Genomic DNA, 43439 nt, shown 5'->3' on the forward strand with positions numbered 1-43439 from the left:
GGGCGACGCGGGCGCCCTTGTCGTCGAGCTTCCCGGGGCCCACGGCCAGGACCTCGCCCTCCTGGGGCTTCTCCTTGGCGGTGTCCGGGATGACCAGCCCGGAGGCGGTCGTCTGCTCGGCCTCCAGGGTCTTGACCACGACGCGGTCCTCGAGCGGCTTCAGCACGGTCTTGGTGGCGGTCGACACTGTCTGACCTCCCCCTTCACAGTTCTGGTGTCTTGCACTGCGGTCCACGCTCTTACGTGGACCGTCTACGAGAAAAAAGGGGCGACCGCGGCGGCCTGTCGTCGCGGGTGCCAGACCGGCCTCGTCGCGATTAGCACTCTACCCCCGAGAGTGCCAGAATGGAAATGAGACCGTGATCCCCGCCCGGGGACCCGTGTCCACCACCACAGATCACCGCGCACGGGGGAATTCATGCACGCGGCCGCGTTCGAGGCGCTGCTCACCGAGGCGGGACGGGAACTCCTGGGAGGGATCGACCCGACGGAGGCCGCGAACGACCGGTTGGCGGTGGCCTCGCGCCTGCGCACCGAGCCCGCCGTCGCGGCCCTGCGGCCCGACCTACCCGCTTCCGATCTGGTCAACGCACTCCTGACCCAGATCACCCTCCGTGAACGCGCGCGGGCCAAGTTCGGTGACCGCGCGGCCTCGATGTTCTTCACCCCGGACGGCGCCGAGCAGGCCACCCGCGCGAGTGTGGCCGCCTACCGGGCCGAGCGCACGGCGGAGGCCGGCGTGGAGGTCTCGGACGGACGGCCGTCCGGGGACCTGTGCTGCGGGATCGGGGCCGATCTGCTCGCCCTGGCCGAACGCGGGGTCCCGGTCGAGGGCACGGACCTCGACCCGCTGACCGTGGCCGTGGCGCGCGCCAACATCGCGGCCCTGGACCTGGAGGACGTCGCGCGGGTACGGCAGGGCGACGTCACCGCCACGGCGCCGGGGCAGTATCCGGTGCTGTTCTGCGACCCCGCGCGCCGGGGCGGGCGCGGCCGGGTGTTCGACCCGGAGGCCTACTCCCCGCCGTGGGGCTCTGCGGTGGAACTGGCCCAGGGGTCGGAGGCGGCCTGCCTGAAGGCGGCCCCGGGGATCCCGCACGAGGTGCTGCCGGAGGGCTCCGCGGCCGAGTGGATCTCGGTGGACGGCGAGCTCAAGGAGACCGCACTGTGGTTCGGCGCCCTGGCCGGGGGCCGGCGGCGTGCAACGGTGCTGCACGAGCGCCCGGGCCTGCGCGAACGCGAGGGAGGGGTCGCGCACCTGGAGGCCGACCCGGATGCGGGCCCGGCGCCGGTGGCCGCGGCACGCCGGTACCTGTACGACCCGGACCCCGCGGTGGTGCGCTCTCACCTGGTGGCGGAGGCGGCCGCCCGGGTGGACGGCGCCCTGCTGGACGAGCGGATCGCCTACTTCACCTCCGACCGGGCCGAGCTCTCGCCGCTGTGGCGGGTGCTGGAGGTCGATGCGGTCATGCCGTTCTCCCTCAAGAAGCTGCGTGCGGCACTGCGCGAACGCGGGGTCGGAACGGTGACGGTGAAGAAGCGCGGGTCGGCGGTGGACACCGAGCGGCTGCGGCGCGACCTGCGGCCGTCCGGGCCGGAGGCGGCGACGGTGGTCCTGACCAGGGTGGGGGACCGCCCCTGGGCGCTGGTGTGCCGCGAGGTGGCCTGACCGCAGGAGATCTCGGGAGGCAGGCGTTCCGGATCGTTATGTGAAAGAACCGGAAGTTCCCTCGTCCCTTGGGGCAAGTGGGGGCGGGTTGGTTAGGCTTGGGGCGCGAACCCTTCTCCTCTCGTGGATTCCCCCGGAAGGCCCCAGTGAGCAACCCACGACGCGGATCGACCGGCTCAGGAACTCTGCCCGAACTTGACACCCTCAGTCACGCTTGAATCACGTTGCGGCAGTATCTGTGCGGGTCGGCGTCCTCCCCGGGGAGCATCGAGAGTCCCGACCGCCCGGACCACCGTCCACTCCCCCGGGTGTGTATGGGAGCGCCGAAACCATAAGGAGCACCTCGGTGGAACAGACCAATCACAACTTCCTCAACGGTGGAGGTCAGACCGGGATCTCCGACCGGATGCGCGACCTTCTCTCCCAGGCCGCGCAGGAACACGTTTCCGAGCAGAAGTCCCAGGGGGCGGTCAGCGAGGAGATGCGTCAACGGTTGGAGGGCATGGAGTGGCTGCTGCGCGAACTGCGCGAGCGTGAGCTCACCTCCCTCTCCGAATCGATCGACGCGGTCAACGGCCGCATCGACGACTTCCTCGCCCGCCCCCCGGAGTGGGCCGAGACCCTCGCCGAACACATCGAGATCGTCGGCCAGCAGGTCAAACCCCTCGCCGACATGCCCTCCCTCCGGGCCGACACCCACCGCATCGCCGGCCACCTCGACACCGCGCTCACCCGTCTGCAGCGCATGGCCGAGACCGGCAACAAGACCGCCGAACAGGTCGACACGCTCGGTGATCGCCTCACCGGTCTGAGCGAGACCGTCGAGACCCGCCTGACCTCCCTGGACGAGGCCGTGGCAGCGCTCTCGGAGCGCACCGAGGCCGTGGAGGCCACCCTCAACACCCTCAGCGAGACCTCCGGGGAGCGGCACGAGGCGCTCACCGAGGCCCTCGAGCAGAGCAAGACCGAGATCACCGAGTCGCTGAGCGGCGGCAAGGAGGAACTCGCCGAGGCCGTCAAGGAGGGGCGCGAGGCCCTGACCACCGCTCTGACCGAGGCCCGCGAGGCCCTCTCGGCCGCCGGCAAGGAACTCGGCGAGGAGGTCACCGGCAAGCTCGACACCGCCGCCGCGGAGCTGCGCACCTTCGTCGAGGAGCGCACCGCCGAGCAGCACTCCACACTGCTGGAGCGCCTGCAGGAGAACACCGGCGAGCTGGGCGAGCGCACCACGAAGCTCGCCGAGGAGCTGGAGACCCTCTCCACCGCCGCCAAGGAGCGCCACGAGACCCTGCAGTCGGAGCTGAGCGAGCGCGCCGGCGCCGCGGAGCAGCGCCACGACAAGCTCGCCGAGAGCGTGGGGGAGCTCAGCACCCTCACCGAGGAGAACCACGCCGAGGCCACCGCCGCCGTCGCCGACCTGACCGGGTCGCTGGCCAAGGTCCGCCAGACCCACGAGTCCTCCCTCAACGACCTGCGTACGCACCTGCGTCAACGCCTGTCCGAGGTCACCGAGCAGATGGAACTGTCCCGCACCGAGGCGCGGGAGCAGGACGAGGCCGCCGCCGAGCGGCTGCGTGAGACCCTCACCGAGCGCACCGATGCCCTCACCACCCGGGTCGCCGAGGACGCGGAGAAGGTCGCCGCCGACCTCGCCGAGCTGCGCACCTTCGTCGAGGAGCGCACCGACCGCGCCGAGGGCAAGGACTCCGAGCGCCACCAGTCGCTCACCGAGGCCCTCACCGAACAGGTCGAGACGCACCGCACGGCTCTGGACGAGCGTTTGGAACGCCAGCGCGAGTCCCTGACCGGCAAGGTCGACTCGCACCTGTCGCAGATCACCGGCAAGGTCGACCACGAACTCGGTCGCCTCACCGACCGTTTCGACACCTTCGAGGGGCACTTCGAGGGCAGTTTCGAGGCGATCGAGGGCAAGCTGGACCGGGTCGACGGGCGCCTGGACGGCCTCAACGGGCGCGTCAACGGGGTCGAGGGCCAGTTCGAGGGGGTCAGCGGCCACTTCGAGGGTGTCGACGGGCGCATGGAGGCCATCGACGACCGTCTCGAGGCGCTCAACCAGCGCCTCAACCAGCTCCCGCAGACCCTGGAGGTCAGTGAGCTGCACCGGCGCATCACCGAGCTGGTGGAGCGCCCCGTCGTCGACAACACCGAGAAGCTCGACGAGATCGACTCCCACGTCACCTCCGCCGTGGAACCGGTCCTGCGCGAGCTCAAGCAGCGCCCGGACCGGCACGAGTTCGAGGAGACCGTCAGCGACGCGGTGGAGAACTCCCACGACGACATGAGCAAGCGTCTGGCCTCCCTGGAGGAGACCATGCTCGCGCTCGCCGAGGCGCTGCTGCGCCCGGGCCGTGACGGCAAGAAGAAGCGCCGTTTCGACGACGAGGACGACGACGAGTAGGACACTGCGTTCGCACGTGTGAAGGGCCCGGCTGCACCGCAGCCGGGCCCTGCCTCTGTCTCTGAGTGCCGCGGCTCCGTTCTCGCCGGCCCCCGCATCGACAATCCCGGTTTCACCAGCGCAGCAGCTCGACCCCCGATAGCCTTCTGGCGAGGCCGCTCCTCGTTGAAGCGTCTCATCGTCCCCCGGCGTCTCCTCGGAGAGGCCGCCCAGAACCACCTGGAGGGCCTGATGTCCGTGGACACGTACAAGTGGCAGAGCGACTTCGCCCGTACTTACGCCGCTCAGGGTCGTGAACAAGGCCGTGAACAGGGCCGTGAAGAAGGCCTGGCAAAGAGTGTGCTCTCCGTGCTGGTCGCCCGCGGGTTCGAGGTGGACGAAAGCACTCGCGAACGCATCCTGAGCTGCAAGGATGTGGACACCTTGGAAGAGTGGGTCCCGCGGGCCGTCAAGATCGAGAACCCGGAAGACCTCTTCGACTGAAACAACCACTTCCTGCGGGCGTACAGGTCCTGGCCCCAGTGGCGGCCGGGCCCTGCTTCCGGCCCGTCGCTACCGGTGTCCTGGACCAGAGCAGTGATCCGCTCGAGGTCTTCGCGGTCCTGTCCCTGCCACCGGCAGGCCCACGATGGCTCGATGGACCGGGAAAGCGACGCGATTCCTGCCGGGGTGAACGGGTAGGGATCGGGCGAGCAGCCCCCAGCGAAGCCCCCGACCGTCGAGGTAGTGAGGCACGCACATGGCACGCACAGTCGCTCACAAGCTGATCGGTGACCACCTGGCTTGGGGAGAGATGGTTCCGGGCTCGGAGATCGGCCTCACCATCGAGCAGACCCTGACCCAGGACGCCACCGGAACCCTGGTCATGCAGGAGCTCGAGGCCCTGGGCCTGGACCGCGCCGCCACGAAGCGGAGCGTCCAGTACGTGGACCACAACCTGTTGCAGACCGATGAGAAGAACGCCGAGGACCACGACTTCCTCCACTCGGCCTGCCGCCGCTACGGGCTGTGGTACTCCAAGGCGGGCAACGGTGTCTCCCACCCCACCCACATGCAGCGGTTCGGGATCCCCGGAACCACGATGGTGGGATCGGACTCCCACACCCCCGCGGCCGGTTCCCTGGGCATGCTGGCGATCGGGGTCGGGGGCCTGGAGGTGGCGCTGGCCATCGCGGGCCGTCCGTTGCGCCTGCGTATGCCCCGGGTCTGGGGTGTGCGGCTCGACGGCGAGCTCCCCGCCTGGAGCTCGGCCAAGGACGTGATCCTGGAGATGCTGCGCAGGCACGGCGTCTCCGGGGGCGTGAACCGGATCATCGAGTACTACGGCCCCGGTATCGAGACACTCACCGCCATGGACCGCCACGTCATCGCGAACATGGGCGCGGAGCTGGGCGCGACGACCACCGTCTTCCCCGCGGACGAGAAGGTGCGTGACTTCCTCCGCGCGGAGGGGCGCGAGGACGACTTCCGGGAGCTGTCCGCCGACCCGGACGCGGTCTACGACGACCACGAGCAGATCGACCTGTCCGGGATCGAACCGCTGATCGCGGCGCCCTCCTCCCCCGGCAACGTCGTGCCCGTGCGGGAGGTGGCCGGCCGGGAGGTCAGCCAGGTCGTCATCGGTTCCTCCGCCAACCCGGGGTACCGCGACTTCGCCGTGGCGGCGGAGATGGTGCGGGGCCGACAGACCGACAGCGGGGTCAGTTTCGACGTGAACCCCTCGTCCCGGCAGATCCTCGCCGACCTGACCAAGGCCGGCGCCGTCCTCGACCTGGTCAACGCCGGGGCCCGTATCCACCAGGCCGGCTGTCTGGGCTGCATCGGTATCGGCCAGGCACCCGCGGTGGGCAGGAACTCGCTCCGGACCTTCCCCCGCAACTTCCCCGGCCGTTCCGGGACCAAGGAGGACTCCGTCTGGTTGTGCTCCCCCGAGACCGCGGCCGCGTCGGCGCTCACCGGTGTCATCACCGACCCGCGCGACCTGGCGGCGGACCTGGGGATGGAGCATCCCGGCATCGAGTACCCCAAGCGCACCAGCATCAACACCTCGATGTTCGTGCCTCCGCTCCCGGTGGAGGAGGCCCGGCAGGAGGAGCTGGTCAAGGGGCCCAACATCTCGGCCCTGCCGGACCTGACCGAACTGCCGGACCGGATCGAGGCACCGGTCCTGCTCAAGGTCGGCGACGACGTGTCCACCGACGAGATCTCCCCGGCCGGGGCGCGCGCCCTGCCGTTCCGTTCCAACATCCCGGAGCTCGCCGAGTTCACGTTCACCCAGATCGACCCGGACTACCCGCGCAGGGCGGCGGAAGTGGTGGGCACCACCGGCCACGTCATCGTGGGCGGGCAGAACTACGGCCAGGGGTCCTCACGCGAGCACGCCGCCATCACCCCGCGCTACCTGGGTCTGCACGCGGTCATCGCCAAGTCCTACGCGCGCATCCATTGGCAGAACCTGGCCAACTTCGGGGTCCTGGCCCTGGAGTTCACCGACCCGGCCGACCACGACCGTCTGGAGAGCGGCGCCGTCCTGGTCCTGGACGGCGTTCGCGACGCGCTGGCCTCCGGGGGGCCGCTGACCGCGTTCGAGCGCGGCACGGACCGCAGCTACGAGCTCCGCCACAACCTCTCCTCCCACCAGGTGGACGCCGTGCTCGCCGGCGGTGAGATCCCCCTGATGAGAGAAGGGTCGGACTGATCGGATCGGGCCGTCCGGGTCAGGCGGTGAGGACGACCTTGCCGAAGAGGTCGCCCTCCGCCATGGCCCGGAACCCCTCCTCGGCGCGGTCCAGGGGCAGCACCCGGTCGATGCCGGGGCGCAGGCCGGTCGCGGCGAGCATGCGGGTCAGCGCCTCCAGCTCCGGTTTGGTGCCCATGGTCGAACCGATCACCCGCAGCTGCAGGAAGAAGACCCGGGTCAGCTCGGCCGAGGGCGCGTCACCGCTGGTCGCGCCGCAGGTGATGATCGCACCGCCGGGTTTGGCCGCCCGCAGTGAGTGTTTCCAGGTGGCCTGGCCGACGGAGTCGAAGACCGCGTCCACCCGTTCGGGCAGCCGCTCGCCCGAGGCCAGCACGGTGTGCGCGCCCAGGGACAGGGCCCGCTCCCGTTTGGCCTCGCTGCGGCTGGTGACGTAGACGCGGTGCCCCACGTGGGAGGCCAGCGTGATGAGGGCGGCCGACACACCGCCGCCCGCGCCCTGCACCAGGACGGGCGAACCGGGGTTCAGGGCGGCCTTGCCGAACAGCATGCTGTAGGCGGTCAGCCAGGCCGTGGGCAGGCAGGAGGCCTCCTCGAAGGAGAGCTCCGGGGGTTTGGGCACCAGGTTCTGCCGGGGCACGAGCACCTTCTCCGCGAAGGTGCCGTCGTGGACCTCCGAGAGCAAGGAGGGCCGCACACCGGGTGCGGCGCCCCCGGCCGTGGGGTCGCCCACCAGGCCGTGCACGATGACCTCGTTGCCGTCCTCGTCCACCCCGGCGGCGTCGCACCCCAGGACCATGGGGAGCTGCTCCTCCTTGATGCCCACGCCGCGCAGGCTCCACAGGTCGTGGTGGTTGAGGGAGGCCGCCCGGACACGGACGACCGTCCACCCCTCGCGCGGTTGCGGGTCGGGCCGCTGCCCGGCCTCGAGGGCGGATACCGGGTCCTCGGCGTCGAAACGTGCTGCTGTGATCGCGAACATATCCGGCACCCCATCACACGGCCGCTCCGGTCACCAGCCCCGAGCCCGTCCACCGGACCCGCCACCGCGTCGGAGCGCGCACGTAACTACTGCTTCTTCTTCTGGGTCTTCATACCGCTGAAGACGGCCACGAAGACGCAGACGGTGATCGCGATGACCAGTGCGGTACTCATGGCGGGGTTCCCTCTTCCCGATGTCGGTCCGCTCGGCCCCGGACCGACACATCGTCCCGGGCCCCCGATGCTGTCAGAATGCCGATGTCCTCAGACGGCCAGGGGCATGGAGACCGGTAGCGAGGTGTCGGTTCCCAGGTCCAGGGGCGAGGGCGGAAGGCCCGCGGCCACGACCTCGGCACCCAGCGCGGCGATCATCGCCCCGTTGTCGGTGCACAGGCGCGGGCGCGGCACCCGGAGTTCGATACCGGCCTCGGCGCAGCGCTGCTCGGCCAGGGCACGCAGCGCGGAGTTGGCCGCGACGCCGCCGCTGATGACCAGGGTGCTCACGCCGTGCTCGACGCAGGCGTCCACGGCCTTACGGGTGAGCACGTCCACGACCGAGTCCTGGAAGGCGGCGGCGATGTCGGCGAGCACCAGGGGACTGCCCGAACGGTCGGCGTCCTCGACGTGGCGGGCCACCGCGGTCTTGAGCCCGGAGAAGGAGAAGTCGTAGGTGCCGTCGCCCCACTTGCCGCGCGGGAACCGCAGCGCCGAGGCACTGCCGCGTTGGGCGGCCCGGTCGATGTGGGGCCCGCCCGGGTAGGGCAGTTCCAGCAGGCGGGCGACCTTGTCGTAGGCCTCCCCGGCGGCGTCGTCGACGGTGTCGCCGAGGGAGACCACATCGGTGGCCAGGTCGTTGACCAGCAGCAGCGAGGTGTGCCCGCCCGAGACCAGCAGTGCGATCGCGGGCTCGGGCAGCGGCCCGTGCTCGAGCTGGTCGACGGCGACGTGGCCGATGAGGTGGTTGACGCCGTAGAGGGGCTTGCCGAGCGCCATGGCATAGGCCTTGGCGGCCGAGACACCCACCAGGAGTGCACCGGCCAGTCCGGGACCGGCGGTGACGGCCACGGCGTCGATGTCCTCCTTCTGCACGCCCGCGGAGTCGAGGACGCGTCGGACGGTGGGAACCATGGCTTCCAGGTGGGCGCGGCTGGCGACCTCGGGCACGACACCGCCGAAGCGGGCGTGCTGGTCGACACTGGAGGCGACCTCGTCGCCCAGCAGTTCACAGCCGCGCACCAGACCGACGCCGGTCTCATCGCACGAGGTCTCGATCCCGAGGATCAGCGGGTGGTCGCTCATCGGTCCTCCTTGTGGCCGGAACCGCCGGCCTCGTCGACACGGAGCATGGTGATCGCGTCGGTGCCGTTGTAGTAGCCGTCCCGCACCCCGACCCGGACGAACCCGAATCCGGTGTAGAGCTTCTGCGCACGCGGGTTGTCTGCGCGCACGTCCAGGAACATGCGGGTGATGCCGCGCCGTCGGGCCTCCTCGAGCAGGGCGGTGAGCAGGGCGCTCCCCACACCGCTCCCCCACAGGCGCTCGTCGACCGCCATGGTCTGCACGTCGCCCTCGGGTGCGGCCGCGCGCAGGCCCGCATAGCCGACGACCTCGCCGTCGGACTCGGCCACGACGTAGTGGCGGCCGGGTTCGGCGAGTTCACTGAGCAGGGCGTACTGGCTCCAGGCGTCCTCGGGGAACAGCGCGGTCTCCAGCGCCATGACGGGCCCGACGTCGGCGAGGTTCATCGGGCGCAGGCGCACGGGCGTCACTTCACCCACTGGCGTACCTTCTTCGGGGCTCCGGGGGCGATGGCGTCGGGGCGGCGCAGGTACAGCGGTCGGGGCTCCGGCAGGCCCTCGCCGCTGTGCAGCCGGCCCAGCGCGAGCTCGGCCATGGCGGCGGCGTCGGGCAGGAGCGGTTCGGGGGCGGCCGCGGCCCCGCCGAACACGTCGGCGTACATGCGGGCGCCGTCACCGACCAGGGGGAGCCCGCCGGTGTCGAGTTCCGCGGGCCTGAGGACCTCGACCTCACCGGCACGGGTGCGGTGGTCGTCGTAGCGGGCCCAGAAGACCTCCTTGCGGCGGGCGTCGGTCATGGCCACGAAGGGGGTCTCGCGCCCGGTGGCGAAGGCCAGGGTGTCCAGGGTGGTGAGCCCGTGGCAGGGGATGCCGAGCCCGTCGGAGAGGGCGTGTGCGGTGGCGAGCCCGACCCGGAGCCCGGTGTAGGGGCCGGGGCCGATGCCGACCGCGATCGCGTCCAGGTCGGCCAGGGTGAGGCCTGCCTCGCGGGTGAGGTCGCGGAGCGTGGGCGCGAGGAGTTCACCGTGGCGGCGCCCGTCGACCGAGGAGGCGCAGGCGCGCAGGGTGAAGGCACCGTCCGGGGCGCTCTCACCGATCGCGGCGGTGACCGCCGGTGTGGCGGTGTCGAAGGCCAGGAGCAGCACGGGTGACCTGCCTATTCGTTCCCGGGGTCGCCGGGCAGTTCGGCACCGGTCCAGCGGACGCCGACGGGGCGCAAGCGGACGGTGCGGGTGTCGTCGGGGTGGCGTGCGATGTCGATCTCCAGTCGCTCCTCCGCCAGCCCTTCGGCCACGTCCTCGCCCCATTCCACGACGGTGACGGAGTCGGCGAGGGTCATGTCGAGGTCGATGTCGTCGATCTCGTCGGCGCCGGAGAGACGGTAGGCGTCCACGTGCACCAGGGCAGGGCCGCCGACGAGGGACGGATGGATGCGGGAGATGACGAACGTGGGCGAGGTGACCGACCCGCGCACACCCAGGCCTTCGCCGAGACCCTGTGTGAAGGTGGTCTTCCCGGCGCCGAGGGGGCCGGAGAGGATGAGCAGGTCGCCCGGTCGGGTCAGGGCGGCCAGGTCGCGGCCCAGTGCGCGCATGGCGTCGTCGGTGGCGGCGCCGACCGTGCGCGCGTGGGCCCCGTGTGCGGTGGATGTCGCTTGTGTCATGGGTTCGCTGCTCGTGTCGGTTGTGATCGGGAAAGCGGGTGGTCCGGTGCCGACCGCGGAGCCTTCCCGTTCAAGGTTATGGCTCCCCGACCACCCGTGCGGCCGGTTCACCGGGTCCGGTCAGCCGAGGGCGGTGTACTCGCGCGGGACCCGGGTGCTGATCCTGGTGACGATCTCGTAGGGGATCGTGTCGAGGATGCGGGCCCAGTCCAGGGCCGTGGGGGCGCCGGGCTGACGGGAGGGGTCGCCGAAGAGGACCGCGTACTCCCCCGCCGACACGTCGTCGTCCCCGACATCGACAACGAACTGGTCCATGCAGACTGTTCCCGCGATGGTGCGGGCCCGGTCGCCCAACAGGAGGGGGCCGCGGTTGGTCGCGGCGCGCGGGACACCGTCGGCGTATCCCAGGGGCACCAGGGCCAGGGAGGTCTCGCGGTCGGTGACGTAATGGTGGCCGTAGGAGACGCCGCTGTCGGCCGGGACCCGCTTGGTGAGGGCGACGCGGGACTCCAGGGTCATCGCGGGCCGCAATTCGGGCACGTCGTAATCAGGAATCGGGCACAGACCGTAACTGGCGATCCCGGCACGCACCAGATCGAAACGTGCCTCGGGCAGGGTGAGCAGCGCCGCGGAGTTGGCGATGTGGCGCACCTCGGGCTCCAGACCGGCCTTGTCGGCGGTGGCCAGGGCGGCGTGGAAGGCCGACAGCTGCGCGGCGATCGAGGGGTGGCCGGGCTCGTCGGCGCACGCGAAGTGCGACCAGATGCCGCTGACCTTCACGAGCCCGTCGGCCTCGGCACGGGCCGCGGCGGCCACGACCTGCTCCCAGTCCTCCGGGGAGATCCCACCGCGGTTGAGCCCGGTGTCGGCCTTGAGCTGGACCCGGGCGACCCGGTCCAGACGGCGCGCCTCGGCCACGATCGTGTCCAGGACCGCCCTGTCGCTCACGCCCAGGTCGATCTCGGCCTCGATGGCCTCACCGACCGGTTCGCCCGGCGGGATGATCCAGGAGAGCACGGGCACGCTGATCCCGGCGCGGCGCAGTTCCAGACCTTCCTTGATCAGGGCCGTACCCAGCCAGGTCGCGCCGCCGGCCAGCAGCGCGTGGGCTGCGGGCACCATCCCGTGCCCGTAACCGTCGGCCTTGACCACACCCATGAGCGGGGTACCGCCCGCACGTTCCTTGAGGAAGCGGGCGTTGTCGGAGAGCGCTCCGAGATCGACGCGGGCGCGCGCGAAGTGTGCCATGCCCTCCAGTGTTCCACGCATTGGTTACCTGTGAGGGCCCACGGGTATGTGCCTTTCGACCGAATTTCACGCCCTGACGAGGGGAAATCGGTAATGAGCGAAATCGGAAGTGAACGAGCCGTCAACGTCTCCCGACTCTGGTCCGGGGGCCTCGCCACGGCCGTCGTCGCGATACTCATGGTCTTCGCGAGTGCGCTCGTCTTCCGCGGTGTCTTCGACGTCCCCGTCCTCGCTCCCGAGGAGGCCGGGTACCTCGGTGACACGAGCACCGCCGTCTACGCTCTCCTGGCCGGTGTGACCGCACTCGTCGCGACCGCGCTGCTGCAGGTTCTGCTGCTGTCGGCACCGCGTGCGCTGACCTTCTTCGGTTGGATCATGGGGCTGGCCATCGCCATCGCCGCGGTGACCCCGTTCAGCCAGGCCGCGGAGACGTCGAGCCAGTCGGCCACTGCGGTCATCAACTTGGTCGCCGGTATCGCGATCGTGGTCCTGCTGCGCAGCGTGGGCCGTACGGCCTTCACGACCCGGTCGGCCACGACCCCGGAGAAGCCGCCCACACTGGGCCCCAACGCCCCGTCCGACCCTGAGGGGTATCCGAACCAGGCTTCGACCGGGCCTGCCCTCCAGCAGGAGGGCATTCTCCCCGACGTGAGCCAGGAGGAGTACCGTGCCGCGGAGATGCGCGCCAGGCGGCAGGAGGCCGAGGAGGAGCGTGCGCAGGAGGGCCCCCGACCCGAGTGAGGCGGGGACCGGTACGAACGGGGTGGGGGCGGAGCCGGTCGGCTCCGCCCCCACCCCGTGTGCGGGGCCTGTCGTGTGCGGGTTCGGGAGAACCGGCGTGCCCGTGGCCGCGTCGCATCAGGACACACCGGTGAACGGACCGTCCATGTCCCCCGTGCCGGAGAATGTGTACGGACCCGCGCCCGCCCCGCCCCGCCCCCGAGGAGATCGACGTGGCCCACTACGAGATCGACCCGCAGCAGGTCTCGACCGTGCTGACCGAAACCAGCGGCCATCTGGGTGAGGAGGGCGGCTCGGACGGGCTCTCCGGTGCCCTGAGCTCCATGGAGACCACACTTCTCTCGCTCGGAGAGGGGGTCCAGAGCACCCCGGTCACGATCGCCCTGAACGAGTTCGGCGGCCATTACCTGGGATTGGTGGCCGACATGCTCAACCAGGCCGGCAGTGGCATCCAGGGCACCAACGATGCCACGACCCACTTCATCAGCGGCGACCAGGAGATGGCCCGGCAGGCCCAGTACGACGCGGGGGCGATCGACGACCCCGACGCTCTGCCCTCCGACAACGTCCGCCTGCAATGACCCAGCGGTCTCTCCCCCTCCCGACCCCGACCCCGATCCCGAAGGGACCCCTGTGAGCCGCGACGTCGTCGCCCTTCTCGAACGTGCCCCCGACGCCCGGACCCTGGTGGACGCGGTCTGCGCGGCCGATCCGGCCCTCCGTGTGCGATCGGTGGCCGACGGGACGGTCGTGTACCTGTTCGAGAACTCCGGGCGCCTCCTCCTGGCCCTGCAGGCGGCACAGGAACTGCCGCTGTCGGCCGAGGCGGACCGGCTGCTCGGGGAGGGCACGAGCGACCGGCTCCCGGCCCGCCCCCTGTGGGTCGAGGCCCGGGGAGCCGAGACCGAGGACCGCGACACGGCATCCCTCGCGCGGCGCTGCGCCGAATACCTGGTCCAGCAGTGCGGCGGACTGGTCGTAGGGCCCGAGTCCTCGCTCACACGCGACAGGGAACACCCGTGGGGCACGACCGGCCACCCAGCGGTCAGTGTGTCCACGGAGGAACGGGCGGTACTGGTACAGGACCGGCCGGTGGTGCCCCTGTCGTCCTGGATCGTCGACGCCCTGGCCGAACACGGCCGGGAGGGGCGGCGCCTGCAACTCCTCACCCCGTCGACGAGCGTGCTCACACACGCGATGCGCTGGCTCATGGCACAGCCGGGGGCCGCATGGGTGGTGCGTGCCCCGGACGGCCGTCACTACGACGGGTTCAACGGGCTGCCCATGGTGTGGGAGAAGGGGACCGGTTTCGTCCTGGACCCCGACGTCGATGCGGAGGAGGGTCCCGACCAGGCCTTCCGGGCCTCCGCCGACGAACCCCTGGGGGCCCAGCTCCGTGTGACCGTGCACCTGGATCATCCCCTCACCCCCGGCCTGGAGCTGGGCGAGGCGGTGGACCTGTTCACCGAGCACCTGGCCGGCGCGCTGCCGGCCGTGTGGGGTGTGGACGAGCCGATGAACGAGGTCTGGAACCGCGCTCGTGTGACGGCGCTGGTGCGCGAACGCGCCCCGGGGGCGACCACGGCCTTCCTCACGGGACCGGAGGAGGAGGGGGTCCGGCCCTTCGGCGGAGTGCTGCGGTACTCCCGCACCAGATCCGGGGTACACGAACACCTCGAACTCACCGTCGGGTTCCGTCCGGGTGAGGAGCCCGGCCTGGAGGCCTTGGAGGAACTGGTCGACGAGCTGGCCGACCGGGACGGTCTGCGCAGTGTGGTGGTGCACCGGGCCCTGGGGCGTCCCGACCTGACCTACGCCCCGCGGTGGGCCGGGGTACAGACCCCGGTGGGGGTGGCCGTGGGGCCCGAAGGGGTACTGGCGGTCAGGCGCGGGACGGTGGATTCGGCGCCGGTCGAAGGTGTGCGGTTCGGTCCGCCCCTGACACCGACGGTGTGGTTCCGGATCGGCGACGGGGTGGAGCCCGGCAGCTGGACCCGTTTCCGGGATCTGCTGGAGCACATGCGGCCCCCGACGGCCGACCGCCGGTGAGGCAGCCCCTGCTTCGTCTTCCCTCAGGTGCGGGTGACGAGGGCCTCGGCGGAGCCCGGGCTGAGGCAGTGCTCGATGACCATCACGGCGGCGCCGACGACACCCGCGCTCTCCCCCGCGGTGGAGGAGACGATACTCAGGTGCTCGGTGGCCAGGGGCAGCGAGCGCTGGTAGATGTTCTCGCGGACCCCGGCGAGCAGGTGGTCGCCGGCCAGGGCCATGGCGCCGCCGATGACGATCACCGAGGGGTTGAACATGTTGACGGCCGCGGCGAGGACCTCGCCGATGTCGCGGCCGGCCTGGCGCAGGGCACGCAGCACCGGCACGGAGCCGCCGCGGGCCAGATCGACGATCTCGCGGGCTCCGGTGGCGGGCACACCTTCGGCTGTGAGGGCCTCGGCGATGGCGGTTCCGGATGCGACCGCTTCGAGGCAACCGGTGTTGCCGCAGCGGCAGGGTTTGTCGGAGCCGCTGGGCACGAAGACGTGGCCCATGTCGCCGGCGGCGCCCTGCGCCCCGCGGTAGACGCGTCCCTCGCTGACGATGCCGCAGCCGATACCGGTGGCGACCTTGACGAACATGAGGTGGCTGGCGGTCGGCCAGGAGGCGTGGTGCTCTCCGACGGCCATGATGTTGACGTCGTTGTCGACCAGGACCGGCACGTCCACGTGTGACCTGACGTAGCCGGAGACGTCGAAGTGGTCCCAGCCGGGCATGATCGGCGGGTTCACGGCGCGGCCGGTGGCGTGCTGGACGGGGCCGGGCAGCCCCAGCCCCAGGCCCAGGAGCTCGTCCTCGGAACGCCCGGCCCGGTCGAGCAGGGTGCGGCCGTGTCCGACGACCCAGTCCAGGACGGTTTCGGGCCCGGCGGCGATCTCGAGGTCGACACCGTCTTCGGCGAGGATCTGCCCCGACATGTCGGTCAGGGCCATGCGGGTGTGGGTGGCGCCGAGGTCGGCGGCCAGGACGACACGGGCATCGGGCCGGAAGCAGAAGGTCGTGGGCGGGCGTCCTCCGGTGGAGACCGCTTCGCCGGCGGGTCCGATGAGGCCGCTGGCCAGGAGCGCGTCGACGCGCTGGGTGACGGTCGAGCGCGCCAGTCCGGTCACCGATGCCAGTTCGGAGCGGGTGCGGGGGCGGCCGTCCCGCAACAGGCGCAGGAGGGTCCCCGCCCCTGGCGCCGTCGTCGCGGGCGCGGCCTCTCGCAGCTCCGTCACGGCCCTGTCCCCCGTTCCAGTCAGCGTGTCTTCCGTCATGCGACCAGTGAATCACAGGATCTATTGACCGACCGCCATGGACCTATTTTTCCTCCCTCCGGCAACTTATGCTTGACGTTCGACATAAGTGCGGCGTAATCTGCCGAGCATGTCAGTGAGAAAGGTCACAAGCCTGGGTGAAGCCAACGATTCGGCCGTTGCAGTCGTACCGGAGACCTACCGGGCGGCCGTGATCGGTACGGGCTTCATGGGCCGGACCCACACCCACGCCGTCAGGGCCACCGGCGGCACGGTGGTCGGGGTCGCCGGATCCTCGGCCGACAAGGCCGCGAGCTTCGGCGCCGCCCACGGCATCGGCCGCACCCACGCCGATCCCCTCGAACTCATCCGCCGCGACGACGTCGACGTGGTGCACGTGTGCACCCCCAACCACCTCCACGCACCACTCAGCCTCGCCGCGCTCGAGGCGGGCAAGCACGTGGTCTGCGAAAAGCCCCTGGCCACCGATTCCTCACTCGCCCGAGAGCTGGTCACCGCCGCGCACGAGGGCGACCGCGTGGCGGTGGTCCCCTTCGTCTACCGCTTCCACCCCATGGCACGGGAGGCCCGCGCCCGTGTGGCCGCCGGTTCCGTGGGCCGGCTGACCCTGGCCCACGGTGGTTACCTCCAGGACTGGCTGCTGCCCCCCGAGGAGGACAACTGGCGGGTCGACCCCGCCCTGGGCGGCCCCACCCGTGCCTTCGGCGACATCGGCTCGCACTGGTGCGACATGCTCGAGTTCGTCACCGGCGACCGCATCACCGGCGTCAGCGCCCAGACCTCCCGCATCTCCGAGACCCGCGGCGCCGAGTCCCGTCCCGTGGACACCGAGGACCTCGTGGCCTTCCAGTTCACGACCGCGGGAGGGATGGTCGGCACCTCGGTGATCAGCCAGGTCTCCCCCGGCCGCAAGAACCGGCTCGTGCTGGAGGGCAGCGGCACCGAGGGCTCCCTCGTCTTCGACCAGGAACGCGCCGAGACCCTGTGGGCCGGCGGCCGCGAACGCACCGGCGTCATCTCCCGCGACGACCCCGGGCTCAGCCCCGACGCCGCCCGGCTCGTGAAGGTCCCGGTCGGTCACCCGCAGGGGTACCAGGACTGCTTCAACGCCCTGGTCACCGACACCGGCGCGGCAGTGGCCGGTCGGGCTCCCGAAGGGCTCCCGGTCTTCACCGACGGTCTGCGCACCGCGGTGCTTGCCGAGGCGGTCCTGGAGTCGGCCCGCGCACGCGGTTGGGTCGACGTCCCGCGGGTGGAGGAGCCATGACCGCCCGCCCTCTGCTCCGGATGAAGGGCATCACCAAGTCGTTCCTCGGCGTGCGTGTCCTGCACGGCGTGGACCTGGACCTGTACCCCGGCGACCTGCACGCGCTCGTCGGGGAGAACGGGGCGGGCAAGTCGACCCTGATGAAGGTACTGGCCGGCGTCCACCGCGCCGACGAGGGGACCATCGAACTGGACGGCGCACCCGTCTCCTTCGAACACCCGGTCCGGGCGCAGCGGGCGGGGGTCGCCACCGTCTTCCAGGAGTTCAACCTCCTGCCCGAGCTCACGGTCGCCGGCAACGTCCATCTGGGCCGGGAGATCCGGCGGCGCGGGCGGATCGACGTGCGCGCCATGGAACGGGCCACCGGCGATCTGCTCGACGAGCTGGGGCTGGAGGGCATCTCGCCCCGGGCCAAGGTGCGGTCGCTGTCGGTGGCCGAGCAGCAGGTGGTGGAGATCGTCAAGGCGTTGTCCCAGGACGCGCGCATCATCTCCATGGACGAACCGACGGCGTCGCTGGCCGACCACGAGGTCGAGGTGCTCTACCGCCTCATCGCCCGGTTGCGTGAGCGCGACGTGGCGCTGCTGTACGTCTCCCACCGGCTCAAGGAGATCTTCGACCTGGCCACGACCATCACGGTGCTCAAGGACGGCCACCGGGCGACCACGGTCCCGTCCGGGGACATCCGCCCCGCCGAACTGGTCCGCACGATGGTGGGCCGTCCGGTCTCGCAGGTCTTCCCCGACCATTTGGAGCCCCGCGGCGAACACGTGGGCGAGGTCCGCCTGGACGTGCGCGGGGGCGGCAACGAACAGGTCGACGGCATCGACCTGACCGTGCACGGCGGGGAGATCGTGGGGTTGGCCGGGCTCCAGGGATCGGGCCGCACCGAGATCGCCCGGGCCCTCTTCGGCATGGACCGGTTCACCCGCGGCCAGGTCCGCGTGGACGGCCGCCGTGTCGACCCGCGCTCGCCCCGCCGGGCCGTACGCGCGGGGGTGGCACTGGTCAGCGAGGACCGCAAGACCCAGGGCCTGGCGCTGAACCAGTCGATCCTGGCCAACGGGCGCCTGGCGCTGGACGCGGTCTGGCCCCTGGGCGCGCACCGAAGATCCCGTCGCCTGCCGGGGATCTTCGACTCCCTGGAGCTGGTGGCGCGCGGCGGCCACGGCCAGGAGGTGCGGTTCCTGTCCGGCGGCAACCAGCAGAAGGTCGTCCTGGCCAAGTGGTTGGCGGCCGACCCGGGTGTGATGGTGCTGGACGAACCCACCCGGGGCATCGACGTGGGTGCCAAACAGGCGGTGTACCGGCTCATGCGGGAGCTGACCGCCGAGGGTGTGGCGATCCTGCTCATCTCCTCGGAACTCCCGGAACTGATCGGGATGTCGGACCGGCTCGTGGTTCTCGACGAGGGACGCGTGGCCGGCGAGCTGCCGGGCGGTTCCGACGAGGAGACCGTGATGGCCCTGGCCACCGGGGCCCCGCCGGAGGAGCCGGCCGGGAAGGGGCACGACCGGCCCGGCCCGCGCTCCGGCCCCTCCGAGAACGGCCCGCGCTCGCAGCACGAGGGGGCCGCCCCGTGAACCACCCCTCCCTCTCCCCCTCCCCCCTTGCTCCCCGATCCCTCTACTCCCGGTTGGGCACGACCGGTTTGGTCTACGTGGCGCTCGTGGTGATCCTCGCCGTCAGTGCGGCGCTGGTGTCGGCTCAGGGCGCGAGCCTGTTCACGCCCGCCAACACGGTCGACCTGCTCGCCCGTTCCAGCTTGTTGGGCTTCCTGGCGATCGGGATGACCCTGGTGATCCTGTGCCGCTCCCTGGACCTGTCGGTGGGGTACGTGGCGGCGCTGTCCACGGTGGTCGCGGCCACGGTGATGGCGGGTGAGCCCGAGCGGATGCTGCTGGGCGTGGGCGCCGCCCTGGGTGTGTGCGCGCTCGTCGGTCTGGCCAACGGGATCGTCGTGACCAAGCTCCGGGTCAACCCCTTCATCGCGACCCTGGGGATGGGCCTGATCATCAAGGGGTACCTGGACACGAACTTCCAGGGCCCGGCCGGCGAGATCCCGGCGGCGTTCCAGCTGTTCGGATACACGCGTTTCGGCCTGCTGCCGCTGTCGGCGGTCGTGATGCTCGTGCTGGCCGCGGCCGCGGTCTGGATGCTGGCCCGCACCCGCCTGGGCCACCACATGTATGCGGTCGGGGGCGACGCCGAGGTCGCCCGGCTCTCCGGGGTGCGGGTGGCCGCCCCCGTGGTGACGGCGCACGTGCTCTGTTCGGTCCTGGCCGGTGTGGCGGGCCTGCTGCTGGCGGCCCGTTTCGGCACCGGCAACGCGCTGGTCTACGACAACGGCTACGAGCTGGAGGCCATCGCCGCGGTCGTCCTGGGCGGTACCTACCTCCTCGGCGGCCGCGGGGGCGTGGCCGGGACGATCGCGGGTGTGTTCATCCTGGCCACGCTCGACACGGTCTTCAACGTCCTGGCGGTGGACCCCTTCGTCAAGGACGTGCTGCGCGGCACGATCGTCATCGCCGCGGTGGCCCTCTACGCCCGCGGCCAGTTGTCCAGGGCCGCGGTCCGGGTGCGGTTCCCCTCGGGCGGGCGACCACCGCCGGAGGAGTCCCCCGGCCCGCCGGACGGTGGCGGCCCGAGCGCCCCCGAGCCCGCCGTGGGAGGTACGCGATGAGCACGGACCGACCCACGGCGAAACACGCAGGGCCGCGCCGCGACCCGTGGTCCTTCCTGGCGGGCGGCACGGGCACGGTCGCCCTGCTGCTGGTGGTGATCTTCGCGGTCATCGCCACCCAGAACCCGTCGTTCTTCGAGGGCCCGCCGCTGATGGCCTTCGCCCGCATGGCGGCGCCGCTGGTGCTGTTGGCGATCGGCCAGTACTTCGTGATCGTCTCCGGCGAGTTCGACCTGTCGGTGGGCTCGCTGGTGGGCGCCCAGGTGGTCATCGCCGCCCGGCTGATCGACGGCGACGAGGCCAGGACCCTGCCGGTGATGGGGTTGATGATCGTCTTCGGCCTGGCCGTGGGCCTGGTCAACGGGCTGGTCACGACGGTGCTGAAGGTCCCCTCGATCATCACCACGCTCGGCACGATGCTGATCCTGTTCGGCGCGGTGCGGTACTGGACGGGCGGGGCGCCCACCGGTGCGCTCTCCGAGTCCTTCCGGCTCCCGGGCCGGGGCGGCATCGAGGGCGTCCCCTACCTGGGCCAGCTCCCCTACGCGCTGATCATCGCGGCCGTGGCCGCGGTCGCGGCGGTCTGGCTCATGCGCTCCTCCTACGGCCGCTGCCTCATGGCGACCGGCGACAACGACGTCGCGGCCGCGTTCTCGGGGGTGCGGGTGTGGCGGGTGCGCACCACGGCGTTCGTCCTGTCCGGGTTCATGGCCTCCGTGGCCGCCGTGCTCATCGGCGGCTTCTCCGGCGTGACCGCGCAGGTCGGCGACGGCATGGAGTTCACCGCCATCACCGCCGTGGTCCTCGGCGGGGTGCTCCTGGGCGGAGGACGCGGCACGGTCGTGGCCGCCGTCCTGGGAGCACTCGCTCTGGAGGCCCTGTTCACCCTGTTCACCCAGCTCTACCTGCCGGCGACGATCCAGCCGACCGTGCAGGGGCTCATCATCATCGCCGCCGTCGCCTACGCCTCGCGCCGCGGCGACCTGCGACTGCCGGAACGCCTGAGAAGGCGGCCCGGTCCCCCCACCGAGCACCCGCTCGGCACTTCGAGGAGGTAACTACCATGCACGTCCCCCGCGTGCTGTTGGCCGGTGCCGCCGGCCTGGCCCTCGTCCTGTCCGCCTGTACCACCGACGCACCGGAGGACGCCGCCGACGGCAACGGTACGGAACTGACCCCCGAGGAGGAATGGTTCGACCAGGAGGAGTTCGACCGCCAGGTCGCCCAGCGCGACATCGAGCCGGAGGGTTCCGAGGACGAACCCTGGCTCCAGGCGATCGAACCGGAGTGGGTCGACACCTCGGAGTGGGAGTCCGACGACCCCGGGGACGCCACGGTCTGTTTCTCCAACGCCTCGGTGTCCAACCCCTGGCGCGTCACCGGCTTCATCACCATGGAGCAGCAGGTGGAGGAGTTGCAGGAGGCGGGTGAGATCGGGGACTTCCAGGTCTCTGACGCCGCCGACGACGACAACCAGCAGATCTCCGACATCCAGGCGTTCGTGGACTCCGGTGACTGCGACACGATCATCATCTCCCCGTCGACCACCGCGACCATGACCCCGGCGGTGGAGACCGCGTGCGAGAGCGGGGTGCCGGTCATCGTCTTCGACCGCGGCGTGAACACCGACTGCTCGGTCACGTTCATCCACCCGATCGGCGGTTACGCCAACGGCGCCGACTCGGCCGAGTTCCTCGTCGACAATCTGGAACCGGGTTCCCGGGTCCTGGCCCTGCGGATCCTTCCGGGCGTGGACTCGCTCGAGCACCGCTGGGCCGCAGCGCAGACCATCTTCGACGACAGCGACCTGGACATCATCGGCTACGAGTTCACCGAAGGTGACGGCGCACAGATCAAGGACCTGGTCTCCCAGCACCTGCAGCGCGGCGCGGTCGACGGCATCTGGATGGACGCCGGAGACGGGGCCGTGGCGGGCCTGGAGGCGTTCGAGGACGCCGGTCAGGAGTATCCGGTCATCTCGGGTGAGGACGAGTTGAGCTTCATGCGCAAGTGGCAGGAGGAGGACCTGACGGCGATCGCCCCGGTCTACTCCAACTTCCAGTGGCGCACCCCGATCCTGGCCGCGAGCATGATCCTGCAGGGCGAGGAGGTGCCCGAGGAGTGGGTGCTGCCGCAGGAGGCGGTCACCGAGGACGAGCGCGACGAACTGCTGGACCTCAACTCCGGGATGCCGTCCCTGCACTACGCCCGCTTCGGCGGCCAGGACCTACCGGGCTTCCCCGAGGCGTGGGAGGACCGCTAGATGGAGCGCGCGCTGGGGGTCAACACCTGGGTGTGGACGTCGCCGCTGACCGACGCCGCGCTGGAGCGGCTCGCGCCGCGCGTGGCCGGCTGGGGCTTCGACACGATCGAGCTGCCGGTCGAGGACGCCGGCGACTGGGACCCCCGGCGCGCCCGCGCCCTGCTGGAGGACCTGGGGCTGTCGGCGACGGTGGTCCTGGTCATGGGGCCGGGCCGTGAGCTGGTGTTCACCGATACCGCCACCCGGACCGCGACCCGGGACTACCTGAAACGGGTCGTGGACGCGGCGGAAACGGTGGGCTCACCGGTCGTCGCGGGACCGGCCTACGCCTCGGTGGGGCGCACCTGGCGCCTGTCCCCGGACGAGCGCGCGGCTCTGCCCGGCGCGCTGGCCGAGGCCCTGTCCCCCGTGGTCGAGCACGCCTCGGCCGCAGGGATCGCGGTGGCGGTGGAGCCGCTGAACCGGTACGAGACCAGTGTGTTGAACACCGTCGACCAAACACTGGAGGCGTTGGCGGAGCTGCCGCGCGAGCACTGCGGACTGGCGTTGGACCTCTACCACCTGAACATCGAGGAAAAGGACATCGCCGATGCGATCGAGCGCGCGTCCGGAATGCTGAAGCATGTCCAGGTCTGCGCGAACGATCGCGGGACCCCTGGGGCCGATCACCTGGGATGGTCACGGATCGTGACCGCATTGGACAGAACAGGTTACTCAGGCCCCCTAGTCATCGAATCCTTCACTTCTGACAATGCCAGCATCGCCGCGGCCGCGTCCGTATGGCGGCCCCTGGCCGCTACCCAGGACGCGATCGCGGTCGACGGCTTGGCGTTCCTGAGAGGGCTGCACCGGCCGGCCTCCGCCGACGGCGGTGGCGGCGGCGCACCCGGAGTCCCTGACCCGACGAGAGGAGCCCCTGTGGACTGATGCACCGATGAGGCGGCCACCTCCGCTTCCCGACCCTGATAGCAGGCATCCCGACCACCCCGGTCGCAGCCGTACCGGGCCCGCCCCGGCCGACCGGGAGGACTTGTTCGGCGGAGCCCTTCCGCCAGAACACGGTGTCCACCGAGCGAGTCCTACGTCCCTGCCGTCGGCGCCGGCACGCCGCACGGAACTCATCGACTCACTCCCACCCCCAGGTGAGGTTCTGCATGTTCCACAGACCGTTACTACGACTGGGCGCGCTGGTGTCCGGCATCGCGTTGGCCATGGGGCTGACCGCGCCCGTGGCCCACGCACAGGAGGAGAACGAGCAGGAGTCGTTCCACGCCCTGATCTTCTCCAAGACCGCCGGTTTCCGGCACGACTCGATCCCCTACGGCGTCTCCCTCATCGAGGAACTGGGCGACGAGCACGGATTCACCACCGAGCACACCGAGGACTCCTCGGTCTTCAACGAGGAGGACCTGGCCGAGTTCGACGCCGTCATCTGGCTCTCGACCACCGGTGACGTGCTCAACGAGGAGGAACAGTCCGCCTTCGAGAGCTACGTCCAGGACGGCGGCGGCTTCACGGGTGTGCACGCCGCCTCCGACACCGAGTACGAGTGGGACTGGTACGGCGATCTCGTCGGCGCCTACTTCTCCAGCCACCCGCCCGGCACCCAGGACGCCGAGGTGATGGTCAACGACCGTGCGCATCCCTCCACCGAGGGGTTGCCCGCGCGGTGGGACCGCCACGACGAGTGGTACGACTTCGACCTGTCCCCGCGCGGTGACGTGCACGTCCTGGCGGGGCTGGACGAGAGCTCCTACGAGGAGGAGGTGGACCCGGCCGGGCAGATGGGGTGGGACCACCCCACCGCCTGGTGCCAGAACTTCGACGGCGGCCGTTCCTGGTACACCGGCGGCGGCCACACCGTCGACTCCTTCTCCGAACCCGAGTTCACCGAGCACCTGCTCGGCGGGATCCAGTGGGCGGCCGGCGCGGTCGAGGGCGACTGCGGCGCCACCCAGTGGGACAACTTCGAGAAGGTCACGCTGGCCCAGGGCGAGGAGCAGATGGGCGAGCCCATGGGCCTGGCGGTCCTGCCGGACGGCCGTGCCCTGCACACCACCCGCGACGGCGAAGTGAGCCTGTGGGACCCCGAGACCCACACCACCGAGGTCGTCGCCGAGATCCCCGTCTACAACCACGACGAGGACGGGCTCCAAGGCGTGGCCGTGGACCCCGGCTTCGAGGAGAACGGCTGGGTCTACACCTACTACGCACCCGAGGTCGAAGGGGTCCCACCGGGTGAGGCGCCCTCCGACGGCGAACCCGGGGACTTCGAACCCTACGAGGCGCACAACAACCTCTCGCGGTTCCAGCTGGTGGAAGGCGAGGACGGACCGAGCCTGGACCTGGACAGCGAGCAGGTCGTCATGGAGGTCGGAACCGACCGCGGCATGTGCTGCCACGTGGGCGGCGACATCGACTTCGACGCCGAGGGCAACCTGTACCTGGCCACGGGCGACGACACGAACCCGTTCGAGTCCGACGGGTACGCGCCCATCGACGAGCGCGAGGACCGCAACCCCGTCTTCGACGCCCAGCGCACCTCCGCCAACACCAACGACCTGCGCGGGAAGCTGCTCCGGATCTCGGTCAACGAGGACGGCAGCTACGGGATCCCCGACGGCAACCTCTTCCCGACCGAGGAGTACGGCGAGGAGCAGACCCGCCCGGAGATCTACGCGATGGGCCTGCGCAACCCGTTCCGGTTCTCCGTCGACCAGGAGGACGGCACCGTCTACCTGGGCGACTACGGCCCCGACGCGCAGGAGGCCGACCCCGAGCGCGGGCCGCAGAACACGGTCTCCTGGCACACCATCGACGAACCGTCCAACATCGGGTGGCCGTACTGCATCGGTGACAACACCCCCTACATCGACTACGACTTCGCGGAGGGCGCCTCCGGGGAGCCCTTCGACTGCGACGCGCCCGTCAACGACTCCCCGAACAACACCGGGCTGACCGAGCTGCCCCCGGTCACCCCCGCGATGGTCTGGTACGACTACGACGAGTCCGAGGAGTTCCCGCACCTGGGCGAGGGTTCCGGCTCCCCCATGGGCGGCCCGGCCTACCAGTTCGACCCCGAGCTGGAGTCCGAGACCAAGTGGCCCGAGTACTACGACGGCATCCCGCTGATGTACGAGTGGGGCCGCCAGTGGATCAAGCAGGTCCACCGCGACGACGAGGGCGAACTCCTCGACATCACCGAGACGGTCGACGACATCGCCCTGGCCAACCCCATGGACATGGAGTTCGGCCCGGACGGGTCGCTGTACGTGCTGGAGTACGGCTCCGGTTACTTCGGCGGCGCGCCCGACTCGGCGCTCTCGCGCATCGACTACACGGGGGCGGGCAACAGTCCCGTGGCCGATCTGGAGAGCAGCACCTCCTCCGGTCCGGTCCCCCTCGAGGTCGAGTTCTCCGCCGAGGGGTCCGAGCACCCCGGCGGCCTGGACATGGCCTACGAGTGGGACTTCGGGGACGGCACCGCCTCCGAGGAGATCGCCCCCGCCCACACCTACGAGGAGGAGGGCCAGTACACGGTCGTGCTGACCGTGACCGACGAGCTCGGTGCCACCAGCACGGCCACCACCAGTGTGACCGCCGGCAACACCGCACCCGATGTCTCCTTCGACACCCCGAAGGACGGCCAGTACTTCCACTGGGGTGAGGAGATCCCGTTCGAGGTCTCCGTGGAGGACGCCGAGGACGGCTCGATCGGTGACGGCGTCGCCTGCGAAGACGTCGAGGTCACCTCGTCGCTGGGCCACGACGAGCACGCACACCCGTGGACCCAGTACGACTCCTGCGAGGGGACCACTCAGACCGAGACCGACGGCGGCCACGGCGCCGACATGAACATCTTCTGGGTGCTCCAGGCCGAGTACGACGACTCCGGGTCCGGGGACCTCCCCCCGCTCACCGGCAGCGACGGTCTGCGCCTCAACCCGGCGCAGACCCAGGGGCAGTACTTCTCCGACAGCGAGAACGTCTCGACCGAACCCACCGAGGACGAGGAAGGCGGGCTGGAGAACCTCTCCGGGATCCAGGACGGCGGCTGGAGCTCCTACGACCCGGTGAACTTCACCGGCGTGGAGGAGATGGAGTTCCGTGTGGCCTCCGCCGGGGCCGGCGGCACCATCGAGGCACGGGCCGGCGCCCCCGACGGGGACGTGCTCGGCAGCGTCGACGTGGAGCCCACCGGCGACTGGCAGAGCTGGGAGACCGTCACGATGCCGGTCCAGGACCCCGGGGAGACCTTCGAGCTGTACCTGGTCTTCAGCGGGGACGACCCCGGTAACGAGGGATTGTTCAACCTCAACTACTTCGAGGCGGTCCTCGACGGCGACGAGGCTCCCTCCGAGGGCCCCGAGACCGTGCTGACCAGCCCCGAGGACGGTGCCTCCTTCGAGGCCGGGGAGGACGTCCCGCTGGCCGCGGACGTGACCGACCACGGCGAGGCCGGCATCGAGGAGGTGGAGTTCCTCGTCGGCGACGAGGTCGTGGCCTCCTCCGGGGAGACCCCGCACGAGGTGACCTGGAGCGAACCGGAGGAGGGCGAGTACTCCGTCAGCGCCGTGGCCACCGACGGCGACGGCAACACGGGCAGCTCCCCGTCGGCGACCGTCACGGTCGGGGACGGGGCCGGCGAGCCCGGGGAGTGCGCGCCCCCCGAGGTCGACGACGGCTACACCGCCCTGTGGGACGGCGCGTCCCTGGACGGATGGAACCAGGCCGGGCCGGGCGGTTTCGATGTCGTCCACGGCGACGAGGGCTGCAACCTGCAGACCGACGGCGGCATGGGACTGCTCTGGCACGAGACCGAGCTCGACGCCTACCGGCTCGAGCTCGACTTCCTCACCCGGGGCGAGCAGGACAACTCCGGTGTCTTCGTCGGTTTCCCCGACCCCGGTGACGACCCGTGGACGGCCGTCGACGAGGGCTACGAGATCCAGATCGACCCCTACGGCGCCCCGGACGGGGAGCCCATCACCCAGACCGGTGCGATCTACCAGTTCCAGGCGGCCGACTCCCACCCGGCGGAGATCGGTGACTGGAACACGATGGAGATCGAGGTCGATGACCCGATGATCCGCGTGTGGATCAACGGCGAGCTGGTCAACGAGTTCGAGAGCGAGGACCCCGCGCGGGACCTGTCCTCGGGCCACGTCGGCCTGCAGAACCACGGTGACCAGGACCAGGTCCTGTTCCGGGACGTGCAGGTCAAGGAACTGGCCGAGGAGGACCCGGCGACCTTCCAGGAGGTCCTCGAGCGGGTCGGCGAGCTGGAGGAGGAGGGGGCGCTGACCACCTCCGAGGCCCGGCGCCTGGAGCCGCAGCTGGAACTGGCCGAACGGCACGTGGACGCTGCCCGCCCCGCGCAGGCCGGGCGTGCCCTGGAACGGTTCCGCACGGTGGCCGAGCAGGTCGCCGACCAGGAAACGGGAGAGGAGCTGATCGAGCTGGCCGACCGGCTGGCCCCGTTGACGGAGGAATGACCGGTCCCTGACGGGTGGGGCCGGCCCCGGTCGGCCCCACCCCCACCCCCGGACCCCGGCCGCGGCGGCGTTCGTGCGCCGCGGCCGGGGACCCGGTCCAGACGAAGAGGAGGTGTCACGGTGCCCACCGAGAACAGGCGGTCCACGCCCGACACGACGGAGGAGGTCTCGACGGCAACGGCCTCGCCCGCCACCTGGTGGCTGACGGCCGGGGCACTCGTGCTGGTCGGGGCCGTCGTGGCCGCGGCCGTGTTCTTCTTCACCGGTGACGACACCGTCACCCCCGACTCCGGCCGTGTCGCCGAACTGGAGGCCTCGGCCGGCGAGCGCGACGTGGCCCAGGTCGAGGAATTGGTGCAACAGACACGCACCGCCCACGAGGAGCTGCTCCCGGTGGTGGAGTCGCTCGACGGGGCCGTGCCCGCGAACGGTTCCGCTCCCCCCGCCGGAGAGGAGCCCGGCGCCGACGAGGTCGACGACTGGCTGGCGACCACGGAGGGCGCCGCCGAACACTTCGAGAACGTCCCCTCCGGCGAGACCGACTACAACGTCGCCCACGCCGGGATGGCCAACTCCGTGGACCTGCTCGGTTCCGCGGTCGTGGCCTACGCCGGCGCCCTGGAGGCCGAGGACGAGGGTCTGCGGACCGAGATGACCGAACTCGCCGGCGACCTGCGCACCCAGGCGGTGCGGTCCTGGTCGGTGGCGGCGACCCAGTTGGACGTGCTCAGCCTCGAGGCCGGACACGGCCACGTCCACCTGTACCTGCCCGCGGCGCCCGGGAGCGGCGCCCTGGAACCCGACCCCGCCGAGGACGGCGACGGCGCCGCGGAGGACGGCGGACACGACCACTGAGCACGGACGACGGGCCCCGGGGCTCGGTCCCCGGGACGAACGAGGAGGGACCACAGGATGGGCCGGACAGGAGTTTGGCTGCTCGGGGCACGCGGGTCGGTCGCCACGACCGCGGTCCTGGGCGCGTTCGCGGTACGGGAGGGCGCGGCCGGGCCGACGGGGTGCGTGACGGCGCGCCCGGAGTTCGGCGGCGCGGGGCTCCCCGGGCTCGAGGAGCTGGTCTTCGGCGGGCACGACCCGTCCGACGTCCGCCTGTGCAAGACCGCAGAGCACCTGGCCCGTACGGGGGTCCTGCCCGGGCACCTGCCGGGGGCGTTCGCCGACCGGCTGGATGAGGTCGAGAGTGCGCTGCGGCCCGGGCTGGTGTCCGGGGGCGGTCCGGTCCTGCGGCAGGACGTGCGGCGTCTGGAGGAGGACCTGCGGGGCTTCGCCGAGCGGGAAGGCGTGGAACGCACGGTCGTGATCGACCTGACCAGTACCGAGGCCCGTCCCGAGGCCTGCCCCGAGCACGAGGGCCTCGAGGCGTTGGAGGCCGCCCTCGACTCCGGCGGGGCCCGGATCCCGCCCAGTTCCGCCTACGCCTACGCGGCCCTGCGCGCGGGGTGCGCGTTCGTGGAGTTCACCCCCAACACCGGTCCGCGGCTGCCCGCGCTGCGGGAGTTGGCCGAACGCGAGGGCGTGCCCTGGGCCGGGTGCGACGGCAAGACCGGGGAGACGCTGGTCAAGAGCGCGCTCGCCCCGATGTTCGCCGCGCGGGCGCTACGGGTGCGTTCGTGGTCCTCGGTCAACCTGCTGGGCGGCGGCGACGGGGAGACACTGTCCGACCCCGCCCACGTCGGGAGCAAGACCGAGAGCAAGGGTCTGGGCCTGGAGCACATGCTCGGCCACCCGGTGGAGGGTCCGTTGCACATCGATTTCGTCCCCGATCTGGGGGACGCCAAGACCGCCTGGGACCACGTCTCGTTCGAGGGGTTCCTGGGCACCCGGATGACCCTCCAGTTCACCTGGGCGGGTCACGACTCCGCACTGGCGGCGCCGCTGGTGCTCGACCTGGCCCGCCTGGCCGCGCTCGCCCACGGTCGTGGGACCACCGGACCCGTGCCCGAACTGGGGTTCTTCTTCAAGGACCCGGCCGACAGCGGCGTGCACGGGCTGGTGGAGCAGTGGCAGGCGCTGACGTCCTGGTGTTCCACACCCGAGGAGGGGTCCGATTGAGACTCGACGATCTTGCACGCCTGGTCCGGTTGCCCGCCGCGTCGAGTGTTCCCGGCGACAGCCTGGCGGGCGCGGCCGCGGCCGGGCGCCTGGGCAGGCCCGGGACGTGGGTGCTGCCCGCGGCGTCGGCGTTCCTGTACTGGGCGGGCATGGCCCTGAACGACTACGCCGACCGCGACCTGGACGCGGTGGAGCGCCCCGAACGGCCGATCCCGTCCGGGCGGGTGCGTCCGGGCGAGGCACTGGCGGTGGCGGCGGGTCTGACCGCGGCCGGTGTGGGCACGGCGGCCGCGGGCGGCGGGAAGCACAGCGCAGCGGTGGCCGGTGCGTTGGCGGCGACCGTGTGGGGTTACGACCTGGCGCTGAAGCCGACCCGCCTCGCGCCGCTGGGCATGGCGGTCAACCGGGGTCTGGACGTGCTCATGGGCGCCGGCGACCGGCCGGGTGCCGCGCTGCGCCCGGCGCTGGTGATGGCCGTGCACACGTACGGGGTGACGGCACTGAGCCGCGGTGAGGTGTACGGGACCCGGCCGTCGGTGGCCGCCGGGGCGCTGGCGTGCACGGTGGGCAGCGCAGCGGCGGCGGTCGCGCCGTCCGCGCCCCGGCCGTGCACACGCCGGGATGCGTGGGGCGAGGTCCTGTCGGGTCTGTACGCGGGGGTCTTCGCGACCCGGGTGGGGCGGGCCCAGGCACGCGCGGTCTCGGCGCCGGTGGCGGCCCACGCCGGTGCGGCCACGGGCACGGGGATCCGGGGCATGATCCCGCTCCAGGCGGCGCTGCTGGCGCGTGCGGGTGCGCCGTGCACCGCGACCGCGCTGGCGGTGGGCGCTCCCCTGGCGGTGCGTTCCTCCCGGAAGGTGGCGATCACGTGAGGTTCGGTTACGGCAGCAACGGGTTCTGGGACCACAGGTTGGACGACGCCCTGGCGATCATCGCCGACCTGGGCTACGAGGGGACGGCGCTGACCCTGGACCACCCGCACCTGGACCCGTTCGCCGCGGACGCCGGGGAACGGGTGCGCCGGATCGGGACCCGTCTGGCGGAGCTGGACCTGGCGGTGGTGGTCGAGACCGGGGCCCGGTACCTGATGGACCCGCGCCGCAAGCACGAGCCGACGCTGGTCTCCGACGAGGGGCGCGGGAAGCGGGTGGAGCTGCTGCGCCGCGCGGTGCGGATCGGCCACGACCTGGGCGCCGAGGCGGTCTCGTTCTGGTCGGGGATCCTGCCGGACGGGGTCTCGGGGGCCCAGGGGTGGTCCCGGCTGGTCGCCGGCGTGGAGCAGGTGCTGCCCCTGGCCGACGAGCTGGGCGTGGACTGCGCCTTCGAGCCCGAGCCCGGCATGTTCGCCGAACGCCTCTCCGACGTGCTGGAACTGCGCGAACGCCTGGGCTCCCCGAAACGGTTCCGGGTGACGGTGGACGTGGGCCACGGGGTGTGCAACGAGCCGGACGGGCCCGAGGGCACGGTGCGCCGCGCCGGGGACCTCATCGCCAACGTGCAGCTGGACGACATGCGCCCGGGGGTGCACGAGCACCTGGAGTTCGGTGACGGCGAGATCGACCTGCCCGGGGTGCTGGGCGCCCTGGAGGGCGCCGGCTATCGCGGTCTGGCCGCCGTGGAACTGCCACGCCACGGGCACGCGGCCCCGCTGGTGGCCGAACGGTCGATGCGGGCCCTGAGGGAGGCGCTGGCCGAGGCGCGCCGGCGACGCCCGTCCGCGACCGAGGGGGTGCGAGCGTGAACACCGAGGCCCTGCTCGGCGGGGAGTCCCGGCGCGAGCTGTCCGCGATGGTGGCGCGGGTGCACGAGAGCCCCGACCGCGTCGCGGTGCTCTTCCCCGCGGCCGCACGCCGGGTGGCGCGCGGCGCCGGCCCCTCGGGCGACCCCGACGGGGTTCTCGGCCCGACCCTGGAGGACCTGGTGCGGCTGGAGCTGCTGCGCACCTGCGCGGAGGAGATGGCCCCCGACGCGCTGGCCCGCGAGGTGGCCGACCTGTACCACCACGGGGACTCCGGGGAACGGCGCGCCGTGCTGCGCGGCCTGGCGGTGCTCGACACGGCCGCGGCCCCGGTCGCGCGCGAGCTCATGGCCGACGCGCTGCGCACCAACGACACCCGTCTGATCGCCGCGGCGGCGGGCGGCCCCGCCACCGACCTGCTGGAGGCCCACGCGTGGCGGCAGGCGGTGCTCAAGTGCCTGTTCGTGGGGGTGCCCCTGGCCGGTGTGCGGGGTGTTCCCGAACGTGTGGACGCGGAGTTGGTGCGCATGTGCGCCGACTACGCCGAGGAACGCGAACGTGCAGGCAGGTCCGTACCCGACGACGTCCGTCTGGTCCTGAGGCACTCTCCCCCCGACGAACCCACGGAGGCTTGATGCGCATCTTCGACCCCCACATCCACATGACCTCGCGCACCACCGACGACTACCGGGCGATGTACGAGGCCGGGGTGCGCGCCCTGGTGGAGCCGGCGTTCTGGCTGGGCCAGCCCCGTACCGGGGTGAGCTCCTTCCGCGACTACTTCGACGGCCTCGTGGGTTGGGAACGCTTCCGGTCCGAACGGTTCGGGATCCGCCACCACTGCGCGATCGCCCTCAACCCCAAGGAGGCCAACGACCCGCGCCTGTCAGGGGTGCTGGACCTGCTGCCCCGGTACCTGGCCAAGGACGGGGTGGTCGCGGTCGGCGAGGTCGGGTTCGACTCGTTGACGTCGGAGGAGGAGAAGGTGTTCCGGTACCAGATGGAGCTGGCTCGCGAGTTCGAGCTCCCGGTGCTGGTGCACACACCGCACCGGGACAAGGTGGCGGGCACACGCCGGACCCTGGAACTGGTCGCCGAGTCGGGTATCGACCCGGAGATGGTGCTGGTGGACCACCTCAACGAGGCGACGGTGGAGATGGTGCACACGTCCGGGTGCACGATGGGTTTCTCCATCTACCCGGACACGAAGATGAGCCCGGACCGGATGGTGCGCATCCTCCAGGAGTGGGGCACCGACCGGATGATCGTGAACTCGGCCGCCGACTGGGGCCACAGCGACCCGCTCCTGACCCTGCGCACCGGTGAGGCGATGCGCTCCGCCGGGTTCACCGGGGCCGAAACGGAGCGGGTGCTCTGGGACAACCCGGTGGCCTTCTACGGGCAGAGCGGGCGGTTGGTCCTGGACGAGATCGGGACGGCCGACGTCTCGGCGACCTTCTCGGGCAACTCGATCCTGCGCGGGCAACCGGACGGGGGTGCGCAGTGAGGTTGCGCCACCGCGACGGCACCGTCGTCCACCTGGGTTACTGCACGAACGTGCACCCGGCCGAGGACCTGGAGGGTGTGCTGCGCCAGATCCGGGTGTTCGGGGGCGGGGTGCGCGAACGCCTGGGCGCCGACCGCCTCGGGCTGGGCCTGTGGCTGCCGGCGCCGCTGGCCCGGCAGCTGGCGGCCGATCCCGCGCTGGTCGACCGGCTGCGCGGCGGGCTGGAGGCGGCCGGGCTGGAGACGGTCACCCTCAACGCCTTCCCGTACCGGGGGTTCCAGGACCCGGTGGTCAAGCACCGCGTCTACCACCCGGACTGGACCGAGCGGGCGCGCCTGGACTACACGGTCGACTGCGCACGGGTCCTGGCCCGCCTCATGCCCGAGGACGCGGCGCGCGGGAGTGTGTCCACCCTGCCCCTGGCCTGGCGCGAACCCTGGGACCCGGGCCGCCTGGAGCGGGCCCGGCGCCACCTGACCGAACTCGCCGGGGTACTGGCCGAGCTCGCCGACCGGGGGACCCCGGTGCGTGTGGGGCTGGAACCGGAACCGGGGTGTGTGATCGAGACCAGCCGGGACGCGGCCCGCCTGCTGTTCGGTCTGCCCCCTCAGATCGGTGTGTGCCTGGACACCTGCCACACCGCGACCGGGTTCGAGGAGGCCGGGACGGCGCTGGGTCGGCTGGCCGACGCAGGGCTCCCGGTGGTCAAGACCCAGGCCTCGGCCGCCGTGGAGGTGCCCGACCCGCGCGACCCGGCGGCGCGGGAGGCCCTGTCCGACTTCGCCGAGGACCGGTTCCTGCACCAGACCCGCGAGCTGGAGGGGGCGCGGGCACGTGGGCGCGACGACCTGCCCGAGGCGATGTCGGGGCCCTACCCCCTGCCGGGGCGGGGCCCCTGGCGCACCCATTTCCACGTGCCCCTGCACGCCGAGGCCCGGCCGCCGCTGCGGATCACGCGGGACCACCTCACCGACGTGCTCGGGCATCTGTTCGGGGGCGAGCGGGCGCTGACCGACCACGTGGAGGTGGAGACCTACACCTGGTCGGTGCTGCCGGAGGACCGCCGCCCCGCCGGCGAGGGCGCTCTCGTGGCCGGGATCGCCGCCGAGGTCGCCTGGGCCCGCGACCGTCTCACCGAGCTCGGTCTGGAGCCGGTGTGAACACCTCCGCCGACGGAAGGGATGCCATGTCCTCACCCGAACCCCGCCTGCTCGTGGTCGACGCGGTCGGGCTCACGCCCCGGCTCCTGCGGTACGCGCCCCGGCTGCGCGCCCTGGCCGAACGGGGGTGGCAAGCGCCGTTGGACACGGTGCTGCCCGCCGTGACCTGCACCGTGCAGTCGACCTTCCTCACCGGCCGTACCCCCGCCGGGCACGGCGCCGTCGCCAACGGGTGGTACTTCCGCGACCTGGGCGAGGTGCACCTGTGGCGCCAGCACAACCGGCTCGTGCAGGGCGAGAAGGTGTGGGAGACCGCGCGCCGCCACCGCCCGGGGCTGAAGGTGGCCAACGTGTGCTGGTGGTACGCGATGGGCGCCACCACCGACTGGACCGTCACGCCGCGGCCGATCTACCACGCGGACGGGCGCAAGTCCCCCGACTGCTACACCCGCCCGCCCGAACTGCACGACGAGCTCACCGGGGAACTGGAGCCCTTCCCGCTGTTCAACTACTGGGGGCCGACCGCCTCGCTGGCCTCCTCCGAATGGATCGTCGCGGCCACCCGCAGGCTCATGCCCCGGGCCGACCTGACGCTGTGTTACCTCCCGCACCTGGACTACGACCTGCAACGCCACGGCCCGGACTCACCGCAGGCCCGGCGGGCCGCACGGGACTTGGACTCCGCGTTGGCGCCGCTGCTGGACGACGCCGAGGCCGCCGGGGTCCGGGTCGTGGTGCTCAGCGAGTACGGCATCACCCCGGCCACGACCCCGGTCGACGTCAACCGGGTGCTGCGCCGGGCCGGATTGTTGGAGGTCTACACCCAGGACGGCATGGAGTACTTGGATCCGTGGGCCTCGCGCGCCTTCGCCGTGGCCGACCACCAGTGCGCCCACGTGTACGTGCGCGAGGAGGCGGACGTGCCCGCGGTCGCCGGGCTCCTGGACCGGGTCGAGGGCGTGGACCTGGTTCTGGACGAGAAGGGGCAGGCCGAGCAGGGTCTGGACCACGAGCGTTCCGGTGAGCTGGTGCTGGTGGCCGAGCCGGGCGCGTGGTTCACCTACTACTACTGGCTCGACGACACACGCGCCCCCGACTTCGCCCGCGGGGTCGACATCCACCGCAAGCCCGGGTTCGACCCGGCCGAACTCTTCCTCGACCCGAAGGACCCCCTGGTCAAGGCCCGGGCCGCCGCGAACCTGGCCCGCAAGAAGGCCGGGCTGCGCTACGCCATGAACGTCGTCCCGCTGGACCCGGCGCCGGTGCGGGGCACGCACGGGCGCCGCACCGAGGACCCCGACGACGGTCCCCTCCTGATCTGCACCGAACCCGGGTCCGCCCGGGACCGCGTCGCCGCCACCGAGGTGCGCGACCTCCTGCTCGGCCTCGTCGGGGTGCCGGACCCGGCGAGGCCGACCCCCACCTGAGCCGGCACCGGCCGCCCCGAACCCCCATCGAATCCGGAGGTCACGATGACCCGACCTGTCACCCTGTTCACCGGCCAGTGGGCCGACCTACCGTTCGAGGAGGTGTGCTCGCTGGCCTCCGCGTGGGGCTACGACGGGCTGGAGATCGCCTGTTGGGGCGACCACCTCGACGTCACGCGGGCGGCCGAGGAGGAGGCCTACGTCCGCGACCGGCTCGACATCCTCGAAAAGCACGGCCTGGGCGTGTGGGCGATCTCCAACCACCTGCTGGGCCAGGCGGTGTGCGACGACCCGATCGACCACCGCCACCAGGACATCCTGCCCTCCCGCGTGTGGGGCGACGGCGACCCCGAGGGTGTGCGCCGGCGCGCCGCCGAGGAGATGCGCACGACGGCGCGGGCGGCCGCGAAACTGGGCGTGGACACCGTCGTCGGCTTCTCCGGGTCGGCCAACTGGAAGTACGTGGCGATGTTCCCGCCGGTGAGCCCCGACGTGATCGAGGCGGGCTACCGGGACTTCGCCGACCGTTGGAACCCGATCCTGGACGTGTTCGAGGAGGTGGGGGTGCGGTTCGCCCTGGAGGTGCACCCCTCCGAGATCGCCTACGACTACTGGTCGACGCAGTTGGCGCTGGAGGCGGTCGGCCACCGCCCCTCGTTCGGGCTCAACTGGGACCCCAGCCACATGGTGTGGCAGGACGTGGACCCGGTCGGGTTCCTGTACGACTTCCGGGACCGCATCTACCACGTGGACTGCAAGGACGCCCGCAAACGGGTCGGCAACGGCCGCAACGGGCGCCTGGGCTCGCACCTGCCGTGGGGCGATCCCCGCCGGGGATGGGACTTCGTCTCGACCGGGCGCGGGGACGTGCCGTGGGAGGCGTGCTTCCGGGTGCTGAACTCGATCGGCTACGAGGGGCCGATCTCGGTGGAGTGGGAGGACGCCGGGATGGACCGGCTGACGGGGGCGGCCGAGGCCGTGCAGTTCGTGCGCGCCAACGCCTTCGACCCGCCCGAGAGCTCCTTCGACGCCGCCTTCTCCTCCGACTGAGCCGGTGGGCCGCCGGGGACCGCCCCGGCGGCCCCCGCGCCCTCAGATCATGGGTGCTATGACCACGCGGTACTGCTGACCGTCCGGGGCGACCACGTCCTGGCGGAAGTCGTTGATCCGGTTGACGGAACTCTGCACGTCCTCGGAGAACGTGTCGGCTCCCGCGCCGGGCAGATGTCCGCGCATAGCACGGACCGCTTCCTCCACGGAGAGCGCGCTCTCGCGCCGGACCGGGATGATGCGCGGGCCCTCCACGCGGCTGATGGCGATCCGGAACATCCCGGTCTCCCTGCGGTGTTGGGGGTCGTCACCGACATTCTGCCTCACCGGTCCCGGCTCTACGGTCGATGTGGTTCGGACAGCGTGCACGGGCCTCACCCGCCTCCTACCAGACGGGCACCACCCGGCAGGGGGCGACGCTCCCCCCATCCGTGGCCAGAAAACGGGCTTCAGACGGCCCCCGTCGGGGATTCGCCGCACGGGTCGCACAACGGTCCGGGCCACCTGCTGACCGGTGGCCCGGGAGCACCTTCACCCCGGGCCACAGTTGTTGATCGCTACCTATCGCATGCCGGCCATGGCGCCGCGCCGGTGCCAGGAACCCTGCGGCTTGGGCCTCGGGCGCAGGCGCACGGCACCGCTCCGCCGCGCCCGGGCCAAATGGGCGAAGGTGGTCTCCGTCGGCCTGCTGCTCTGCTCCAGCCGCTCGATCTTGACTTCCAGTTCCTGGGCGCTGTCACCGCTCAGCAGCACCATCTGTTTGGTGTGCGCCGCCCAGTACTGTCCGGTCGCACTGCCGTGCCACACCGTCCATCCCCGTCGCCGGTACACGGCCTGCAGACGGTCCAGTGGTCGGTCCGGGATCACTCCCGGGTCCTTCCGTGTCGTCGCGCTCATGCCTGGCCACCCCCCAGGGTCTTCAGCACTTTCCGGAGTTCCTCGGCGCAGCCCCGCTCGATCAGTTCGGGCCGGCCGTCGCCCCCGTTCTCGGTCCTGGTCGCCACGAAGCTGGGCAGGCCCCGCTCGTTGTGCAGCTCGCAGATCAGGAAGTCGGGAAACTCATCGCGCAGCCGCAGGACGGTCGCGCTGGGCCTGAGGTGGTAGCCGCCCATGGTGATCACCACCCCTTCCTCTGGAGCGGAACCACCGGTGCGACGGGCTGCGGGGCGTCCCAGCGCAGCTCGAAGAACATCCCCGGTCCCAGGGTCGATCGACAGCGCCCCCAGCAGTCGGCGAGCGCGTTCACGAGGACCAGGCCGTGGCCGCTCTCGGCCATGGTGTCGGGGGTGACGGTTCGCAGGACCGGACGCCTGCCGTGGGCGTCGCGGACCTCGACGCGCACACGGCCGTGGAAGAGGTGCGCTCGCACGTAGAAGTCACCGGGAACGGCAGTCCGGTTCGGGGCGTGCTTGACGTTGTTGCTCGCCAGCTCCGAGAGCAGCAGGAGCGCGGTGTCGGTGGCCTCACCTGGCACTCCCTCCGCACGCAGGACGCGGTCGAGCCAGTTCCGCGCTTCCTTGACGCTTTCCGGGCGGCCGATGAACCGGGGAGAGCAGCGGCGCAGCGGCAGTCGCCGACTCGGTCCCGGGACGGAAACGGTACGTTTGACCATGAGTCCTCACCTGTCTGTGTCAGGTTGTGGGCTAAGGCCCTGTCCAGGTGTGTCCGCACCTGGACAGGGCCGTTTTGCGTTCGGACCGATCCAGCGAACCCAATGCATTGCATTAGTTCGTGCATAAGTCGCTGACTCATGTCTACTACACTCTGTTACTGAACACCAGTGGTTCCGTAAAACTGAGCAACCCACTGCCCAGAGGAGATGCGTATGGCGCAGCGGCGCAAGAAGACTGTTCGTGGACGGCGCCTGTCCATGGAGCTGAAGCGATTGCGTGAGGCCGCTGGGCTCTCAGGTGACCAGGTCGCTTCGCGTTTGCAGTGGTCACAGTCCAAGGTCAGCCGCGTCGAGACCGGCCGAATCGCTGTGGGCAGCAAGGACTTGCGTACGCTGCTGGACCTCTACGGACTGCCCGAAGACCAGCAGGACAAGTACTTCGAGCTGGGCAGAGGGGCGAAAGTCAAGGGTTGGTGGGAGGCTTACGCGGACGCGATCCCGCGTGACTACGTCGACTACATCGAGTTGGAGAGCGCTGCGTCTTCGCTTCTCATCTACTCACCGCAGATCGTCAACGGCATCTTGCAAACCGAGGATTACGCACAGTGTTTGGTCCAGTCAGCTCTCTTGATCTCTCCCCCGGGAGAGGTCACACGCCGCGTGAAGGTCCGCATGGAGCGCCAAGAGCGGCTGGACGCGGATCTGTCCCGGGCTCTGACCATCGTGCTTGACGAGGCTGTCCTTCGACGTCAGGTCGGGGGCCCTGCTGTGATGAGGGCTCAGCTTCGTCACCTGCTGGTGTGCTCGGAGAAGGAGAATGTCATCCTCAGGGTGCTACCGAACGAGGTGGGAGAGCATCCGGCCACAGCCGGCGAGTTCACCATCCTGCAGTTCCCCGACGACTGTGACGCTGACGTGGTCCACGTAGAAGCGATGACCAGTAGCCTCTACATCGAAGAAGAAGCGGAAGTGTTCCGGTACGGACTCGCCTTCAACAAGCTCTGTTCGATCGCGCTTGACCCTGAAGCCTCGAATCAGTTCATCAGACGGGTGTTGGAGGAGAACGAGTCAGCGGGGCCATGAAAGGAGACGGGGCATGACTGCCTCACAGGCACCTCGTTCGGACTGGCACAAGTCCAGCTACAGCGGCAACGGGCCCTCCTGCGTCGAGGTCGCCGAGACCTCTCGCCAGGTCCATGTCCGCGACACCCAGAACCGATCCCTGGGCCACCTCACCTTTCCCAGCTCCGACTGGGGATCCCTCCTCGCTTCCCTCCGCGAGGGCCACGGGGCGAGCTGAGGTCTCTCCCCACCACAAGAGACCCAGACGCTCCACCACACAAAGAGTTCAGCCCTCAGTGCAGGTGCACGGTGCAGGTTCTCCCCTCCCCCACAGGTGACAGGTTTGCTCAGCCACAGCCCTCGCGCGGTGCGTCGCCCCTTGGGCCGAAGGCCCCCTTGCGCGTTCCGCGCGGTGGTCTCCCGAGCCCTCCTTATGCGGTCTCTGGACGCCCGGAGCCCCTCGACCACTCATGCACGGGGGACGCGTGAGCCCGCGCCTTGTCCTTGAGCTCAACCGGGGGAAGGCCCCTCCCCGAAGGAGTGGGAGAAGGCAGGCGCAGAGCCGCACGCCAGGGGGGGTGGACCCCGGCCACAGACAAAGCCCGGCCCCAGGAACGGGGGCACGGGGCCACTGGCGGGGACCACGAACAGGCCCTGAAAAGAAGAGAAGGGGAAGAGCCCGAAGAGAAGAGAGTTCGGAGGCAGGGAGGCCTGGCACCGTGCACCTGCTCTGAGGGCTGAGCCCCTCACATGGTTGAGCGTCTGTGTTTCTTGTGGCTGGGGAGACCCAGCACCGTGCAACCGCCCCCAGGGCGGGCCCCGGCCGGGGCCCGCTCTGGGGGCGGCTCGCGTTCCGGGTCGGCCGCTCAGATCTCCAGACCCGCCTCGATGGCCTTGAGGCGGTGGCGGGCCAGGGCGAGGTTGCCGCGGTTGCGGTCCAGCGCCAGGTAGAGGAAGAGGCCCTGGCCCTTTTGGCTGGTGAGGGGCCGGATGACGTGGTACTGGCCCGAGAGGGTGATGAGGATGTCCTCGATCGCGTCGTTGAGGCCCAGCTGGTCCATGGTGCGCATCTTGGCGCGCACGACCTCGGTGTTGCCCGCGGCCGCGACCTCGAGGTCGAGGGTCTTGGTGGAGCTCAGGGTGCCCAGCGCCATGCCGCTGCTGTAGTCGACCACGGCGGCGCCGATGGCCCCCTCGATCTCCATCATGTCCTTGAGGCCGGTCTCGATGTTGGCCATGTCGTCTCTCCTCCGAATGGGATGTGTGGTGGTCTCGTTCCGGCGTCGCATCCAACGGCGCAGTCCGAGGAGCGGCCGGGGCCGGTGGGGCTGTGCGCTCACGCGGCGGCCCTCTCTGCCTTCGGCTCCGGGACGGCGAGCGTGCGCAGCCCTGCCAGGACCCGTTCGAGGACGCCACGGTCCACCCCGGCGGCGACGCGGGGCCGGCGCCGGGGCGTTTCGTCGTGCTCGTCCCGCCGGGGCAGATCGGGAGGTCGTGGCCGGGGCGGCTGCTCGGTGCGGGCGAGTCCGCGCAGTCGGCGCAGGGCCAGGGCGAGGTTGCCCCGCCGGCGGTCCATACGTACGCGCAGGCACAGGTCGGATCGGTGCAGCGGTGCGAACAGCAGGTGGTGGTCGTGGTCGGTGACGACGAGGTCCTCGACCGTGCCGACGTGGCGCAGCGGCCCTTCGGTGACGGCGGCGAGGAGTTCCACGGCGTCGGCCGTGCGGTCGGCTTCCCCGACGGTGGTCAGGGTGTGCCCCGTGCTCTGCTCAACGAGGCAGACACTGCGCACCCCCGGTGTCCGGAGCAGCTCCCGCATCTCCTGGTCGATGGCGAGCACAGCGGTCCTTCGTGAACTGGGGCCGTGCCCGTGCACGGCCCGTGGTCTCGTTTTCCGTTCCTTTCACGGACAAGATCGAGACTAGGAGGAGAATCGGGCATCCGCAGGCTTTTTCCGAACAAGACTACGTATTTCCAGCTCAGTCCGGACAAAGAAAAATTCCACCGAAAGAAACCCCCTGCAACGCACCCCTTATACATACAGAAAGGGCGATCATCCACCTTCACGGATGATCGCCCACGCGCTACCTTCAGGGGGCGTTCGTTCTCCTCTGCTGCGGAATGCCCGTTTCGGGACCGGGTCGATTCTCCGGCAGGTCTCCCAGCCATTCCACACGGGAACGCTTGAGGTTGTAATGGGCCGGTTCGATCCGCAGCTCACCGCTGTGCACACGCTCGCGCAGCCCGGGTTCGTGCCGGAGCTGGTCGGCCACGTACACGGTGTTGGCCCGCACGCACGCGTCGAGGAAGTCGCCGGGATCGTCGTCGGGCACGCCCTCGATCGCGTCGAGGATCCCCTCCACGAGGAAGCCGGTGTGCCCCTCGGGGACACGTCCGGTACGGCGCGCGGTCACGGCCTCGCCCACGGCGGCGCAGTGGGAGTGGCCCAGCACCACGAGCAGCGGGGTGGCCAGTTCGCGCGCCCCGTGCACGAGGCTGCCCGCCACCGAGGAGTCCGGGACCTGACCGGAGGCGCGCACGGTGTAGAGGTCGCCCAGACCCCGGTCGAAGAGCATCTCCGGCGGCACGCGCGAGTCGGCGCACCCCAGGACCGTGGCCATGGGGTTCTCCGATTCGGCCTCCCACAGCGCGCGGCGCCGCCCGGAACCCTGGTTCGGCCGACTGGGCGCGAACGTGCGCCATCGGGTGTTGCCCTCGTCCAACAGGACCCGGACGCGGTCGGCCGTGTGTCCCGTGGTGAGCGCCGCCCGCTCGGGTGCGGCCCTCTGAGCGATCGCCATACTGCCTCCGTTGAACTCGGGCACCGGCGGCCGGCGTCCGCACCACCGACGATGCGACCGAAGTTACGCCCGGCCACGGCTGTGGACAATCCAGAGCGGGCAATACTTGGACCAAACATGTCTTGCGTTGCCCGAGGTCGCGGGGGTGGTAGATTACCGACCGACCGTTCGTTCGGTTCATGGGCGGGCTGGCCCCGAACGCGGGGTGCGCTGGTGGCCGGGATCGGAACACCCGGCACCACTCTCACGAAGGAGAGGTAGATTCGATGCCTGTGGCTCGTACATCTACTCCCGAAACACGAACCGGAAAGCGCCGGTCAGGACGCCCTGGGCACGACGCCGACTCCGTCCTGCGCGTCGCGGCCCGCGTGTTCAACGAACGCGGCTACGACGGCACGAGCATGGAGGATCTGGCCCGTGCCCTCGGGGTGACCAAGTCGGCCATCTACCATCACGTCTCCGGCAAGACCGAGCTGCTGAGCCAGTCCTTGGACCTGGCCCTGGACGCACTTTTCGCCGTCACCCGTGAGGAATCCGCCACTCGGGGCAGCGCCGCGCAGCGCCTCGACCACGTCCTGCGCGGGAGCGTGCGCGTCCTGGTGGAGGAGTTGCCGCATGTGACCCTGCTGTTGCGGGTGCGCGGCAACACCGCGGTGGAGAAGCGCGCCCTGGAGCGCCGGCGGGAGTTCGACCACCGCGTCGCCGACCTCGTCCGCGAAGGCATCGTGGACGGCGACATCCGCAGCGACATCGACCCCGCGGTCGCTTCCCGACTGTTGTTCGGCATGGTCAACTCGATCGTGGAGTGGTACAAGCCGGACCGGGGGCTCGCGGCCGAGGAGGTCGCCGACTCCCTCAGCACGATCGCCTTCAAGGGCATGCGCGCCTGAGCACCGTCGCCCACCCGGGCGGTGCACACGGGGCGGAGGAACACGCGTTCCTCCGCCCCTTCCTTTTGGCCGGTTCCTGACAGACGCGCTTTTTCGGCCACCGAACCTCTGGTCACATGAGGATCGAAGAACGTCCCTAACCTGACATTACGGACAAAAACATCTATCATTTATGTTCGTATGCGGATGTGAAACTTGTTATCGGATGTGAATAACGTGCTTGACCTCCTCGTCCAGGAGTGGCCCGTACCCGGCCTCGCCTACCTCGTGTCGGTGATCGGCGCCTACCTGGGCCTGTCCTTCGCCGCCCGAGCCCGTGATGCGACAGGCTTCTTCCGCTGGCAATGGCTGGGGCTGGCCGCTCTCACCCTGGGCGGCGTGGCCGTGTGGTC

41 protein-coding genes (1 of these 41 only partly in view) are annotated in these 43439 nt (G+C 70.9%); 26 read left to right on the forward strand and 15 right to left on the reverse strand.

Annotation, left to right across the window (positions count from 1 at the left end; all coding sequences use genetic code 11):
- Positions 1 to 187: the 5' portion of a co-chaperone GroES gene (groES, locus tag D473_RS0119130; protein WP_017610661.1), read on the reverse strand. The gene continues 122 nt to the left of window position 1, outside the view; the window shows 187 of its 309 coding nt (coding positions 1–187); its start codon is at positions 185 to 187; its stop codon lies beyond the left edge, outside the window.
- 231 nt (positions 188 to 418) lie between these two features.
- Between groES and D473_RS0119135 the strand changes: the two genes are divergently transcribed.
- From D473_RS0119135 to D473_RS0119150, 4 genes are all read left to right on the forward strand, one after another.
- Positions 419 to 1669: a class I SAM-dependent methyltransferase gene (locus D473_RS0119135; RefSeq protein ID WP_017610662.1), complete on the forward strand. Its 1251-nt coding sequence runs from the start codon at positions 419 to 421 to the stop codon at positions 1667 to 1669.
- A gap of 346 nt (positions 1670 to 2015) precedes the next feature.
- The gene (locus tag D473_RS0119140) at positions 2016 to 4088 is read left to right on the forward strand and encodes a hypothetical protein (protein WP_017610663.1); all 2073 of its coding nucleotides are present in this window, start codon (positions 2016 to 2018) and stop codon (positions 4086 to 4088) included.
- A gap of 165 nt (positions 4089 to 4253) precedes the next feature.
- Positions 4254 to 4571 (forward strand): hypothetical protein, encoded by a 318-nt coding sequence (locus tag D473_RS0119145; protein ID WP_017610664.1) that lies wholly within the window; start codon positions 4254 to 4256, stop codon positions 4569 to 4571.
- A gap of 256 nt (positions 4572 to 4827) precedes the next feature.
- Positions 4828 to 6786 (forward strand): aconitate hydratase, encoded by a 1959-nt coding sequence (locus D473_RS0119150; protein WP_017610665.1) that lies wholly within the window; start codon positions 4828 to 4830, stop codon positions 6784 to 6786.
- A gap of 19 nt (positions 6787 to 6805) precedes the next feature.
- Here the strand turns inward: D473_RS0119150 and D473_RS0119155 are convergent, their stop codons facing one another.
- The 6 genes from D473_RS0119155 to alr form a co-directional block, all read right to left on the reverse strand.
- Entirely contained in the window at positions 6806 to 7768 is a 963-nt protein-coding gene (locus tag D473_RS0119155) for a zinc-binding dehydrogenase (protein WP_017610666.1), read from the reverse strand.
- Between the two features lie 263 nt (positions 7769 to 8031).
- Positions 8032 to 9066, reverse strand: a complete 1035-nt coding sequence (gene tsaD, locus D473_RS0119165) for a tRNA (adenosine(37)-N6)-threonylcarbamoyltransferase complex transferase subunit TsaD (RefSeq protein WP_017610667.1) — start codon at positions 9064 to 9066, stop codon at positions 8032 to 8034.
- Positions 9063 to 9536, reverse strand: a complete 474-nt coding sequence (gene rimI / locus D473_RS0119170) for a ribosomal protein S18-alanine N-acetyltransferase (RefSeq protein WP_017610668.1) — start codon at positions 9534 to 9536, stop codon at positions 9063 to 9065. Before rimI ends, tsaD begins: the two co-directional genes overlap by 4 nt.
- Positions 9533 to 10210 carry a tRNA (adenosine(37)-N6)-threonylcarbamoyltransferase complex dimerization subunit type 1 TsaB gene (gene tsaB, locus D473_RS0119175; protein WP_017610669.1) on the reverse strand — a complete coding sequence of 226 codons (678 nt, stop codon included), beginning with the start codon at positions 10208 to 10210 and terminating at the stop codon, positions 9533 to 9535. The genes rimI and tsaB overlap by 4 nt, the downstream gene beginning before the upstream one ends.
- 11 nt (positions 10211 to 10221) lie before the next feature.
- Positions 10222 to 10728, reverse strand: coding sequence for a tRNA (adenosine(37)-N6)-threonylcarbamoyltransferase complex ATPase subunit type 1 TsaE (gene tsaE / locus D473_RS0119180; protein WP_017610670.1), 507 nt, complete (start codon positions 10726 to 10728; stop codon positions 10222 to 10224).
- A 120-nt stretch (positions 10729 to 10848) separates the two neighbouring features.
- Entirely contained in the window at positions 10849 to 11976 is a 1128-nt protein-coding gene (gene alr, locus D473_RS0119185) for an alanine racemase (RefSeq protein WP_026127109.1), read from the reverse strand.
- A 93-nt stretch (positions 11977 to 12069) separates the two neighbouring features.
- On the opposite strand from alr, the gene D473_RS0119190 reads away from it, so the two are divergent.
- From D473_RS0119190 to D473_RS0119200, 3 genes are all read left to right on the forward strand, one after another.
- Positions 12070 to 12717 carry a DUF6069 family protein gene (locus tag D473_RS0119190; RefSeq protein WP_017610672.1) on the forward strand — a complete coding sequence of 216 codons (648 nt, stop codon included), beginning with the start codon at positions 12070 to 12072 and terminating at the stop codon, positions 12715 to 12717.
- Positions 12718 to 12929: 212 nt separating this feature from the next.
- On the forward strand, positions 12930 to 13298 hold the full coding sequence (locus D473_RS0119195) for a DUF6507 family protein (RefSeq protein WP_033353651.1): 369 nt from the start codon (positions 12930 to 12932) through the stop codon (positions 13296 to 13298).
- A gap of 52 nt (positions 13299 to 13350) precedes the next feature.
- Positions 13351 to 14766, forward strand: a complete 1416-nt coding sequence (locus D473_RS0119200) for a DUF6177 family protein (protein WP_017610674.1) — start codon at positions 13351 to 13353, stop codon at positions 14764 to 14766.
- 23 nt (positions 14767 to 14789) lie between these two features.
- Here the strand turns inward: D473_RS0119200 and D473_RS0119205 are convergent, their stop codons facing one another.
- Positions 14790 to 16022, reverse strand: coding sequence for an ROK family transcriptional regulator (locus D473_RS0119205; RefSeq protein ID WP_026127110.1), 1233 nt, complete (start codon positions 16020 to 16022; stop codon positions 14790 to 14792).
- A gap of 115 nt (positions 16023 to 16137) precedes the next feature.
- Here D473_RS0119205 and D473_RS0119210 point away from each other — a divergent pair, with 115 nt between their 5' ends.
- The 16 genes from D473_RS0119210 (at position 16138) to D473_RS0119285 (ending at position 36682) form a co-directional block, all read left to right on the forward strand.
- Complete coding sequence (locus D473_RS0119210; protein ID WP_017610676.1) at positions 16138 to 17289, forward strand: Gfo/Idh/MocA family protein; 1152 nt, start codon at positions 16138 to 16140, stop codon at positions 17287 to 17289.
- Positions 17286 to 18872 (forward strand): sugar ABC transporter ATP-binding protein, encoded by a 1587-nt coding sequence (locus tag D473_RS0119215; RefSeq protein ID WP_017610677.1) that lies wholly within the window; start codon positions 17286 to 17288, stop codon positions 18870 to 18872. The genes D473_RS0119210 and D473_RS0119215 overlap by 4 nt, the downstream gene beginning before the upstream one ends.
- A complete protein-coding gene (locus D473_RS0119220) occupies positions 18869 to 19972 on the forward strand; it encodes an ABC transporter permease (protein ID WP_017610678.1) in 1104 nt (367 codons plus the stop codon). The genes D473_RS0119215 and D473_RS0119220 overlap by 4 nt, the downstream gene beginning before the upstream one ends.
- Positions 19969 to 21030 (forward strand): ABC transporter permease, encoded by a 1062-nt coding sequence (locus D473_RS0119225; protein WP_017610679.1) that lies wholly within the window; start codon positions 19969 to 19971, stop codon positions 21028 to 21030. The genes D473_RS0119220 and D473_RS0119225 overlap by 4 nt, the downstream gene beginning before the upstream one ends.
- A 5-nt stretch (positions 21031 to 21035) precedes the next feature.
- A complete protein-coding gene (locus D473_RS0119230; protein ID WP_017610680.1) occupies positions 21036 to 22235 on the forward strand; it encodes a substrate-binding domain-containing protein in 1200 nt (399 codons plus the stop codon).
- Complete coding sequence (locus D473_RS0119235) at positions 22236 to 23162, forward strand: sugar phosphate isomerase/epimerase family protein (RefSeq protein ID WP_017610681.1); 927 nt, start codon at positions 22236 to 22238, stop codon at positions 23160 to 23162.
- Positions 23163 to 23389: 227 nt separating this feature from the next.
- Positions 23390 to 27730, forward strand: a complete 4341-nt coding sequence (locus D473_RS0119240; protein ID WP_026127111.1) for a ThuA domain-containing protein — start codon at positions 23390 to 23392, stop codon at positions 27728 to 27730.
- 120 nt (positions 27731 to 27850) lie between these two features.
- Complete coding sequence (locus D473_RS0119245; protein ID WP_017610683.1) at positions 27851 to 28585, forward strand: hypothetical protein; 735 nt, start codon at positions 27851 to 27853, stop codon at positions 28583 to 28585.
- A 57-nt stretch (positions 28586 to 28642) separates the two neighbouring features.
- Complete coding sequence (locus tag D473_RS0119250; protein WP_017610684.1) at positions 28643 to 29800, forward strand: inositol-3-phosphate synthase; 1158 nt, start codon at positions 28643 to 28645, stop codon at positions 29798 to 29800.
- On the forward strand, positions 29797 to 30672 hold the full coding sequence (locus tag D473_RS0119255) for an SCO3242 family prenyltransferase (RefSeq protein WP_017610685.1): 876 nt from the start codon (positions 29797 to 29799) through the stop codon (positions 30670 to 30672). Before D473_RS0119250 ends, D473_RS0119255 begins: the two co-directional genes overlap by 4 nt.
- Positions 30669 to 31541: a sugar phosphate isomerase/epimerase family protein gene (locus D473_RS25095; protein WP_033353637.1), complete on the forward strand. Its 873-nt coding sequence runs from the start codon at positions 30669 to 30671 to the stop codon at positions 31539 to 31541. The genes D473_RS0119255 and D473_RS25095 overlap by 4 nt, the downstream gene beginning before the upstream one ends.
- Positions 31538 to 32173, forward strand: coding sequence for an EboA domain-containing protein (locus D473_RS0119265; RefSeq protein WP_026127112.1), 636 nt, complete (start codon positions 31538 to 31540; stop codon positions 32171 to 32173). The genes D473_RS25095 and D473_RS0119265 overlap by 4 nt, the downstream gene beginning before the upstream one ends.
- Entirely contained in the window at positions 32173 to 33045 is an 873-nt protein-coding gene (locus D473_RS0119270) for a TatD family hydrolase (protein ID WP_017610686.1), read from the forward strand. The genes D473_RS0119265 and D473_RS0119270 overlap by 1 nt, the downstream gene beginning before the upstream one ends.
- A complete protein-coding gene (gene eboE / locus D473_RS0119275) occupies positions 33042 to 34205 on the forward strand; it encodes a metabolite traffic protein EboE (RefSeq protein WP_017610687.1) in 1164 nt (387 codons plus the stop codon). The genes D473_RS0119270 and eboE overlap by 4 nt, the downstream gene beginning before the upstream one ends.
- A 26-nt stretch (positions 34206 to 34231) precedes the next feature.
- Positions 34232 to 35632: an alkaline phosphatase family protein gene (locus D473_RS0119280; RefSeq protein WP_017610688.1), complete on the forward strand. Its 1401-nt coding sequence runs from the start codon at positions 34232 to 34234 to the stop codon at positions 35630 to 35632.
- Positions 35633 to 35677: 45 nt separating this feature from the next.
- The gene (locus D473_RS0119285) at positions 35678 to 36682 is read left to right on the forward strand and encodes a sugar phosphate isomerase/epimerase family protein (protein WP_017610689.1); all 1005 of its coding nucleotides are present in this window, start codon (positions 35678 to 35680) and stop codon (positions 36680 to 36682) included.
- Positions 36683 to 36724: 42 nt separating this feature from the next.
- On the opposite strand, the gene D473_RS0119290 is transcribed toward D473_RS0119285, so the two are convergent.
- The 4 genes from D473_RS0119290 to D473_RS0119305 all read right to left on the reverse strand — a co-directional run bounded on the left by D473_RS0119290 (position 36725) and on the right by D473_RS0119305 (position 38294).
- A complete protein-coding gene (locus D473_RS0119290; RefSeq protein WP_017610690.1) occupies positions 36725 to 36961 on the reverse strand; it encodes a hypothetical protein in 237 nt (78 codons plus the stop codon).
- 282 nt (positions 36962 to 37243) lie between these two features.
- A complete protein-coding gene (locus D473_RS0119295) occupies positions 37244 to 37579 on the reverse strand; it encodes a hypothetical protein (RefSeq protein ID WP_033353640.1) in 336 nt (111 codons plus the stop codon).
- Positions 37576 to 37803: a hypothetical protein gene (locus D473_RS0119300; protein WP_017610692.1), complete on the reverse strand. Its 228-nt coding sequence runs from the start codon at positions 37801 to 37803 to the stop codon at positions 37576 to 37578. The genes D473_RS0119295 and D473_RS0119300 overlap by 4 nt, the downstream gene beginning before the upstream one ends.
- Entirely contained in the window at positions 37800 to 38294 is a 495-nt protein-coding gene (locus D473_RS0119305; RefSeq protein ID WP_017610693.1) for an ATP-binding protein, read from the reverse strand. The genes D473_RS0119300 and D473_RS0119305 overlap by 4 nt, the downstream gene beginning before the upstream one ends.
- A 258-nt stretch (positions 38295 to 38552) precedes the next feature.
- Between D473_RS0119305 and D473_RS0119310 the strand changes: the two genes are divergently transcribed.
- Together D473_RS0119310 and D473_RS0119315 are read left to right on the forward strand one after the other, a co-directional pair.
- Positions 38553 to 39377 carry a helix-turn-helix domain-containing protein gene (locus D473_RS0119310; protein WP_017610694.1) on the forward strand — a complete coding sequence of 275 codons (825 nt, stop codon included), beginning with the start codon at positions 38553 to 38555 and terminating at the stop codon, positions 39375 to 39377.
- Between the two features lie 13 nt (positions 39378 to 39390).
- Positions 39391 to 39594, forward strand: coding sequence for a DUF397 domain-containing protein (locus tag D473_RS0119315; RefSeq protein ID WP_017610695.1), 204 nt, complete (start codon positions 39391 to 39393; stop codon positions 39592 to 39594).
- A gap of 628 nt (positions 39595 to 40222) precedes the next feature.
- Here D473_RS0119315 and D473_RS0119320 read toward each other — a convergent pair.
- The 3 genes from D473_RS0119320 to D473_RS0119330 form a co-directional block, all read right to left on the reverse strand.
- The gene (locus tag D473_RS0119320) at positions 40223 to 40594 is read right to left on the reverse strand and encodes a hypothetical protein (protein ID WP_017610696.1); all 372 of its coding nucleotides are present in this window, start codon (positions 40592 to 40594) and stop codon (positions 40223 to 40225) included.
- A gap of 98 nt (positions 40595 to 40692) precedes the next feature.
- Positions 40693 to 41196, reverse strand: coding sequence for a hypothetical protein (locus D473_RS0119325; RefSeq protein WP_017610697.1), 504 nt, complete (start codon positions 41194 to 41196; stop codon positions 40693 to 40695).
- Positions 41197 to 41446: 250 nt separating this feature from the next.
- Complete coding sequence (locus D473_RS0119330; RefSeq protein WP_033353642.1) at positions 41447 to 42157, reverse strand: carbonic anhydrase; 711 nt, start codon at positions 42155 to 42157, stop codon at positions 41447 to 41449.
- A 266-nt stretch (positions 42158 to 42423) separates the two neighbouring features.
- On the opposite strand from D473_RS0119330, the gene D473_RS0119335 reads away from it, so the two are divergent.
- The gene (locus D473_RS0119335; protein ID WP_161626429.1) at positions 42424 to 43047 is read left to right on the forward strand and encodes a TetR/AcrR family transcriptional regulator; all 624 of its coding nucleotides are present in this window, start codon (positions 42424 to 42426) and stop codon (positions 43045 to 43047) included.
- Positions 43048 to 43439: the final 392 nt, after the last annotated feature.

The organism is Nocardiopsis xinjiangensis YIM 90004, from assembly GCF_000341145.1.
In the GTDB taxonomy this organism is placed as follows: Bacteria; Actinomycetota; Actinomycetes; order Streptosporangiales; family Streptosporangiaceae; genus Nocardiopsis; species Nocardiopsis xinjiangensis.

Coding starts and splice junctions, on each gene's coding strand:
- D473_RS0119230 (WP_017610680.1), top strand. CDS start 21,036: ATGCACGTCCCCCGCGTGCTGTTGGCCGGTGCCGCCGGCCTGGCCCTC.
- D473_RS0119135 (WP_017610662.1), top strand. CDS start 419: ATGCACGCGGCCGCGTTCGAGGCGCTGCTCACCGAGGCGGGACGGGAA.
- D473_RS0119280 (WP_017610688.1), top strand. CDS start 34,232: ATGTCCTCACCCGAACCCCGCCTGCTCGTGGTCGACGCGGTCGGGCTC.
- tsaD (WP_017610667.1), bottom strand. CDS start 9,066: ATGAGCGACCACCCGCTGATCCTCGGGATCGAGACCTCGTGCGATGAG.
- D473_RS0119150 (WP_017610665.1), top strand. CDS start 4,828: ATGGCACGCACAGTCGCTCACAAGCTGATCGGTGACCACCTGGCTTGG.
- D473_RS0119330 (WP_033353642.1), bottom strand. CDS start 42,157: ATGGCGATCGCTCAGAGGGCCGCACCCGAGCGGGCGGCGCTCACCACG.
- tsaE (WP_017610670.1), bottom strand. CDS start 10,728: ATGACACAAGCGACATCCACCGCACACGGGGCCCACGCGCGCACGGTC.
- D473_RS0119235 (WP_017610681.1), top strand. CDS start 22,236: ATGGAGCGCGCGCTGGGGGTCAACACCTGGGTGTGGACGTCGCCGCTG.
- D473_RS0119215 (WP_017610677.1), top strand. CDS start 17,286: ATGACCGCCCGCCCTCTGCTCCGGATGAAGGGCATCACCAAGTCGTTC.
- D473_RS0119225 (WP_017610679.1), top strand. CDS start 19,969: ATGAGCACGGACCGACCCACGGCGAAACACGCAGGGCCGCGCCGCGAC.
- D473_RS0119305 (WP_017610693.1), bottom strand. CDS start 38,294: ATGGTCAAACGTACCGTTTCCGTCCCGGGACCGAGTCGGCGACTGCCG.
- D473_RS0119290 (WP_017610690.1), bottom strand. CDS start 36,961: ATGTTCCGGATCGCCATCAGCCGCGTGGAGGGCCCGCGCATCATCCCG.
- D473_RS0119295 (WP_033353640.1), bottom strand. CDS start 37,579: ATGAGCGCGACGACACGGAAGGACCCGGGAGTGATCCCGGACCGACCA.
- D473_RS0119310 (WP_017610694.1), top strand. CDS start 38,553: ATGGAGCTGAAGCGATTGCGTGAGGCCGCTGGGCTCTCAGGTGACCAG.
- D473_RS0119190 (WP_017610672.1), top strand. CDS start 12,070: ATGAGCGAAATCGGAAGTGAACGAGCCGTCAACGTCTCCCGACTCTGG.
- D473_RS0119240 (WP_026127111.1), top strand. CDS start 23,390: ATGTTCCACAGACCGTTACTACGACTGGGCGCGCTGGTGTCCGGCATC.
- alr (WP_026127109.1), bottom strand. CDS start 11,976: ATGGCACACTTCGCGCGCGCCCGCGTCGATCTCGGAGCGCTCTCCGAC.
- D473_RS0119205 (WP_026127110.1), bottom strand. CDS start 16,022: ATGACGGAAGACACGCTGACTGGAACGGGGGACAGGGCCGTGACGGAG.
- D473_RS0119320 (WP_017610696.1), bottom strand. CDS start 40,594: ATGGCCAACATCGAGACCGGCCTCAAGGACATGATGGAGATCGAGGGG.
- D473_RS0119335 (WP_161626429.1), top strand. CDS start 42,424: ATGCCTGTGGCTCGTACATCTACTCCCGAAACACGAACCGGAAAGCGC.
- D473_RS0119250 (WP_017610684.1), top strand. CDS start 28,643: ATGGGCCGGACAGGAGTTTGGCTGCTCGGGGCACGCGGGTCGGTCGCC.
- D473_RS0119285 (WP_017610689.1), top strand. CDS start 35,678: ATGACCCGACCTGTCACCCTGTTCACCGGCCAGTGGGCCGACCTACCG.
- D473_RS0119315 (WP_017610695.1), top strand. CDS start 39,391: ATGACTGCCTCACAGGCACCTCGTTCGGACTGGCACAAGTCCAGCTAC.
- D473_RS0119155 (WP_017610666.1), bottom strand. CDS start 7,768: ATGTTCGCGATCACAGCAGCACGTTTCGACGCCGAGGACCCGGTATCC.
- D473_RS0119270 (WP_017610686.1), top strand. CDS start 32,173: ATGCGCATCTTCGACCCCCACATCCACATGACCTCGCGCACCACCGAC.